The organism is Mesobacillus harenae (genome assembly GCF_013343715.1).
Classification (GTDB): domain Bacteria; phylum Bacillota; class Bacilli; order Bacillales; family Cytobacillaceae; genus Mesobacillus_A; species Mesobacillus_A harenae.
The window spans coordinates 1-47082 of record NZ_JABUNR010000024.1; the positions used below are offsets into that span (position 1 = coordinate 1).

The 47082-nt window shown below is 41.3% G+C and carries 45 protein-coding genes and 18 tRNA genes; 54 read left to right on the forward strand and 9 right to left on the reverse strand.

What is annotated here, in order from left to right; all coding sequences use genetic code 11:
* Positions 1–50: 50 nt before the first annotated feature.
* From HRJ06_RS21190 to HRJ06_RS21340, 31 genes are all read left to right on the forward strand, one after another.
* Positions 51–139, forward strand: a tRNA-Leu gene (locus tag HRJ06_RS21190).
* Positions 140–154: 15 nt separating this feature from the next.
* Positions 155–231: transfer RNA gene (locus tag HRJ06_RS21195), tRNA-Arg, on the forward strand.
* A 6-nt stretch (positions 232–237) separates the two neighbouring features.
* Positions 238–314: transfer RNA gene (locus HRJ06_RS21200), tRNA-Pro, on the forward strand.
* Positions 315–328: 14 nt separating this feature from the next.
* A tRNA-Ala gene (locus HRJ06_RS21205) sits at positions 329–404 on the forward strand.
* A gap of 19 nt (positions 405–423) precedes the next feature.
* A tRNA-Met gene (locus tag HRJ06_RS21210) sits at positions 424–500 on the forward strand.
* 7 nt (positions 501–507) lie between these two features.
* Positions 508–600, forward strand: a tRNA-Ser gene (locus HRJ06_RS21215).
* 181 nt (positions 601–781) lie between these two features.
* A tRNA-Met gene (locus HRJ06_RS21220) sits at positions 782–855 on the forward strand.
* Positions 856–1000: 145 nt separating this feature from the next.
* Positions 1001–1074, forward strand: a tRNA-Met gene (locus tag HRJ06_RS21225).
* 3 nt (positions 1075–1077) lie between these two features.
* Positions 1078–1153, forward strand: a tRNA-Asp gene (locus tag HRJ06_RS21230).
* Positions 1154–1318: 165 nt separating this feature from the next.
* Positions 1319–1391 (forward strand) — tRNA-Phe (locus HRJ06_RS21235).
* A 13-nt stretch (positions 1392–1404) separates the two neighbouring features.
* Positions 1405–1488: transfer RNA gene (locus tag HRJ06_RS21240), tRNA-Tyr, on the forward strand.
* A 13-nt stretch (positions 1489–1501) separates the two neighbouring features.
* Positions 1502–1575: transfer RNA gene (locus HRJ06_RS21245), tRNA-Trp, on the forward strand.
* A gap of 12 nt (positions 1576–1587) precedes the next feature.
* Positions 1588–1663: transfer RNA gene (locus tag HRJ06_RS21250), tRNA-His, on the forward strand.
* A 20-nt stretch (positions 1664–1683) separates the two neighbouring features.
* Positions 1684–1758 (forward strand) — tRNA-Gln (locus tag HRJ06_RS21255).
* Between the two features lie 4 nt (positions 1759–1762).
* A tRNA-Cys gene (locus tag HRJ06_RS21260) sits at positions 1763–1837 on the forward strand.
* Between the two features lie 45 nt (positions 1838–1882).
* A tRNA-Gly gene (locus HRJ06_RS21265) sits at positions 1883–1956 on the forward strand.
* 10 nt (positions 1957–1966) lie between these two features.
* A tRNA-Ile gene (locus HRJ06_RS21270) sits at positions 1967–2043 on the forward strand.
* Between the two features lie 70 nt (positions 2044–2113).
* Positions 2114–2188 (forward strand) — tRNA-Asn (locus HRJ06_RS21275).
* A gap of 186 nt (positions 2189–2374) precedes the next feature.
* Positions 2375–3223, forward strand: a complete 849-nt coding sequence (locus tag HRJ06_RS21280; protein ID WP_174734956.1) for a tyrosine-type recombinase/integrase — start codon at positions 2375–2377, stop codon at positions 3221–3223.
* A gap of 132 nt (positions 3224–3355) precedes the next feature.
* Positions 3356–4120, forward strand: a complete 765-nt coding sequence (locus HRJ06_RS21285) for an exodeoxyribonuclease III (protein WP_174734957.1) — start codon at positions 3356–3358, stop codon at positions 4118–4120.
* A 530-nt stretch (positions 4121–4650) separates the two neighbouring features.
* On the forward strand, positions 4651–5289 hold the full coding sequence (gene ccpN, locus HRJ06_RS21290) for a transcriptional regulator CcpN (protein WP_174734958.1): 639 nt from the start codon (positions 4651–4653) through the stop codon (positions 5287–5289).
* 14 nt (positions 5290–5303) lie between these two features.
* Positions 5304–6122, forward strand: coding sequence for a pyruvate, water dikinase regulatory protein (locus HRJ06_RS21295; RefSeq protein WP_174734959.1), 819 nt, complete (start codon positions 5304–5306; stop codon positions 6120–6122).
* Complete coding sequence (gene ppdK, locus HRJ06_RS21300) at positions 6122–8794, forward strand: pyruvate, phosphate dikinase (RefSeq protein ID WP_174734960.1); 2673 nt, start codon at positions 6122–6124, stop codon at positions 8792–8794. Before HRJ06_RS21295 ends, ppdK begins: the two co-directional genes overlap by 1 nt.
* A gap of 224 nt (positions 8795–9018) precedes the next feature.
* Positions 9019–9459 (forward strand): DUF6376 family protein, encoded by a 441-nt coding sequence (locus HRJ06_RS21305; protein WP_174734961.1) that lies wholly within the window; start codon positions 9019–9021, stop codon positions 9457–9459.
* A 240-nt stretch (positions 9460–9699) separates the two neighbouring features.
* Positions 9700–10662 carry a S8 family peptidase gene (locus HRJ06_RS21310; protein ID WP_174734962.1) on the forward strand — a complete coding sequence of 321 codons (963 nt, stop codon included), beginning with the start codon at positions 9700–9702 and terminating at the stop codon, positions 10660–10662.
* Entirely contained in the window at positions 10662–11474 is an 813-nt protein-coding gene (locus HRJ06_RS21315; protein ID WP_174734963.1) for an endonuclease I family protein, read from the forward strand. Before HRJ06_RS21310 ends, HRJ06_RS21315 begins: the two co-directional genes overlap by 1 nt.
* 513 nt (positions 11475–11987) lie before the next feature.
* The gene (locus HRJ06_RS21320) at positions 11988–12506 is read left to right on the forward strand and encodes a sigma-70 family RNA polymerase sigma factor (RefSeq protein WP_174734964.1); all 519 of its coding nucleotides are present in this window, start codon (positions 11988–11990) and stop codon (positions 12504–12506) included.
* Complete coding sequence (locus tag HRJ06_RS21325; protein WP_174734965.1) at positions 12499–13575, forward strand: DUF4179 domain-containing protein; 1077 nt, start codon at positions 12499–12501, stop codon at positions 13573–13575. The genes HRJ06_RS21320 and HRJ06_RS21325 overlap by 8 nt, the downstream gene beginning before the upstream one ends.
* Positions 13576–13933: 358 nt before the next feature.
* Positions 13934–14770: a deoxyribonuclease IV gene (locus HRJ06_RS21330; protein ID WP_174734966.1), complete on the forward strand. Its 837-nt coding sequence runs from the start codon at positions 13934–13936 to the stop codon at positions 14768–14770.
* A 30-nt stretch (positions 14771–14800) separates the two neighbouring features.
* Entirely contained in the window at positions 14801–15022 is a 222-nt protein-coding gene (locus tag HRJ06_RS21335; protein ID WP_174734967.1) for a hypothetical protein, read from the forward strand.
* Between the two features lie 164 nt (positions 15023–15186).
* Positions 15187–17751 (forward strand): DEAD/DEAH box helicase, encoded by a 2565-nt coding sequence (locus tag HRJ06_RS21340; RefSeq protein ID WP_174734968.1) that lies wholly within the window; start codon positions 15187–15189, stop codon positions 17749–17751.
* Between the two features lie 219 nt (positions 17752–17970).
* Here the strand turns inward: HRJ06_RS21340 and HRJ06_RS21345 are convergent, their stop codons facing one another.
* A complete protein-coding gene (locus HRJ06_RS21345) occupies positions 17971–18411 on the reverse strand; it encodes a GNAT family N-acetyltransferase (RefSeq protein WP_174734969.1) in 441 nt (146 codons plus the stop codon).
* A gap of 140 nt (positions 18412–18551) precedes the next feature.
* On the opposite strand from HRJ06_RS21345, the gene HRJ06_RS21350 reads away from it, so the two are divergent.
* The 8 genes from HRJ06_RS21350 to HRJ06_RS21385 all read left to right on the forward strand — a co-directional run bounded on the left by HRJ06_RS21350 (position 18552) and on the right by HRJ06_RS21385 (position 24788).
* Entirely contained in the window at positions 18552–19829 is a 1278-nt protein-coding gene (locus HRJ06_RS21350) for a LysM peptidoglycan-binding domain-containing protein (protein ID WP_174734970.1), read from the forward strand.
* Positions 19830–20046: 217 nt separating this feature from the next.
* Positions 20047–20265, forward strand: coding sequence for a hypothetical protein (locus HRJ06_RS21355; RefSeq protein ID WP_174734971.1), 219 nt, complete (start codon positions 20047–20049; stop codon positions 20263–20265).
* Between the two features lie 149 nt (positions 20266–20414).
* Positions 20415–21344 carry a glutaminase A gene (glsA, locus tag HRJ06_RS21360; protein ID WP_174734972.1) on the forward strand — a complete coding sequence of 310 codons (930 nt, stop codon included), beginning with the start codon at positions 20415–20417 and terminating at the stop codon, positions 21342–21344.
* 136 nt (positions 21345–21480) lie between these two features.
* Positions 21481–21636 carry a hypothetical protein gene (locus HRJ06_RS21365; RefSeq protein ID WP_174734973.1) on the forward strand — a complete coding sequence of 52 codons (156 nt, stop codon included), beginning with the start codon at positions 21481–21483 and terminating at the stop codon, positions 21634–21636.
* 28 nt (positions 21637–21664) lie between these two features.
* Positions 21665–21934, forward strand: a complete 270-nt coding sequence (locus HRJ06_RS21370) for a hypothetical protein (RefSeq protein WP_174734974.1) — start codon at positions 21665–21667, stop codon at positions 21932–21934.
* 386 nt (positions 21935–22320) lie between these two features.
* Positions 22321–23097, forward strand: a complete 777-nt coding sequence (locus HRJ06_RS21375) for a DUF429 domain-containing protein (protein ID WP_174734975.1) — start codon at positions 22321–22323, stop codon at positions 23095–23097.
* A 53-nt stretch (positions 23098–23150) separates the two neighbouring features.
* Positions 23151–23987, forward strand: a complete 837-nt coding sequence (locus HRJ06_RS21380) for an oxidoreductase (protein WP_174734976.1) — start codon at positions 23151–23153, stop codon at positions 23985–23987.
* Positions 23988–24014: 27 nt separating this feature from the next.
* Positions 24015–24788, forward strand: coding sequence for a methyltransferase domain-containing protein (locus HRJ06_RS21385; protein ID WP_174734977.1), 774 nt, complete (start codon positions 24015–24017; stop codon positions 24786–24788).
* An 8-nt stretch (positions 24789–24796) separates the two neighbouring features.
* Here HRJ06_RS21385 and HRJ06_RS21390 read toward each other — a convergent pair whose 3' ends face one another.
* Positions 24797–25333 carry a ribonuclease H-like YkuK family protein gene (locus HRJ06_RS21390; RefSeq protein ID WP_338421134.1) on the reverse strand — a complete coding sequence of 179 codons (537 nt, stop codon included), beginning with the start codon at positions 25331–25333 and terminating at the stop codon, positions 24797–24799.
* Positions 25334–25525: 192 nt separating this feature from the next.
* Between HRJ06_RS21390 and HRJ06_RS21395 the strand changes: the two genes are divergently transcribed.
* The 3 genes from HRJ06_RS21395 (at position 25526) to HRJ06_RS21405 (ending at position 27394) form a co-directional block, all read left to right on the forward strand.
* Positions 25526–26452 carry a CBASS cGAMP-activated phospholipase gene (locus HRJ06_RS21395; protein ID WP_174734978.1) on the forward strand — a complete coding sequence of 309 codons (927 nt, stop codon included), beginning with the start codon at positions 25526–25528 and terminating at the stop codon, positions 26450–26452.
* Between the two features lie 217 nt (positions 26453–26669).
* Complete coding sequence (locus tag HRJ06_RS21400; RefSeq protein WP_174734979.1) at positions 26670–26981, forward strand: hypothetical protein; 312 nt, start codon at positions 26670–26672, stop codon at positions 26979–26981.
* Between the two features lie 185 nt (positions 26982–27166).
* Positions 27167–27394 carry a hypothetical protein gene (locus HRJ06_RS21405; protein WP_174734980.1) on the forward strand — a complete coding sequence of 76 codons (228 nt, stop codon included), beginning with the start codon at positions 27167–27169 and terminating at the stop codon, positions 27392–27394.
* 59 nt (positions 27395–27453) lie between these two features.
* Here the strand turns inward: HRJ06_RS21405 and HRJ06_RS21410 are convergent, their stop codons facing one another.
* A complete protein-coding gene (locus tag HRJ06_RS21410) occupies positions 27454–28416 on the reverse strand; it encodes an alpha/beta fold hydrolase (RefSeq protein WP_174734981.1) in 963 nt (320 codons plus the stop codon).
* Positions 28409–28918, reverse strand: a complete 510-nt coding sequence (locus HRJ06_RS21415; RefSeq protein ID WP_174734982.1) for a hypothetical protein — start codon at positions 28916–28918, stop codon at positions 28409–28411. Before HRJ06_RS21415 ends, HRJ06_RS21410 begins: the two co-directional genes overlap by 8 nt.
* Before the next feature lie 248 nt (positions 28919–29166).
* On the opposite strand from HRJ06_RS21415, the gene HRJ06_RS21420 reads away from it, so the two are divergent.
* Both HRJ06_RS21420 and HRJ06_RS21425 read left to right on the forward strand, forming a co-directional pair.
* Positions 29167–30498: a cytochrome P450 gene (locus HRJ06_RS21420; protein ID WP_338421135.1), complete on the forward strand. Its 1332-nt coding sequence runs from the start codon at positions 29167–29169 to the stop codon at positions 30496–30498.
* 318 nt (positions 30499–30816) lie between these two features.
* Positions 30817–31104 (forward strand): hypothetical protein, encoded by a 288-nt coding sequence (locus HRJ06_RS21425; RefSeq protein ID WP_174734984.1) that lies wholly within the window; start codon positions 30817–30819, stop codon positions 31102–31104.
* 82 nt (positions 31105–31186) lie between these two features.
* Here HRJ06_RS21425 and qoxD read toward each other — a convergent pair whose 3' ends face one another.
* The 4 genes from qoxD to qoxA are packed head-to-tail and all read right to left on the reverse strand — an operon-like array spanning position 31187 to position 35103.
* On the reverse strand, positions 31187–31492 hold the full coding sequence (gene qoxD, locus HRJ06_RS21430; RefSeq protein ID WP_174734985.1) for a cytochrome aa3 quinol oxidase subunit IV: 306 nt from the start codon (positions 31490–31492) through the stop codon (positions 31187–31189).
* Positions 31493–32098: a cytochrome aa3 quinol oxidase subunit III gene (gene qoxC / locus HRJ06_RS21435; RefSeq protein WP_174734986.1), complete on the reverse strand. Its 606-nt coding sequence runs from the start codon at positions 32096–32098 to the stop codon at positions 31493–31495.
* Positions 32088–34064: a cytochrome aa3 quinol oxidase subunit I gene (gene qoxB, locus HRJ06_RS21440; RefSeq protein WP_174734987.1), complete on the reverse strand. Its 1977-nt coding sequence runs from the start codon at positions 34062–34064 to the stop codon at positions 32088–32090. The genes qoxC and qoxB overlap by 11 nt, the downstream gene beginning before the upstream one ends.
* A complete protein-coding gene (gene qoxA, locus HRJ06_RS21445; protein WP_174734988.1) occupies positions 34054–35103 on the reverse strand; it encodes a cytochrome aa3 quinol oxidase subunit II in 1050 nt (349 codons plus the stop codon). The genes qoxB and qoxA overlap by 11 nt, the downstream gene beginning before the upstream one ends.
* 714 nt (positions 35104–35817) lie before the next feature.
* On the opposite strand from qoxA, the gene HRJ06_RS21450 reads away from it, so the two are divergent.
* The 8 genes from HRJ06_RS21450 (at position 35818) to HRJ06_RS21485 (ending at position 44557) form a co-directional block, all read left to right on the forward strand.
* Positions 35818–36570: an SDR family NAD(P)-dependent oxidoreductase gene (locus tag HRJ06_RS21450; protein WP_174734989.1), complete on the forward strand. Its 753-nt coding sequence runs from the start codon at positions 35818–35820 to the stop codon at positions 36568–36570.
* Positions 36571–36863: 293 nt separating this feature from the next.
* Positions 36864–37301, forward strand: coding sequence for a hut operon transcriptional regulator HutP (gene hutP, locus HRJ06_RS21455; RefSeq protein ID WP_174734990.1), 438 nt, complete (start codon positions 36864–36866; stop codon positions 37299–37301).
* A gap of 204 nt (positions 37302–37505) precedes the next feature.
* On the forward strand, positions 37506–39029 hold the full coding sequence (gene hutH / locus HRJ06_RS21460) for a histidine ammonia-lyase (protein WP_174734991.1): 1524 nt from the start codon (positions 37506–37508) through the stop codon (positions 39027–39029).
* Positions 39030–39064: 35 nt separating this feature from the next.
* Positions 39065–40723: a urocanate hydratase gene (hutU, locus tag HRJ06_RS21465; protein ID WP_174734992.1), complete on the forward strand. Its 1659-nt coding sequence runs from the start codon at positions 39065–39067 to the stop codon at positions 40721–40723.
* Between the two features lie 38 nt (positions 40724–40761).
* Entirely contained in the window at positions 40762–42033 is a 1272-nt protein-coding gene (gene hutI / locus HRJ06_RS21470) for an imidazolonepropionase (RefSeq protein WP_174734993.1), read from the forward strand.
* Entirely contained in the window at positions 42011–42952 is a 942-nt protein-coding gene (hutG, locus tag HRJ06_RS21475) for a formimidoylglutamase (RefSeq protein ID WP_174734994.1), read from the forward strand. Before hutI ends, hutG begins: the two co-directional genes overlap by 23 nt.
* A gap of 465 nt (positions 42953–43417) precedes the next feature.
* Positions 43418–43984, forward strand: a complete 567-nt coding sequence (locus HRJ06_RS21480; RefSeq protein ID WP_174734995.1) for a DUF4256 domain-containing protein — start codon at positions 43418–43420, stop codon at positions 43982–43984.
* Between the two features lie 189 nt (positions 43985–44173).
* Complete coding sequence (locus HRJ06_RS21485; protein WP_174734996.1) at positions 44174–44557, forward strand: VOC family protein; 384 nt, start codon at positions 44174–44176, stop codon at positions 44555–44557.
* 351 nt (positions 44558–44908) lie between these two features.
* On the opposite strand, the gene HRJ06_RS21490 is transcribed toward HRJ06_RS21485, so the two are convergent.
* Positions 44909–45499 carry a UbiX family flavin prenyltransferase gene (locus HRJ06_RS21490; protein WP_174734997.1) on the reverse strand — a complete coding sequence of 197 codons (591 nt, stop codon included), beginning with the start codon at positions 45497–45499 and terminating at the stop codon, positions 44909–44911.
* A 268-nt stretch (positions 45500–45767) separates the two neighbouring features.
* On the opposite strand from HRJ06_RS21490, the gene HRJ06_RS21495 reads away from it, so the two are divergent.
* Together HRJ06_RS21495 and HRJ06_RS21500 are read left to right on the forward strand one after the other, a co-directional pair.
* Positions 45768–46238, forward strand: coding sequence for a flavin reductase family protein (locus HRJ06_RS21495; protein WP_174734998.1), 471 nt, complete (start codon positions 45768–45770; stop codon positions 46236–46238).
* An 11-nt stretch (positions 46239–46249) separates the two neighbouring features.
* Positions 46250–47082: 4-hydroxyphenylacetate 3-hydroxylase N-terminal domain-containing protein (locus tag HRJ06_RS21500; RefSeq protein WP_277874717.1), on the forward strand; the 833-nt coding region annotated here is incomplete at its 3' end.

Genomic DNA, 47082 nt, shown 5'->3' on the forward strand with positions numbered 1-47082 from the left:
CCAAGGTGGGGGTCGCGGGTTCGAATCCCGTCTTCCGCTCCAGTGACTTAGCCGGGGTGGCGGAACTGGCAGACGCACAGGACTTAAAATCCTGCGGTAGGTGACTACCGTACCGGTTCGATTCCGGTCCTCGGCACCATCCATCTTAAATAATGCGCCCGTAGCTCAATTGGATAGAGCATCTGACTACGAATCAGAAGGTTGTAGGTTCGAATCCCGCCGGGCGCGCCATAATTTCGGGAAGTAGCTCAGCTTGGTAGAGCACTTGGTTTGGGACCAAGGGGTCGCAGGTTCGAATCCTGTCTTCCCGACCATTTTCAAAATATATGGGGCCTTAGCTCAGCTGGGAGAGCGCCTGCCTTGCACGCAGGAGGTCAGCGGTTCGATCCCGCTAGGCTCCACCATATTATAATTCAAATATTTGGCGGTGTAGCTCAGCTGGCTAGAGCGTACGGTTCATACCCGTGAGGTCGTGGGTTCGACTCCCTCCGCCGCTACCATTTATTTGGAGGAATACCCAAGTCCGGCTGAAGGGATCGGTCTTGAAAACCGACAGGCGGGTAACACCGCGCGGGGGTTCGAATCCCCCTTCCTCCTCCATTTTATTTACTTTGAATGTTACATCTCTTTTAACTATTATCGTCGCGGGGTGGAGCAACAAGCGTTACTTCATGAATTTTCTGCGAGTTGTACCGATCGATCAGCACCTTGTTAGGCCTTATGAGATCGGGACAGTCAAATGCTTACTAAGAGCATAATATTTCTATTTACTTATTATCGTCGCGGGGTGGAGCAGTTCGGTAGCTCGTCGGGCTCATAACCCGAAGGTCGCAGGTTCAAATCCTGCCCCCGCAATTTTTACGGTTTCGGTACTAATTGAACCGTAGTTTTTAAAACAATCGTTATCTTACTGAAATAGTGTGAGTTGGTACCAACAGCAGATTGCATAGGTATAGCGATTGTCCTTACTAGGAAAACTTTCAATATCGTTTTTTATCGTCGCGGGGTGGAGCAGTTCGGTAGCTCGTCGGGCTCATAACCCGAAGGTCGCAGGTTCAAATCCTGCCCCCGCAATATGGTCCCGTGGTGTAGCGGTTAACATGCCTGCCTGTCACGCAGGAGATCGCGGGTTCGATTCCCGTCGGGACCGCCATTTTTAAAAACAAATTAATATGGCTCAGTAGCCCAGTCGGTAGAGCAACGAGCATAATCTTCATGATTCGCTGCGAGTTGTACCCAGCGAGCCGCATCTCGAGTAAGCATTCTGAGGTGGGGACAAAGCTTTAAAAACTGAAATTAGGTATGTATACTTTAATATGGCTCAGTAGCTCAGTCGGTAGAGCAAAGGACTGAAAATCCTTGTGTCGGCGGTTCGATTCCGTCCTGAGCCACCTTGATATTAACGGAGGGGTAGCGAAGTGGCTAAACGCGGCGGACTGTAAATCCGCTCCTTCGGGTTCGGCAGTTCGAATCTGCCCCCCTCCACCATCTTTAAATAAATAGGGGTATAGTTTAAAGGTAGAACAGAGGTCTCCAAAACCTCCAGTGTGGGTTCAATTCCTACTACCCCTGCCAATAATGATTATGGCGGTTGTGGCGAAGTGGTTAACGCATCGGATTGTGGTTCCGACATTCGTGGGTTCGATTCCCATCAGTCGCCCCATTTTTCAACATAAATATTAATGGGCTATAGCCAAGCGGTAAGGCAACGGACTTTGACTCCGTCATGCGCAGGTTCAAATCCTGCTAGCCCAGCCAACAAGGCAACATAGCCAAGTGGTAAGGCCAAGGTCTGCAAAACCTTTATTCCCCGGTTCAAATCCGGGTGTTGCCTCCAGAGTAATTAATAATAGCTATGTGATTCTTAATATAAATTCACTATGCGGGTGTAGTTTAGTGGTAAAACCTCAGCCTTCCAAGCTGATGATGTGAGTTCGATTCTCATCACCCGCTCCATTATTTTAATGGGCCTATAGCTCAGCTGGTTAGAGCGCACGCCTGATAAGCGTGAGGTCGATGGTTCGAGTCCATTTAGGCCCACCATTTAATTTTATTTTCGTTATTATGTATAAAAAAGTAACGGGGTAAGATATTATTAGTACAATGCTATTATTCCGCAGTAGCTCAGTGGTAGAGCTATCGGCTGTTAACCGATCGGTCGCAGGTTCGAGTCCTGCCTGCGGAGCCAATTTTAAAACCATCTGCAACGAATTTGGAAGAGGTTTAGATCCTCTATTTGATTTATAGTTATAGAGGAAACTAACCGTATTCTGGTTAGTTTTTTTTGAATATGGTTTCGCAGAAGTTGATTTTAATGAAGATATAATATAAGATATAAGTAAGCATTAGCAACTATATAAGAGGGGTGATAAAAGTGAAAAACACTGGCGGAGATAGCAGTCATAATATAATGGTGGATTTTGAAACATGGTTGGTTAATCAGGGTAAGGCAGGAAGTACTATACGGACTTATACAGCAGTTCTGGTTAAGTTTGAGGCTTGGCTAAAATCAATTGGTAAAAATCTTATGAATACAACAAATGATGACGTTCAATCATATATGGATTATCTAGAGGCACAACAGAAAAATCCTGGAACAATTGAGAAGTATCTCGCAGCCATAAGTGTTTATTCACGTTTTACAGAAAATCCCCAGCTAGTTGTTGATATACAGAGGAAAGAAAAGGCGGATGAAACAGACTTGCCTGAAACATTAAACACTAAAGAAATTAAAGAACTCCTAGATCATATAGAAGCAGATGGGAATCAGAGAAATATTGTGATAACTTACCTTCTATTGCATACGGGTATCCGAGTTTCCGAACTTTGCGAGTTAAACCGTTCAGATATCGAACTCGAAGATGGCAAGGGCAAACTAAATGTTCGTCATGATGGTGAAATTGAGCGAGTGATCCCCCTATCTAAGGAGGCGATTTCCCGTCTTGAACAATATCTTGAATCAACTGAAAATCAGGAAGACGCTTTATTTCTGTCGAGTGTTAATAAACGGATTTCTCCGAGAGCGATCCAATATATGCTTGAGAAATATAATGTGAATCCTCACAAGCTGCGCCATACCTTTTGTAGGCAGCTAATCAAGAAAGGTGTGGATATCAACACTGTTGCGAAGCTTGCGGGTCACCGTGATGTAAACGTGACAAAACGATATGCGGTTGACTTAAAGTTGAATCTCGATGATGCTATCGATCAAGCTTTTTCTTAATGACACACACGGATGCATTGTCATGGCCGCTTCTAACGAGGAGCGGCCTTTCTATTGGAAAAAGTCAACTTAAGAGAGTAAAATAGCGGAGGTACGTGATACAGACCAACTAGGGGATAGAGGAGAACATCAATGAAATTGGTTTCTTGGAATGTAAATGGGCTTCGTGCCTGTACGGGTAAAGGGTTTTTGGATTATTTTAAAGAGGTTGATGCTGACATCTTCTGTATACAAGAGACTAAGCTGCAAGAAGGTCAAATCAGGCTTGAATTAGAGGGGTATTCGCAATACTGGCATTATGCAATTAAAAAGGGGTATTCAGGCACAGCTATTTTTACAAAAGTAGAGCCAGTATCTGTCCGTTATGGGATTGGAATTGATGATTATGACAGGGAAGGCCGTGCCATAACTATAGAGTTTAAGGATTTTTATTTGGTTAATGTCTATAGTCCGAATGCTCAGCGGACACTTGCCCGTTTGGATTTTCGGTTAAATTGGGAGGACAAGCTAAGAGAATACCTGGTCGAACTTGATGGTATTAAACCAGTGGTTCTGGCCGGTGATTTAAATGTCGCCCACAAAGAGGCTGATTTAAAGAATCCCAAATCTAATAAGCAAAATTCTGGTTTTACTGAAGAAGAACGCGGTAAAATGACGGAATTGCTGGATAGCGGATTTGTTGATAGTTTTAGGTTTTTAAATCCTGATCAAAAGGATGCATATACATGGTGGTCGTATATGAGTAGGGTAAGAGAGCGTAATATTGGCTGGCGAATTGATTATTTCATTGTTTCCCAAAAATTAGCTGACTTAATTAGTGATGCTAGGATCCATTCAGGTATTATGGGCAGCGATCACTGTCCCATTTATTTAAATTTAGAAATTAATAAAGATTAATTGCAAGCAGTTTCCTGTATAGGGGGACTGCTTTTTTTTAACATAAGAATGTATAAAATATTTGACATTAACTACTGTCTAACTTCAGCGCCTAGCCGCTTTTTACCAAGAGTTGGCTTCCCTGAGTATGTTGCAAGGAAAAGGTAGGCTTCGAGCAGATCAATGTCGCTTCGGTCCGGATAATGAAGTAGTCAAAGAATGATTTCACACTCTGGCCTTACAGGGCTTGTCGGGGCTGTTTAAGGGACATGAACTTTTTTAGTTGTATAAATAATGATAAAAATTCTAAATTATTGGCGGTCGTACGCGGTAGCCTCATTCAGCCAAAGTCCCTGTGTATAATGGACTTCGGCTCTTCTTATTCTCAGCCTCTAGTCAATACGACACGTAATGTTTGTTAAAAAAAATACAAATTTAAGGTTTCTGGTTGAAATTAATTATAATATACTATATCTTAAATAGTGTAACACATTAGCAGAATGATATAATAAGTATAACATATATGGTTGAATCAGAAGGTGGTGAGGATCATGAAACTGTCGAAACGCCAAGAAGAAATTTTAGAAATCGTTAAGCAAGAGGGACCCATAACTGGGAAACAGATTGCGGATAAGCTGTCTTTAACTAGGGCAACTCTCCGTCCAGATCTAGCTATATTGACAATGGCTGGGAGCCTTGATGCACGTCCGAGGGTTGGCTATTTTGTGAACGAGGAACGGCAAATGAAAATGCAGGCGGCGGAGTTTACAAGTCAGCAGGTGAAGGATTATAAAGCCCATCCTATTGTCATTCAGAAGTCAGCTTCAGTTTACGATGCCATTGTTCAGCTTTTTCTAGAAGACGTGGGAACACTTTATGCGTTGGATGAAGAGGGCTTATTAGCAGGTGTAATTTCCAGAAAAGATCTTCTAAGAGCGGCAATTGGCAATAAAAACCTCGAAGGCTTACCCGTTAGTGTCATTATGACGAGGATGCCTAACATTGTAACAATATTTCCAGAAGAAACGTTATTCGATGCTGCCAACAAAATGATAAATAATCAGATTGATTCACTGCCTGTTGTACAAAAAGCAGACAATGTTGAAAATACATATAAAGTAATCGGAAGAATTACGAAAACGACCATCGCTAGAGCATATTTAGAGATTGCAGAAATGAATCCGGTATAGGGAGTGGGAGCCTTTTGAAGAAGAGAGAGACTGTATTTGTTGTATCCGACTCTGTTGGTGAAACAGCTGAGTTTGTGGTTAAGGCGGTTGCTACACAATTTAATGGGGGTAGGGTTGAAATTCAGCGCAGTTCCTATGTTGAGGATATTGAAGATATTGAAGATGTGATCACTCTTGCAAGCCATAGCCGCGGGATCATTGCATATACAATTGTAATTCCTGCTTTGAAGGAATACATGGACCGCCGTGCTAATGAGGAAAGAATTCGGGCGGTCGACTTGTTACACCCATTGATGGAGGCTTTCTCTGATAAATTCGAAAAGCAGCCCAATAATCAGCCGGGCATGATGAGAAAGCTTGATGAAGATTATTTTCGAAAAATTGAGGCGATTGAGTTTGCAGTTAAATATGATGACGGTCGAGACCCTCAAGGAATTAAGCGTGCAGATGTAATATTGATTGGAGTTTCACGTACCTCGAAAACACCGCTTTCTATGTATTTGGCTCATAAGCGGTTTAAAGTGGCAAACGTGCCGCTGGTCCCAGAGGTTACACCTCCTGATGAACTGTTTGAAGTACCGAGAAAGAAATGTGTAGGATTAATTATTTCACCTGATAAATTGAATGAGATACGCAAGGAACGATTAAAAACAATGGGACTCACCTCTGAGGCCAATTATGCGAGCTTTGACCGAATTCTTGAGGAATTGGATTATGCTGAGAAAATTATGAAAAGAGTTGGCTGTCCGGTTATAAACGTGTCAAACAAAGCGGTCGAGGAAACCGCAAGCCTAATCTTAGATATCTTTAAACGCGAAAGGAGCACAATATAATGCAGAAATTCGTCTATTTATTTAATGAGGGTAATAGCAGCATGAAAGAACTGCTTGGAGGTAAGGGGGCAAACCTTGCCGAAATGACAAAGATCGGTCTTCCTGTACCTGATGGGTTCACTATTTCAACTGAAGCCTGTACTGCTTATTACGAAGAGGGGAAAACTATTCCTTCAGAGGTGAAAGCCCAATTACTTGAAGCACTTTCAAATCTCGAAGATAAAACGGGCAAGAAACTGGGTGATCCTAAAAATCCTCTGCTTGTTTCGGTCAGGTCCGGTTCTGTATTTTCGATGCCAGGCATGATGGACACGGTTCTTAATTTAGGCATGAATGATGAAACAGTAAAAGGGATGGCCGAGCTGACAAATAACGCCCGCTTTGCCTATGATTCATACCGCCGTTTTATTCAGATGTTTTGTAATGTGGTATTAGATATTGATGGGTTTTATTTCGAACAGTATCTTGAGGAAATCAGAGAAGACAAAGGATATTCTACGGACCCTGAAATGACCGCTGAGGACTGGCAGGAATTAATTGTTGGCTATAAGAAAATCGTTAGAAAACACATAAAGCAAGATTTTCCCCAGGATCCAAAAGAACAGTTGCTTCTTGCCATTGATGCTGTTTTTAATTCTTGGAATAATCAGCGGGCGATCATATACCGCCGTTTAAATAAGATTCCCGACCACCTGGGTACAGCTGTTAATATTCAAAGCATGGTATTTGGAAACACTGGAAATGATTCTGGAACAGGGGTGGCGTTCACTCGTAACCCTTCCACTGGAGAAGCAAAGCTTTATGGTGAATATCTGATTAATGCACAAGGGGAAGATGTAGTTGCCGGAATAAGAACGCCCCAACCTATTCACACGCTTAAAAATGAAATGCCAGAGGTGTATCAGCAGTTTGTGGAAACCAGCAATCTGTTAGAGCAGCATTATCAGGATATGCAGGATATCGAATTTACGGTTGAACATGGCAAACTCTTTATATTACAGACGCGAACAGGCAAAAGAACCGCTCAGGCGGCGATTCGGATTGCAGTAGAAATGGTGAAGGAGGGAATCCTTGATAAAAAAGCTGCATTAATGAGGGTTGATCCTGATCAATTAAACCAGCTTCTTCACCGGAGGATTGATGATTCCTATCAGCGCAAGCAAATTGCAAAAGGCCTTCCAGCATCACCAGGCGCAGCAACGGGCATGGTTGTATTTGATGCAGATGAAGCCGAGGATCTAGGCAACGAAGGAAAAAACGTGATCTTGGTTCGAGCTGAGACCACTCCAGATGATATTCATGGGATTATTGCTGCTCAAGCCATCGTAACAAGCAGAGGCGGAATGACCAGTCATGCGGCTGTAGTAGCCAGAGGAATGGGAAAGGCATGCATTTGCGGCTGTGAAGCCTTAAAAATTGACGTAAAAGCGAAGCAATTCCGTGTCGGAGATACTGTTGTTAACCATCACGACATCATTACAATTGACGGGGCAACAGGTGAAATTATGCTTGGAGAAATTCCAATGATTGAGCCAGAACTTTCAGCTGAATTCCAGCTGCTTCTTACTTGGGCGGATGAAGAAAGAAAGTTAGGTGTACGTGCCAACGCAGATAACCCGGAAGATGCGCATAAAGCTGTTGAATTCGGAGCAGAAGGAATTGGCCTGTGCAGGACCGAGCATATGTTTATGGATTCGAAAAGAATTCCAACTGTTCAAGAAATGATTTTGGCAGAAACCTATGAGGAGCGCAAGGCTGCTCTTGATAAGCTCCTTCCTATGCAACAGAGCGATTTTGAAGGGATTTTAGAGGCAATGGAAGGTCATCCTGTTACAATTAGGCTGCTGGACCCGCCTCTTCATGAATTTATGCCAGATAAGGAAGAACTTTTAGTGGAGGTAACAAAGCTGCAGATCCTTGATCCGAATTCTGCTCAATTAAAGGAAAAGGAGCAGTTGCTGCGAAAAGTTCGCCAGCTTGACGAGTTTAATCCAATGCTTGGACACCGCGGCTGCCGCCTTGGGATGATACACCCTGAAATTTACATTATGCAGGCTAAGGCAATCTTTTATGCTGCTTCGACCTTATCTGAAAAGGGAATTAAGTCAAAGCTTGAGATAATGATTCCGCTTGTTGGGCATGTAAATGAGCTAAAGGCTATGCGTAAACTGGTCGTCGAGGCTGGACTTGAAGTGAAAGAAGAAACAGGCTGTGACTTTGATTATATGGTTGGAACAATGATTGAAATTCCCCGGGCAGCTATAACTGCAGATCAAATTGCAGAGGAAGCGGAATTCTTCTCTTTCGGAACAAATGACTTAACTCAGACAACCTTTGGGTATAGCCGTGACGATGCTGAAGGGAAATTCTTGCAGGCTTATATTGAGAATAAGGTTCTTCCTGATAACCCGTTTGCTGTGTTAGACCGTGATGGGGTTGGCAAACTGATCGAAACAGGTGTCACTCTTGGCAGAAAAACAAAGCCCGAGCTTAAAACAGGTATTTGCGGGGAGCATGGCGGAGAAAAAAGCTCAATTCAATTCTGTTATGAAACAGGCCTGGATTATGTTAGTTGCTCTCCATATCGCGTACCAGTTGCCCGCCTTGCTGCTGCACAAGCAACCATACAGCATGAGCAAAATAATAAAAGGCAGGCAGGAGTAACAGTTTAGAAAATGAAGTGGTATGGTGGAAGGGTTGGTATCAAACTTCCATCTTACGATCATATAAAATGATGTGAAGGCTGTCTTTTTCCAAAGGCAGCCTTTTTGAAAGCTTACAATGATAGGTGTTTTCTGAATTATTGTGGGGCTGCGCAGCAAATATATTTTTGGGGCTTTTTGAATCTTTTTAATGCTGCTATTCGTATTACTATTAATGAGGAAGGAGTCTATTCATGAAAAAAATTTATTTGGCTTTTATTATTGCTCTATCAATGCTATTAAGTGGATGTTCTTTTTTAGGTGAAGTAAATGATTCAATCCAATATGTAAATAATACAACTGATCATGTTAATAAATTAACGGCATTTGCGGAGGAAGCTCCTCAATTAATTAAGGATGCTGCCACTGTTCCGGCAGTTAAAAAGGAACTGGAAACACAGTTGATCACCTTAAAAGGGGATATTGAAGAGTTTATTTCAACAAAAGAAATCCCTGCTGTCGCAGAGAAGGTCCATCAAGAATTAGTTGCGAAAAATGAAGCCTTACTAACGGAGATTAATAGTCTGTTGGAGAATGGCAACTTAGCTTTAGATAAGCTTGAAAACTCACAAATCGTAAGCACTATCACCGATGTTTCTAGCTTAATGAATCGAATTGAAAATCTTGTACAATAAAGGGTCCTCTTAGGGCTCTTTTTTAACTTTAAGATGTCCTGGTCGGCTTAGGCCATAAAGGGAACCCCCTTTCACTTTGATATATGTACTTAACTTATTTTAGATTTGTGACTTTTGAATTATTAATTTGCAGCATGCCAGCCGAATATCACTCCAAAGGATACTGTTGATAAACAATCAGAATTGTTAGAATAAGGTTGTATCATCGAATCGCTTTAATTATCCGAAGGAGGGAATGAAATGGAGCAATATGTTCGTGTGATACCCTATCAAACTTTGGAGGTAAGTGAAGAGGTTGTTGAAGTTCCTGACGGGGTCAAATTAGTACAAGCCCCAGAGATCTGGAGAGAGACGAAAGGTAAAGGTATCACAATCGCCGTGCTGGATACAGGGTGTGATGCAACTCATCCAGACTTAATGAATCGCATTTCAGGCGGCAGAAATTTCACAGACGATGATAAAGGGAACCCTGAATTATTTAAAGATTATAATGGACATGGCACACATGTGGCAGGAACGATCGCGGCTGGTGAAAATGGAAATGGTGTTGTTGGAGTCGCTCCGGAAGCTAGCCTTCTAATTGTAAAGGTTCTCGGGAAAAATGGTTCGGGCAAGTACGAATGGATTATTGATGGGATTGACTACGCAGTCGAACAAAAAGTTGATATTATTTCCATGTCGCTTGGTGGTCCTCAGGATGTCCCTGAGTTGCATTCGGCAATCAAAAGGGCTGTAGAGAACAATATTTTAGTTGTTTGTGCAGCAGGAAATGAAGGGGACGGCACCGAGTCAACAGATGAGTTTGCCTATCCGGGCCGCTATAACGAGGTTATTAGTGTAGGTGCAATAAATTTCGAACGAAATTCTTCCTATTTTACTAACTCCCATAATGAAATAGATCTCGTTGCCCCTGGAGAAAAAATCCAGTCAACCTACTTGGATGGGAAGTATGCGAGATTAAGCGGAACTTCAATGGCGGCACCTCATGTTTCAGGGGCTTTAGCCTTAATAAAAGTACTTACAAATGAAACCTTTGACCGTAAGCTTTCTGAGACTGAATTATATGCTCAGTTGATTAAAAGAACCGTGCCGTTGGGGCACTCGCCTAAGCTTGAGGGCAATGGTCTTCTTTATTTAACTGTGCCAAAGCATCTTTCGGAAATATTCGCGGCAGCCGTTCAGGCTAAAATTGTGGGGGTCTAATGGATCCCGAATTATTTGGACGAGAGCAGTCAGAAGCGTTGAACCGGCTTGTAAAAGCCAGAAACAAAGAAGTGTATTATGATAGTACAGCTGATAGAAAAAACGCAGCGGAGTATTATAAGCAGGTTGATTTTAATAAAAGTGATGTGCAGGAACAGATGCACTTACTTTTGAAAGAATCTCACATTCACCAAGTAAGGTATGCCCCGCATCTTTATGTATATCCGTGGGTTGACCTGCAGGAAGATGGCAATCTGAAGAGCATATACTCCGGAAAGAAGATGGACCCAGCAGAAGCTATAAATCGAGATATCGAGCTTCTATCTAGATTAAGTCAAAGCGGCCAGGTTAATGACAGCGCTGAATTTACATTCAACTGTGAACATGTTGTCCCTCAATCGTGGTTTGGACGGCATAAGCCAATGAGGGGAGATGTGCATCACCTCTTTTCATGTGAGCCGTTCTGCAACAGCATGCGTGGGAATGCACCGTATCACGATTTCCCTTCTTATTCCCCTGAGGGTCATCTTTTAGGTATCAGGGAAGGCTGCGGGATGCTGGAAGAGAGTAAATTCGAGCCCGAATATGGAAAAGGAATCGTCTCTAGGGCGATGCTTTACTTTTTCATCAGGTATCCAAACGAATTGGATAAAAAAGCGGTAAATTTCTCTGTTTTACTGGATTGGCATTTTGCTTTTAAGGTTAATGTATACGAAAAACACCGAAACGCTGCTATTTTTGAAATTCAAGGAAACCGAAACCCGTTTATTGATTTTCCGGAAGAGGCAGAAAGCATGATTGAAAATGTATAATCCACAACACTCGGTCTTTAGGGGGAGTGGGTTGCAAACACTTAATACCAAGTAAAATACCATAGTAAATCACATGCTAAATCACAGATAAGAGGCTGGGACATAACTAGTTTCTAAAATAAGAAAAAAGGTGAAATCGACGTGGATTTCACCTTTTTTTTCATTTCAGTTCAATATTTTCAGATTTGGTAGAAATATGAGGGTTCGATGGAGACAGAAACATTCACTATTGACGAGAATTTGGTACAAAAATAAAAAAAGTAATTGATGAAATTTTTCAAACTTGAGTTTGGGATAAACTTAATATTTCTTATAGTATAGTTATAGATACATAGGAAAAAAGAGGAATAACATATTTGGCGAACGGGTGCAATAGTAAAGTTTGCCTTTAGAACTCTCCAAATTTAAAGCGGAATCAATGTTTTTTAAAAAAATTTTTAAAATATATTTAAGCCAATTGACAGTCTAATTTGTCTAATAGGTATAAGACAGAAAAGCAGAGGGGTGAGTCCTATGATTAGGCTTGTTCAGAAGGCCCAAAATGGGAATGATAAAGCATTTTTAAAACTGTTTCAGAAGTATGAAGTAGATATTTACCGGATGGCCTATGTGTATGTGAAAAACGAGAGTGATGCATTGGATGTTGTACAGGAAGTGGCGTATAAAGCATTTAAAAAAATAGATACCTTAAAAAATCCTGATTTTTTTAAATCATGGTTACTCAGAATTGCAATCACTTGTTCAATTGATGTAATTCGAAAGAACAAACAAGTTGTTCATTTGAAGCCAGAGTATAATGAAATGATAGGTTTAGAGGATGATGATATACCTCTCTCAATCACACTCCAAGAATTACTAGAACAGCTGAATGAGCATGAAAGAAGTATTGTTATGCTTAAGTTCTATGAAGGATACTCTTTTAAGGAAATAGCGGAGTTGGTAAACATGCCATTAGGTTCAGTGAAATCCGTGTTATACCGAGCACTCGCTAAACTTCGAAAAGAATGTAAGGAGGCTGATTTTTATGAGTAACCTCAAGCGTGAGATAGAAAAAATTAAGATTCCCAAAGGGTTACATGAACGAGCAAAGCTTGGTGTAAAACAAGCAAAACATGAGCGTGGAGGAAAAAACTTCCTGTTCAATAAACTAGTCATACCTGCAGCGGCATGCGTACTCATCGTTTCAACCTTATCATTTACACCTGTAGGAGCAGCCATTAAAGAGGCTTATGATAAAATATTTGAAAGTAAGCATATTGATGATCCAGGTCTAAAAGCTGCTCTAAAGGATGGCCATGGTCAAGTGATTACTCAAACATATTTTGATAAAGAAAATGAAATCACCGTTCATTTTGAGAATGTGATTACAGATAACGCTGAGACAAAGCTGTTATTTACTTTTGAAAGTGAAACAACAAATTTAGAGCCTTATTATATCGATATCTTTGAAGGCTCCAGCAAAATGTTTATCGTAACGGAAGATGGAGGAAGAAAAGAACTAAAGAATATCGGTTGGGGTAGCAGACACTATAATAAAGAAGAAAACAAAGTAGCTACAGCATTATCCTTTGATTCTATTAAGGAATATGAAGGTCAAGCCATTCGCTTAGAAATTGAAGATATCACAATCTGGAATGAGGGGATGGATGAGATTAAAACAGTATGGCCGGTCTCATTTACACTTGATAAAACCTATATCACTGATCGTGAAATTGTTGAGCTAAATAAAGAATTCACGTTTGAGAACGAAACATATACAATCAAGCAAGTCGAGTATTCAGAACTAGAAACAAAACTTATTATTAAAGGCTCTGATATGATCTATACAGATGAAGATGGCGTTCAATATCAACAGAAGAGCAAGCTAGAGTTGCAATTTTTGAACGCAAGACAAATCAACCCAGGCTCTGGTTATACCGTTGCTGAAGGTAAATCGGGTGTGTTCTTAAATGCATCAGGCGAAAGAATCAATCCAAACTTCAGTAAGGGCGAAGTGGATAGCGAACTAGGTACATTTATAATGGTCTTTGCACCAGTTAAGGACCGTTCAAATCTTGTGCTTGAGGTTGGGGATGATATTAAGATACCGCTGTCAAAATAGGTAGGACCTAAAGCGCGTTGATCCGAGGAGGGTTGGCGCTTTTTGGGCTAGAGTTAAACAATAAATATTGTTAAGGTAACGGGTGCACTAGCTGAACAAGGATTATTGCGATGGCAGAACATTGTGTTATTGAGTATCAATTTAGTATTAGCATAAAAAAGTGTAAAAGGAGTAGAGTGTAAAAAGGTAAGCTATTATCCAACAGGTACTGTAGTTTAGCAGTATGTTTTATTATGGGAGTGTTCGGTCCATACGTCACTTAACGGACACTTGCGCTTGTGTTCTTTGCTGCTAAAAAGTATATTATTACCTCGAATTCCTCATTCTAAATGAAAAGAGGAAGAGCGGAAGGTGTTTTATGAAATTTGGCTGCCATGTGAGCATTAGGGATGGATATTTAGGAGCAGCAAAGCGGGCAGCCAGCATAGAGGCGGATGCTTATCAGTATTTCCCTAAAAATCCTCGGAGCCTCACGATTAAGAACTATGATAAAGAAAATGCAAATGCGTGTAAGGAATTTTGCTTGGAAAAAGGTCTTTTTTCGATTTCTCACACTCCTTATCCGACCAGTCTGACACCGACTTCTGATAAAAAGCAGCTGACAATTGATTCACTGCTCAATGATTTGGAGATTACAAACGCATGCGGATCGGTTGGCATCGTTGTCCATTTTGGGCATCGAGTGGACAGTGATGATCCATTGGCAAGCTACCATTTAATGATCGAAATGCTGAATGAGGTTTTAAGGCAATGGGATGGTGAGGCACTGATCCTTATGGAAAACAATGCAGGCGCGTCTGGAACGATGGGTACTACCATGGAGGAATTGGTTCAGGTTAGAAGCCTTTGTAACTACCCAGAAAAAATCGGCTTTTGTCTGGACACATGCCATGCGTTCGCAAGCGGGATATGGGAGGGAACCAATTCTCAAGAGTTCCTTCAAAAAGGCAGAACTTTAAGTTATTTAGAGCATCTAAAAGCAATCCACTTTAATAACTCTAAATACCCTGCCCGGTCAGGGAAAGACCGGCATGCTAATATTTTTCAAAAAGGACATATTAAGGAAGAGCAGTTTAACAGCTTAATTACGTCACCACTGCTGAAGGAAATACCTTTGATCTTAGAGACTCCTTCAGATGAAGGAGTTACACATGCTGAAGAGTTAGGCTTGCTTAAGCAAAAATGGGGCTCTTAGAATTAGTTAATGTGGAAAGGAATGCGTTGGATGAGAAACTTACGGTTTTTAGTGAATGAAGAATTTAAAGCAAGTGAACTTGCTGAAGATTTGCGTGTACAATTGGAAGTAAATCGTTTTAATTCTGTAAAAGTGCTCTCAGTAGACAACCGAAATGAAGTGATTGTACAGCTGCCAGAAGCAAATGGCTCATTAGAAGAGGCTGTTGGAAGTTTCATGGAAAGCTATCAGTCAGGTCTTATATTAGAATAATCAACTTATAGCTCCCATCATGGGGGCTTATTTTTTTGAAAAGGTTTGCTCAAGTCTCAATGTGGGATTAATGGCGAAAACAGTGATTGACCAAGCCTTTCCACTGGGGAAAACGGAGTATTGGTATATACTAAAGGGAAATGAAATTAAAGGGGAACTATGTAATGAGTAAATTAGAAACTGTTTACCCTTTGGCGGTGGAACAGACGAAGATAAAGGTGTTTGAAGATATCAAGCGGTATCTTGAAACAAAAGACAAGAAGCCAGAGCTTGAGGATTACTTAACAGACCGCAGCCAATATTATGAACAAATATGGATTAACGTATGGATTAATAAAGCTACAGGCAGTGTGCCAAAGCATGAAAAGAAAAGCTATCTAAGTGAACGTGGCTTTGAAGTAGATGATGTTAACCGTAAGCTGATTAACCAATTATTCAGAACGGAAATAAGAGATTATCAGCCCTTTGATGTGAAAGGCTGGATTGATGAAACTTATACAGGCGAGGAAAAGAAATGGGAAGATTTATACAAGGAAGCCAGAGCAGAGTTTTTCCAACAGCAAGAGGAAGAGAAGGAAGCTGAGGCAAAGAGGAATATTCAGCAGGAAATCAGCAGCACAGCTGAAAAACTAATTGATGAGCAGTATGAACTTTTTTACTTGCAGACCAGGCATTACGTAGCCGTTTCTTTATTAAAGGATTTTACAAGCCGGACTAAATTTAAACGGGTCGATACCTTTGCTCTGGAGGAAAAACTAGTCGATGAAGGAACATTTGATCCTAATTCCTATTCAACAGTTTCACAATTTTTTGAAGAACTCACGGGAGAAATTCATAAGACAACGTATGGCGGCCGTCACTATTATGAGTATGAGACGTTTGAATTTGTTTATGAGCGGCTTATTACAAGCTATATTTTTGACCTTATACCACGGCTAGTTCTTGAACAATTGTCAGCATCCATCCTTACAAAACTTCTTGAAACAAACAGCAAAAAGATTTCAGCTTCGGCCATAAAAAAACAGCTGAAGTATTCTCTTGATGACGTTGCAGGGGATTTTATAGAGGAGATTCAGAGTGAATACATTACAGACCTCCTTAAAATAGCAACTATACCGTTTGATGCTGAAGTGCATAAAGTAATTTTTCTAAAAGATGTGATCGAGAGGGAAGAGAAAAAGGCAAAAGAGCAGGCTGATATTCAACGCAAAAAGCAAGAAGAAAAAAGAATGCTTGAGGATATATTTGGCCAGGAATACAGCCCGCCAACTGGGAGAAATATGCGTTATGTTCTTCATATCGGTGAAACAAACACTGGAAAGACCTTTCATGCTCTAGAAAAAATGAAAGCAGCAGAGAGTGGGATTTACTTGGCTCCCCTCCGCTTGTTAGCCCTTGAGGTGTTTGATAAGTTAAACGCAGATGGTACACCGTGCTCTCTTAAAACCGGGGAAGAAGAAAAAGCCGTTGCCAATGCCAGTCATATTTCCTGTACAGTCGAAATGTTTCATGAGAAGGATTTTTATGATGTGGCAGTAATAGATGAGGCTCAGATGATTACAGACAAAGACAGAGGATTTTCATGGTATAAAGCTATAACAAAGGCGAATGCCAATGAAGTCCATATTATTGGAAGCCGAAATGCTAAAAAAATGATGCTGGAGCTGCTTGGTGACTCAGAGATTGAAATTAATGAATACAGCAGAGATATTCCGCTTGAGGTGGAATCGAAGGAATTCAAAATTAAGGATGCTAAAAAAGGGGATGCACTCATTTGTTTTTCGAGGAGACGTGTTCTAGAAACAGCCTCAAATCTTGAGAGAGCGGGCCGGTCGGTGAGCATGATTTATGGTGCCATGCCGCCGGAAACTAGAAAAAAACAAATGCAGCGCTTCCTGGACGGGGAAACAAGTGTCATTGTTTCTACTGATGCAATTGGCATGGGGCTGAATTTGCCGATAAGAAGGATTGTGTTTCTGGAAAATGAGAAGTTTGATGGAACCCGGAGGAGGACACTAACATCTCAGGAAATTAAGCAAATTGCCGGCCGTGCAGGAAGAAAAGGCATTTACAATGTTGGGAAGGTCGCGTTTATTGGGGACATTAAATTAATGAAACGACGGCTTTTACAGGAGGATGAGCCTGTCCATACCTTTGCGATTGCCCCAACGACGGGTGTATTTGAAAGGTTCCAGAGGTATTACCGTGATTTAGGAACGTTCTTTGATCTTTGGTATAAATTTGAAAGCCCAAAAGGAACAAAAAAAGCTTCTCTTATGGAGGAACGGGAATTGTATGAGAAAATCCGCGGTACAGAAATTGAAGCTCGACTGCCGCTAACCGATCTCTATGGGTTTTTGCATCTTCCATTTTCCTCAAGAGAACCTTCTTTAGTAAGGCAGTGGGAAGACACTATGTTTGCTATAATTAATGGACAGGAGCTCCCAGACCCCCTGATGAAGAATGCGAACCTGGAAGAGCTGGAGCTTGCTTATAAGGCGGTAGGCCTGCACCTGCTGTTCCTTTACCGCCTCGAAAAAAGAACCGAAGCGGTATACTGGGAACGAATCAGGGAGGGCATAAGTGACGAAGTACATGAGCGCTTAAAAACAGATGTAAAACACATGACGAAAAAATGCAGGAACTGCGGCAAGAAGCTTTCATGGGATCATCCTTTTCAAATCTGTGACAACTGTCATCATGCAAGAAACAGAAGGTATTATGATTAACCATCGGACATTGGAGCCAATCCAATGTCCTCTTTATTTTTTAAGAATAAAAGTTCCAAGTTACGGAAAATCTTATGCGTTGTCTTTACTAGCTTTAGCGGCTAGTGTACTTCGCCCACCTCCCTATGATAAGTCAACATCAATCGCTTCCGATCTTGGTGTTCCCTTTGTCTCAGTCGATGATCTTAACCTATGGTCTTTTAATGAGGCTCGAGTATGTTAGGGAATTTTCATTTCCATGATGGTTGATAAATTTCTAAATCCAAGTTCTTCATATAATGCTTTTGCAGAGTTACCTTCAAAAACATTCAATTGGATGGTTTTTAATCCTTGAGTTTGAAGATCCTGGATCGCAGCCAGCATTAATTTTCTCCCAATCCCTGACTTTCGGTATTTAGAGAACACATATAGATCAAGGAGAGTTCCGATTTCTTCATTTTTAAGTAAATTAAAATCGCTCCCTAGTAAAATCCAGCCGGCTAGGCTTCGGTTTTCAATGGCCAACAAATAGTAAGCACCATTTTGAAGGAGCGGCAAAAACATATTTATAGCGTTTTGGGTATTGTTTCCGGCATAACCCATTGAACTTTCCGCCATAACTTTTCCTGCTAATCTGAGGATATTCTCTGCTTCTGAAGGGGTGGCTCTTTTTATAATCATTTTTAGCACCTCCATTTTAAAATGTTAATTTAATATACTGATAATCGGCGTGGCTGGTGCTGTTTTGAGAGAAGATCCATTAGTCTATATTTACTTCTTTTCCATATGATGTTAATAGCATAAAAAAGGGTGTGGTGCATATGGCAGTATATGTAGTGAAACCTGGTGATAATCTATGGGCTGTTTCAAGATTATATGGAGTACCGATCCAGTCGATTGTCGAACTTAACGGCTTAGAATCTGCCGGGGCTATTGTTCCTGGTCTTGCTATCTATATCCCCGATAATGAACAACCGATTCGTTATTATCGCATTAAATCAGGGGATACCTTATGGAGGTTGGCTGCTCGTTTTTCTACCACAATTCCTGATATTCTGTCCGCTAATCCTGGGCTGGATCCATCCCGATTATACATAGATCAGCCCATTAATCTTCCCTCTCCGCTTCCATTAGAAATTGACACCTTAGGCTTCGTTGTTCCTTATTCTCAGGAGGCCTTGCTGCCTATCATAGGTCAGCTGGCGGGGCAGCTGACCTATTTGGCAATATCGGCTTATTCCTTTACGAACGAAGGCTATGCTTATGTTGAATTGGAAGACAGGACAATCGTAAGCAGGAGCGTCGAATTAAACATTGTTCCTTTGTTAATGATTCGCAATTTGCAGGGTGGGGAATTCAGTGCTGAACTCGCTGGCCGGGTACTTCAAAGCCCAGTCTATCGCCAGAATCTTATATTGAGCCTGGTTAACCTGGCACGCCAACGCGGCTATGGCGGGATCAGTATCGATTTTGAATTTATTCCTCCACCCCAGCGGAATGATTTTAGTTTATTCCTGACAGACTTGAAGGCCGCCCTAGGAGATTTAATTTTACATGTTAACGTACATGCTAAAACAGCAGATATTCCAACGAATCGAATTATCGGGGCTTATGATTATGAGGCAATTGGCCGTGCTGCGGATCTGGTTGCAGTTATGACTATTGATTATGGTTATCCAACAGGCCCACCTGACCCAGTAGCCCCATTATGGTGGATGTACCAGGTGGTTCGTTATTCTTTGACACAGATTAATCCGAGCAAGCTGCAAATAGCAATGCCGTTATATGGATATGACAAAGTAGCAGGGACTAACATTACGAAAGCGTTATCGGTTCAGGGTGCGCAAAACCTGGCTATTTCTAAAGGATCAGTGATCAGGTATGATACAGCAGCACAGGCTCCTTGGTTTCGGTATTGGCTAGGTACCGAAGAGCATATTGTCTGGTTTGAGGACATTCGAAGTTACATGGCAAAATATAAGTTGATGGACCAGTATTCTTTAGGGGGGACTACGTTTTGGCAACTCAGGCTTCCTGCTCCACAAAACTGGGCATATCTTCGCAACGAAGTCATTGTTCGAAAGCGTCTAGGTCTTTAATCACAAAGAAAAGAGTTTCAGGAATAAGAATTTTTGTTATCTTTCTTTATTTTATACTTCCAAAACACTATATTCATTGATACCTGCTTGATATCTGGCAAGGTAATCGAAAAACCTGCCAATTTTTACCTTATGGCTTATCCGTGAGAAAAGTACTATTTTAAAATTCAGATTCATCCCCCATAATGTAAGCAATAAACCCAAAGGGGGAAAAAGAATGTTAAATATACAAAAAGACTCTATGCAAGAAGTTTTAATGATATTGCAGAACATTGGCTTACAATTAAATGAATATGAAAAAAACCATAATACAATTTCAGTTGAAAGCTATAAAGATTTATTGGACTTTTCCATTTCAATCGCCAGACGTACAAATAGTGTATCCGAGACGATCGATGAACTTTTAGATGATGTCCAAAAGAAACTTAGTTTATAAATCAGTTCTTTGAATAAGTGTAGTCCAAACGGCAACAGGGAAAAGACTCTCATTGAGGGTCTTTTTCTATTTAGATTAGTGAGCTTGTTTTATTTCCACTAATTTAGCTCACACTAAAAAAAGACGGACTAAGTAAAGTAGGTGAACAGATGCCCTGTCAGACAAATAGTGAATTAAATGAGCTCATTCTTCAGGCGAAAAGAGAAACTGAGGGTGGCCGGGTGGCCGATTATATACCAGCCTTAGCCAAGGCAAATCCAGCTGATTTCTCGGTTGCAATCATCCATCCTGACGGTTTGTGTATTTCTGCTGGAGATATTGATAAAAAATTCACGCTACAAAGTATTTCAAAGGTGCTTACACTTGCCCTGGCTTTATGTGATAACGGGGAAAAGTATGTTTTTAGCAAGGTTGGTTATGAGCCTACTGGAGATCCATTTAACTCGATTATCAAACTGGAAACTAATAATCCATCGAAACCGCTCAACCCGATGATTAATGCAGGTGCATTGGCGGTTACCCATTTGATTAAAGGGGATTCAGTGCCGGATAGAATAGAACATATTTTAAAATTCGTCCGAAAACTAGCAGGTAATGATAAGATCACGTATTCTAAACAAGTAGCCGAGTCTGAATTAGCAACATCTAATTTGAACCGAGCCCTTTGTTATTTCATGAAACAGCATGGAGTGATTAATGAAGAGGTAGAAGAGTTAATGGATTTGTATACAAAACAATGTGCCATTGAAATGGACTGTCTTGATTTGGCAAGGATTGGTGTGGTCTTTTCCTTAGATGGCAAGGATCCGCAATCAGGAGAACAGCTGCTTCCAGCTGAAGTAGCAAGGCTGTGCAAAACTTTTATGGTAACGTGCGGCATGTATAATGCCTCAGGAGAGTTTGCGATCAGGGTCGGGATACCAGCAAAAAGCGGTGTATCAGGCGCAATCATGGGCTCCGTACCTAACCAGTTTGGAATTGGGATTTATGGGCCGGCTCTTAATGATATAGGTAATAGCAGTACGGGAATAAGGCTGCTGGAAATTTTGTCTGAAAAATACTCACTAAGCATGTTTTAAGGGATTGTTGATTTTAGGACTCTGTTGAGTGTAACGGGAGAAGCGGGTTAAAAGGAGACCTAAAGAGGGCAAGGCCCCGAGGCGCGCTGACTGTCTGATGTTAGCGACCATAGCTAAAAAAACGAGGTGGAAATTGATGACGAATAAGGGTAAGTTTGAAAAATTGTTCCGTGATTACGGGTATCCTGAAGACGAGATTCCACGTTTAATGAGGGAAGCGGGAAATAGCGGCTACGAAGAAATCCGTAAGCGGATTATGCCTTATAAGGACATATCTGCCGAAAGGCCGTAGACTCACTTTTAAAAGGGAGAGGAAGAGGTTGGAAAATTCTGAGGTCATAAAATATAAGTTCGAAGCTGCAGATGAAAACGAAGAATTGATCATTAAAGGAGAAATATACGGAAGAGCAGCTCTTCCTGCTTTAGATGATTTAAAATTAAATGCCGTAATCGCTTTGTTGAATTCAGTTGATCAACAAAACTTTCAGGCAGCAGGAAAATCAGATGTATTTACAGAATTGATTAAGGAAATCGAAGAGACTGTCGATGCCATCAAAAAACACGACCGCTTTCAAGGTGAAATCAAATAAAAGTTGAGGGATAATAACCACTTGACTAGATTCATGTTATTTACGGATTAAGAAAGCTGAATCGTTAAAGATGAGATAAGAGAAAATGTAAACCGCGAATATGGGAAAGATCCAACTGTCGATAGGTAGTAGAATCCTTATCTGAATGAACTATTCTGCCACAAGCAACGGGTTAATTATAGGGCAAATCACTGATATGATTTATTATGCCAACGGTGTTATGGAGGAAGATAGATACCTCCAGTTACAGATCAGAGTGAACTAAACCATAAACTGAACTCAAACTCCAATGGTAAAACTTCCAGGTCAGTATTCCAATCTTGCAATGAGGACAACAAGAATGTATAAAAGCAGTCTTAGAAGCAGCAGAATAGACGGGAGAGATTATGAATAAGTTTAAAAGAGTAATAGGGATTGGCTGGGATGTAGGCGGCTGGATGGGCCACAACCATGGAGTCGCAATCTGCGAATGGAAGCAGGGCGAACAGGTAGTCCAGTGGAAGGGAGTACCTGCAGAAATATCTATACCTCATGGAGGGTTATTAACATTTGAAAATTTGGCAGCGGCTGTTGACCCGGAATTAAACGTGGCAAACTTAGAAGACACTTTAATTGTGATAGGCGTAGATGCTCCGCTAGGCTTTCCTGCTCAATTTACCAGGCTATTGGCTGGTGAAACGCCCGCAGTTATAAAGCCTACCAAGGAAATTGAGAATGGTCTTGCCTATCGGTTTACAGACCAGGAAATTTATCGTATCTTTGGGAAAAAACCATTATCAGCTTCGTTTGACCGAATTGGCAATAATAGCTCGGCTGCGATTATACATACGAGGAACTGGGAACAGGATTTTAGTTTTAAATTATATCCGATGCGAGCTGCGGAACCAGGCGATGACCGGATTATCATTGAGGTCTATCCTGCTTTAGTAAAAGCACAGCGGTTTTTAGATGCGTATCCTGGATTAGCGAAACATTTGCCGTCCATTCAGCCTGGAAGCGATGCTTATGATGCTTGTTTATGTGCTCTATATGCACTAGCTTTCGCGACCGGTGGAGAATTATTGCCGAGACTCCAAGGTCCGCCTCAGGATCATTACATAAAAGACGAAGGCTGGATCTACTACTTTGATCCAGAATCGATAAAAAAATTAATACGAGGGTGACAGGCACCTTCCAGTTTTCTGGAAGGTGCCTGTCACCCTCAAAGGGGGTACATATGAAAGAGACAGCGGTTGTGACGGGGGCGTCAAGCGGGTTTGGTTTATTAACGGCATTGGAGCTGGCTCAGCAAGGGTTCTATGTGTTCGCTGCGATGAGAAACCCAGAAAAGGGATCAGAATTAGTTCGGAAAGCGGAAGCGATCGGTGTAAGTGAACAGATCGAAATCTTACAGCTGGATGTTACGAAGGAGGAATCAATTGATAATTTTAAAGGGTTAGTTCAACATATGAGCCGGCTGGATGTCCTGGTGAACAATGCAGGTTATGCCGGGGCAGGGTTTGTAGAGGAAATTCCTTTATCGGAGTACCGGACTCAGTTTGAAACAAACGTGTTTGGGCTTATTGCCGTAACTCAGGCATGCCTCCCAGTGATGAGAGCTAACAGAAAAGGAAAGATTATCAATGTTAGCAGCATTAGCGGAAAAATCGGTTTTCCTGGCCTGTCCCCTTATGTCGCCTCAAAACATGCACTTGAAGGCTGGAGCGAATGCTTACGGCTGGAAATGAAACCGTTTGGAGTCGAAGTTTCTCTTGTGGAGCCAGGTTCTTTTAAAACGAATATCTGGTCTACAGGGAAACAGATTACTGAAAAGTCACTGCAAGTGGACTCTCCCTATTATTCTTACATGCAAAAACTAGATAACGAGCTTAAAAGAGGCGAGAGCAGCTATGGTGATCCAACCGATGTAGCCAAAATGATTGCAGAGATAGCCAGGGCGAAGGAACCTAGTCTCCGCTATCCAATTGGCAAGGGAGTACGGACCAGCCTCGCATTGAAGAACGTCCTGTCCTGGAAAAGGTGGGAGCGTATCTTTTTAAAAAAGTTAACCTAAAACGTACGGTCCATGGGGGGTATATGGGTGGATATTAAAAAGGATGTTCAGAAGCAATTTGGAACAAATGCGGAATCGTATGTAAATAGTGAACTTCATAAAACCGGCAAAGATCTGCGCGCATTAATAAACATGGCGAGCCTGACAGGTACAGAGACAGTCCTCGATATTGCAACAGGCGGCGGCCATACAGCGAATGCATTTGCCAGTTTGGCACAGCATGTGACAGCACTTGATCTAACTTCAGAAATGCTAAAGGCAGCTGAGGGCTTTATTAGCGGAAATGGCCATCAAAATGTTAGTTTTATTCAAGGAGATGCTGAAAAACTTCCTTTTCCAGATAGCCATTTTGATATCGTAGCTTGCCGGATTGCTCCGCATCATTTTCCCAACGCAGAAAAGTTCGTTAAGGAAACCTATCGAGTTTTAAAAAAAGACGGTCAATTTCTGTTGGATGATAATGTCGTTCCCGAGCTCGATGAATTCGACCAATTTTACAATGCAATTGAAAAAAAACGGGATTACAGCCATTTCAGAGCTTGGAAAAAAACCGAATGGATACAAATGCTCGAGCAGGAAGGCTATGAAATTTGTGAGTTTCAGCGCTTTACGAAAACGTTTATGTTTGATTCTTGGTGCGGAAGAATGAAACTGCCACTATCTGAACAAATGGAGCTGAATGACTTTATCCTTAGGGCTTCAGAGCAAACAAAGGCTAAATTTCGTATTGAAATAAAAGGCGGGAAAGTGGTTTCCTTTCAAGGGGAAGCATTAATTCTGAAGGCTGTCAAAAGGCTTTAACCTTGGATTTATTTTGTATAACGGTTTGCATAGCTTGATGCTACAAAGGCATCGGGCTTAATTTTTGGTTCAAAGCCCATTGACTTCACCCTGGTCACCATCTCTTTTACAAATTCTCTTGTTTTATTACGTTTGCCAGCGCCAATATCAAGGTGGCCCTCCATTTTAAAAGATGCACCCTGATAAATATAGGGCAGGACTATATCAATCATGGTGGTTTTACGTTCTTCTGTAAAAAGTGAGACAATTTCCTCTGTTAGTGAAGTTTCCAGGGAGATCCGTTCATGCAGCTGATCCATCCTTCTTGGAACATTATAGCTTCGGATGCACGCCCATGCGCCTTTCCCTTCATTTTGAATGACAATTCCAGATATAAAAGTTGTACAGTCAGCATGAACCTGTGAATCAGTTCCGACCATTAAGCGGAAATTCCCGCTTGGTTTAAGCTTCATAAACTTGATAATCTTTTCAAAGACTTGCTCAAAGGTAAGGCTGTTTTCCTGCAGATTTTGAAATGTTTTCTCGTTTTTGTGTAAATATCGCACTTAATCACCTGCCCTTCTTATATAAATATTATTATTTTTTAAAAGTTAAATTCCACTTTTTGGGATGTCTCTCTATTATTATATTGAGGAAAAGGCCAACTTGTTATAACTAATTTTTACCCTTTAAGCTGCAGAGAGTGTAGCAATAAGCCAAGCTGGCGAAACTGAGGGTAAAAAGCACAGGTGGATTGAATGAAAATATTGTGCATTGACGGCGGTGGAATCCGCGGTACCTTTGCTGTTGCCATTTTAAAAGCAATCGAAAAAGAACTGGACCGCCCGGTCGGAGAAATGTTTGACATCATAGCAGGAACGAGTACAGGAGCAATTATAGCTGCATCCGCCGCATTAAATAAGGATATGGGAGCAGTTCTTGAAAGCTACAAATCCTATGCGGAAAAAATTTTCGTCAGGCAGGCTAGAATTGGCCTGCTTAAAAGTGTATACAGTGACCGGCAGTTACGAAGGTTTTTCAAACAAGCTTTCGGAGAGCATAGTCTTGCGGACATCGAGAAGCCTTTACTTATCCCAGCAGTCGACATTACCCATGGAAAACCGTATGTTCATCGTTCTAACTATGGGGTCGCTGATGAGTCAGAGTTAGCGATAAAGCTGTGGGATGCAGTCCTGTCTTCCTGCTCAGCTCCTATTTATTTTCCGCCAAATAATGTTCACAACAAGTATTTATCGGTAGATGGGGGTCTTTGGGCAGACAATCCTTCATTGGTTTGTATTACCGAGGCCCTCCGTAATTTTGATAAAAGCCTGAAGGAAATAAACATATTATCGATTGGAACTGGAAGGCAAAATATTGATTTTGCAATTAGTGAAAACAAATATTGGGGTGTCAGGCATTGGCTTCCTTTTCAATTTCACTCAATGAAGGTTACGCCAAAACTTCTTGATCTGGCTCTGCACCTGTCCGCCGAATCCGTTTCCTACCATAGTGAGCTGTTGCTTGAAGAACGCTATTTACGTTTGAACTGTGACCTTGGAGGAGAGATTCCTTTTGATGATGTGAAGTGTATGGATAAACTTGCGGAGCTGGGAGCCGAACTGTTTTCAAGCAAAAAAGCGGAAATTCTTCGTTTTATTAAAGAAGAGGATACGTTCTCATAAAAGGGAATCTTATCTGGTGGTGGGAAAAGTGGGTGCAGCTGAATAACAGATGATGGCCAAATGACTTATGTTTATAGCGAAACGCATTAACAAAAGAATGGGCAATTTTGTAGGATGAAATCTTAATGCTTTCATCCTTTTAGTTTGAAAAATAGGGATAAAAAATCACCTGCAGTTATAAAATTTAGAAGTTGTTAATATTAGGGAGCAGGTGAAAATGAGGATGGAGGTTGTTTTTCATTTAAGAAATCTTTTATTCTATGGGATTCTTGTTATGGCGTTTTGGTTTTCATTGAAGCTGGCGATGAGATCAAAGCGAGTTAGGGAGGCTGTTTTTATTTCCATTTTATCAAGTGCATTGATTCTAGTTCCTGGAGGATTTTTTTTGTACCTAACTGAGCCCGATATGATCGGAAAGGGATTAGTGGGATTTATCTATAACATTTCATTTCTAATTATTAATTCTATTAATATATTAGTGTTTATTTTCTATAAAAGATCTCAGAAACAGGAGGATTCTATTAAGTAAGGGAGGGGTTCTATTACGGTATTATTATCTGAATATTCAATGCTCATGAATTAAGTTAAAACTTCTCGGAATTAACTTACAAACGCCCTGAATCCCTCCAAAACTCCTCGGATTAAATTTAAAAAACGAATAAACAGCTATATAAAGTTAACTCTATAGATAAAAAGAATGGAAAGAGGTTAAGCGTGAAGGAATATGAAATAAACCAACTAATTATTGATGATGATTTTGCTGGTGAAGAATATGTTACTGCAGACTTTTTTCACCAGAATAATAATTTTAGCATTACGTTTAAAAAAGCTGATCTTGAAATCATTAATACATGGATTTTTAAGGACGGTACATCTCTGCCTGCCTATTTACCTGATCATATGATTGAGTCAATAAGAGGAGAGGTTAAGGAAAGACTCTAGCCCAACATGTAAAAAAGAGCTTAGAACACGATTCCAAGCTCTTTTTGCTATTCATAAAATCAAGAATGGTCCCGCAGCCATTCTGAGAGGAAATCAGGAATACCGCCTCGAATGGCCAGGGTTACGTGTCCGCCCTTTACTCTTTTGTACGTTTTATCAACGGACGTCACTTTCGCCATTAGCGGCTTAATCAATTCCTCGGGTATTAGCTGATCACCTTCTGTCGAAACGACGAGCAGATTGGCCTTTATTTTTCTAAGATTGACCCGTTGCCCTCGGATTTTTAAGTTGTTTTTTATAAGTTTATTATCTTTTACAAGATCGTTAATGAGCTGCTTTAAAGCCGCACCTGCGAATGGAACATGTCCTTTTACCCACGTATCAAAACGCCGCCATTTCTCCAGATACTTTTTATCGTCAGCCCGGGCAAGCTTAGCTAATTGAGGAGTAAATGAAACCGGTGAGGTAACCATTTTCAGTGCGTATTCCATCACTTTTGCAGGAATAACACCATACTCATCGATCAGTTCATTGACATTGATTTCCCCCTGCTTTAAAGCTCTGATCCAATTATTCATATCTCGAGATTGGCTGAAATCGACTGGTGCAGCAAAAAGGATTAGGTTTTTAATCGGTTCTTTGGCTACTGCTGCGTAAATAACCGCCAAGGTACCGCCGAGACAATAACCAGTCAGAGTGATCGCTTCAGTTCCGGAATGCATGAGTGCTCTCTGCACCCCTGTTTGAATATAATCGATTATATAGTGGTCAAGAGTTAGGTATTTATCTTCATAACCTGGGATGCCGAAATCAAGTAAATACACATCATAGCCTTGTTCCGTAAAACCCTCAATCATACTCGCCCCTGGGCCGAGATCTAAAATAAAAGCCTGATTTACAAGTGAATATACGAGAAATACAGGAGTATTATATTTTTTTTGAGGTGATGGATAATGCCAAAGTACAGCTTTATTCTTCTTCCATACGGCTATTCTTGATGTGTTAGAAGGAAAGTCAGCCACGTCGCTGTCTCCTTTTTGTCAGAGTGGTTTCAAGCGTGTTTAAAAATGTGGCATGGTCCATCGGTGTCAGTAATTCTTTTAAATTAAGTCTATCCGACAGAATCTCTGTTTTTTCATCACTGATTACTTCGGGTTCGGGTATCAAAGTCCTTGGTTGTCTCCTGCTCCCGTGAAACGATCTTCCTCGGTCTTTTTCATGATTTTTTCTATCCATTAAATCGGAAAGCTGTAACTGAATTTGGTCAAGCTTTTCTTCGAGTTGAATGGCCAGTCTCGCAATTCTCGCAACATCATCTTTTGTAGGGATGTTCAGCTGCTGTGCGGCCATTTCATTAAATTCACGCAGAGACTTTAGTGTACGTGTGTGTTGCTTTAATCCAGCATTGGCGAGCTGAATGAAGTTTTTATCGTTTAATGTATCTTGGATCAAGGAATTAAGCTTCTTCTCATATTTAACGCCCAGATTCATTAAGTTTTTTAAGCTGCTTTGGTCCTGTTTCACATTTATTCTCCTTTCAAATGCAATTTGCGTTCAGGCATTTAATTTTTTATAAACAAGCTCTTTATATCTTATACACGCTGACATTAATCGTGCTGAAATTGATGGATTTGTCCAACAAGCCTTTAACTTAAATGGGCAAGGGCTTATCCATCAATTTGTACACAGAAAAAGCGCGTGATGCTTATGATATAACGAGCTATATAGAAAACAACGCCTGAAAGGAGGAAAGGATAATTTATACAAAAAAAATACCCACTGCCTCCAATGGGAAATGGATGACCGGACATTTAAAAGAATTCCAAAAGGACCCATTGGTTTTTATGAAAACTTTGGCAAATGATTATGGTGAGATTGTCCGTTTTAGGCTGGGCCCATTTCAAAAAGTAAATCTAATCACCGATCCGGAGTTGATTAAGGAAGTGCTTGTGACGAAGCAAAAAAGCTTTTTGAAATCCAGTGATGTTCAGTCTTTAAAAGCTCTTATTGGGGATGGTCTGTTAACTAGTGAAAAGGAGCTGCACATGCGCCAGCGCAGGCTGATCCAGCCAGCTTTTAAGAAGTCGCATATAATGGATTATGCCCAGGATATGATTGTTACGACCGAGAAATATATAGAAGGCTGGGAAGATGGCAAGGAAATTGAAATTACAGAAGATATGCTGAACATCACCCTTGGTATCATCAGTAAGACGATGTTCAGCATGGAATTGAACGAGGGCTATGACTTAGTTGGCGAGTCAGTGGAAAGAGCAATGAAACTTGCAGTCAGAAGGATGAGATCCATTATTCCGCTTCCTTTATGGGTGCCTGTTAAGCGAAATCGTGAATATAAACTTGCCAAACAAGCACTCGATGAAGTGCTTTTTAAAATTATTACAAGCAGGAGAGAGGATACTGAGGTAAAAGACGATCTTCTCGGTATTTTAATGAGAGCACGTGATGATCATGATGGAACTGGCATGACCGATTCTCAGCTTCGGGATGAATTAATGACCATTTTTTTGGCTGGCCATGAAACGACGGCTAATGCCCTATCGTGGACGCTGTATCTGTTGTCACAGAATCCAGAAGCTGAGCAGAAGCTCTATGAGGAGCTTGATGAAGTGATTGGCGAGGGAACCATTGCTCCTGAACATTTTACAGGTTTGAGCTACACACAAAATGTCATTTCAGAATCGCTTAGGCTTTATCCGCCTGCATATGTAATTGGGCGGCAGGTGGACGAGTCGGTTGATATTGGCGATTATCATATAAAAAAAGGCGAAATGATTTTGATAAGTCAGTATGTGATGCAAAGAAAGCCGGAATACTTTGAAGAACCTAATGAATTTAGGCCTGAGCGATTTGAAAATAACTTTATTAAATCCATTCCGGCTTATGCTTACTTTCCGTTTGGCGGCGGGCCGAGAGTGTGCATCGGGAACCACTTTGCTTTTATGGAAATGGTCCTTGTCCTGGCCTGTATCAGCCAGCGTTTTCAGCTGAAACCTGCTTTCGATGCATCATCGATAAAAACACAGCCGCTGATCACCTTAAGACCTAAACCTGGATTGCCGGTGGTATTGAAAAAGAGAGAATAACTTTAATATATAAAAATGTTTGCATGCTCTTCTTGGCAAACATTTTTTTATTGTATAGGAACTATAAAAGTTCCAATTATCGGGATGCCCAGCGACTGGTGTACTTCGCCTCCCTATGATAAGTCAACATCGAATGCGCTTTCGCTCTTGGTGTTTCCTTTATCTCAGTCGGTGTGCTCCAGTCCTGTCGTGCGCTTAACGGGCGCTTGCGCTTTTGTTTTGGTCAAGATTTTTAAAATGTTTGCAAGTGCAATCATAAAAAAAATTTGACAAATTTGTGAACAAATATAAAATAATGTGTAAAGGGGATGTTTGCAGATGGAGAAAAGCAGCTATTATAGTCAATTGAGAATCATTAGATTAATTACCGTAACTGTGTGGTCAATCGGCTTTGCTTTATTTTTGTTCACTTTTTTTGTAAACGGTTTCGTACTTAATTACCTGCTGTCTATTAGCGCAAGTTTAATGGTCTCGGCAATTTTGACACTTGGATTTTGTCTTTTTATTAAAATAATGGAGGAAGCCAGCCAAAAAAAGGATAGCTCTGTTGGAAGAACCAAGCAGACATCCAGGCTGGTATATAAAAAGTCATCCCAGCTATCTTGAGATTTTGGAGAGAGCGGATGGAGGAGACAATTTATTTTAAACAGAAAAAATCCGGCTTTGGGGCCGGATTTTTTAATGAGAACTAGTGGTGTGTGTGCATTCCTATTGACATCACCCAAACGGTTCCAGCGACGATTACAATCGCAACAAATATTCCATAAACAACGTTAATCGTCTGAGTACGGCCATCCTCACCTTCATTCATATGCATAAACATCGTCAGCTGAAGAGCTGCTTGCAGTACGGCCAGGGTACCGATAATCATCATAATTGTATTGAAGCTGTAGAAGGTTTTAAGTGCAACCCAAGCGGCAGCAAACGTCATGACAAGAGACAGAACGAACCCAACTATATGGCTGACTGGAAATACTTTAGCTTTGTTTTGCATCTACATCACCAGCCCTTTCAGGTATACGAATGTAAAGATGAAGATCCATACGACATCAAGGAAATGCCAGTACAATCCGAGAATAAATGTTTTTCGTGCGGTAACAGGTGTTAATCCGCGTCTTACTAGTTGGATGATGATCATGGTTGCCCAAATAATCCCGAAAGTGACGTGGGCTCCATGGGTGCCAAGCAGGACAAACAGGCTGGAAAGAAACGCGCTTGTTTGCATAGTTGCACCCATATGCACATAATGAATGAACTCATTAACTTCCATAAACAGGAACCCTGCCCCTAGCAATAGGGTTATAACAAACCAGGTAATCAGACCTTTAAGATTATTTCGGCGCATTTCGAATATGGCGAGGCCCATTGTAAAGCTGCTTGTTAACAACAGGACCGTTTGAATCATTACTTCTTTAATCATGATGATATCCTGATGTGTTGGACCGCCTGCATACCGCTGAAAAAGAACAGCATATACTCCGAAAAGAGTGGCAAATAACACAATCTCAGCGCCGAGAAAAATCCAGAAGCCCAGAATATTCATGCGGTTTTGCTCTGATTGGTACTCCAAGGGCAGAGACGTATTAAGATTAGCTGACATGATTATTCACCTCTCCTTTAACATTTCTCCAAGCGCTTTCTGTTTCTTGAACTTCCTCAACTGGAACATAATAGCCGTCATTGTAGTCAAATGAACGGTAGATCAATCCGCCGACAATTCCAAGTGCTGCAATTGCAGCAGCGATATGCCATTCAAATACAAGGAAGAACCCAGTAACACCAAAGACGATCGCCATTATAAACGGCAGCCCTGAATTGCTGGGCATGTGAATCTTTTTTATTTCTTTATCTGAGAGGGTTAAGCCCTCGTTGTTTTTCTTCATATACCAGAAAGCGTCAAGTGAGCTTGCTTCAGGCAATTTTGCAAAATTGTAATGCTGAACAGGTGAAGCCGTAGCCCATTCAAGTGTTCTTGCATCCCAAGGATCGCTTGAAATATTTCGGTCTGCATAACGGAAGCTCCAGTAGATGTTATAGCAGAAGACGGCAAAGCCAGCAGCTAAAACAACGGACCCAATACCTGACAGTGCAAATAATGGGGCAAAGCCAGAAGCCTCTGAGTAGGTATAAGCACGTCTAACAGCCCCGTCCAATCCAAGGAAGAACATCGGCATAAATGTCACGTTAAATCCAATAACAAACAGCCAAAAGTGCCATTTACCAAGCTTTTCGTTCAGCATATGGCCAAACATTTTTGGCCACCAATAGTAGAGGCCTGCAAACACGGCAAACACAACGCCAGGAATCAGCACATAATGGAAGTGGGCAACAAGGAATAAGGTGTTATGGTACTGATAATCAGCAGCACCCATTCCAAGCATGACACCAGTCACTCCGCCGATGACAAAGCATGGAACGAAAGCAAGTGCCCAAAGCATTGCGCTGGTCATTTTAATTCGGCCTTTGCGCATCGTGAACAGCCAGTTGAAGATTTTAACGCCTGTCGGAACAGCAATTAGCATTGTTGTGATAGAGAAGAATGAGTTGACCCCTGGGCTAGCACCCATAGTATAGAAGTGGTGTACCCATACAACCATACTAAGCACGGCTATGCCAACAATGCTGAACACCATTGATTTATATCCAAATAGTGATTTTCTTGAGAAGGTTGCAATAACCTCAGAAAAAATTCCGAATGCCGGCAAGGCTACGATATATACCTCAGGGTGAGCCCATAACCAGAACAGGTTGGCCCAAAGCATATCCATTCCGCCGCCTGACAAGGTAAAGAAATGGGTGCCGTACAAGCGGTCAAATGTCATTAGAGCAAGAGCGACCGTGAAGATCGGGAAGGCTGCTACAATAATGACGGATGTAACTAGCGTCGTCCAAGTGAACATGGGCATCTTCATTAATGTCATGCCTTTTGTTCTCATTTTTAAAATGGTGACAATAAAGTTAATACCGGACATCAATGTACCAATCCCAGCTATTTGCAGGGCTACAGCATAATAGTTATTTCCGATGCCCGGACTGAATTCTTTACCCGCGAGCGGAAAATATGAAGTCCAGCCTGCATCAGGAGATCCACCAATGACAAATGATATATTGAAGAGCATCGCACCGCTAAAGAACAGCCAGAAACTCCATGCATTTAAATGAGGGAACGCAACATCCCTGGCGCCAATTTGCAAAGGGATCACCACGTTCATCAGACCGATTAAGAATGGCATGGCCATAAACAAGATCATGATAACTCCATGTGTCGTAAAAATCTCATTATAATGCTGGGCAGTCAGAAACTCTTTCTCGGGTCCTGATGTCTGAGCTTTCATTAACAAACCGTCCATGCCGCCACGGAAAAACATCAGAACGGCAGCAATTATATACATAATCCCAATTCGCTTATGGTCAACTGTTGTCAGCCACTCTGTCCATAACCAGCGCCATTTCCTTAAATAGGTGATTCCTGCGACAATTCCAATCATGGTTAGCAGAATCGCAATCTGCGAACCTAGTATTAATGGGTCTCCGGTAATAAAAAACTCATTCCATTTAATGCCCATGGTGCTCGTCACCTCCACTAGATTCTTTATGATCAACATGTTCACTATCTTTTACATGATCCTTTTGATCAACCTGTTCATTGTCGGTTATATGATCCTCATGTTTATCTGTATCTACATCTTTGTTTTTATAATTATCTTCTTCTTCAAAGGTTCTTCCTCGATACCCGTGAGTCTTATATAATTCTGGATTTGTATAAGTCTTTGAATCCATTTCACTGTGGTCGACCCAAGCTAAGTGAGTGTTTGAGAACGTTAAACGTCCTAGGTGAGTAGGCTCAAGAAGTTTCTCATACTCGGATTCTGTCAGTTTAGGAGCTGTATCCTGAACTTCTTTGACCCACTCATCGAATTCAGACTGAGTCTGGGCCAGCACCTCAAACTGCATTTCAGCATATCCCTTGCCATTAAAATTGGTATTTCTGCCTTCATAAGAACCAGGATTGTCGGCAAGAAGGTAAAGCTGTGTTTCCATTTTACCCATCGTGTATTTCTGGCCAGCAAGTGCTGGAACCCAGAAGGACTGCATCGTACTTGCTGATGTCAGCCGGAAATCGATAGGGGTATCTTCAGGGATGTTAACGTAATTGACTGTTTCAATATTTTGATCTGGGTAACTGAAAATCCATTTCCAGTCAGCAGAAGTAACATTTATGGTAATTGGTTCCTTGTCTTCATATCCTTTAGGAACCTCTTCCAAAGCGTAAAGCGTTTTTACGGTTGGTATTGTCAAGGCGATGACAATAAGGATTGGAATGCCTACCCAAATAATTTCTAGAAGTGTACTGCCGTGTTCCTCAGGAGGTTCGTAATCCATGTTGTCCTTTCGTTCCCGGTACTTCCAAACAATATAGGCAAATAATCCAAAAACGACTACAACAACAAGCAGCATCCACATTAATGACCAGTTGATCAGCTCAGCAATGGCTCGTGCTGCCGGGCCTTGGGGCTCAAATACAACCATATTAACCTCACAGCCGCTAAGGATGAGAAGAGGAATAACTGCTAACAGGGTTATGCGGATTTTTTTGAGTTTCACTGACTTCAGCTCCTTTTATAAAAAACATTGTTCAAAGCATCACAAATAAATGTTCAGTTATTCACAAACTTAACAAAACAGAAGAGCATTTAATGTAATTAGGTTTCTAACAAGGAAAAGGGACCCTTTAGGTTTATTACATTAACACTATACGTATGATGTTAACATATCGATATAGAAAAAGTTGTGTCAAAAAAAGTAAGGTTTAAAATAACATTTGGATTTTTTCGAGCATATTACTTGCTTTTTTTAGCGGGAGTTTATCTCGCGTGAATACCTTGGTGAAGCGGTTAGAAAGAGTTTTTGAATTTTAAATCTGATGAATAATTAAATAATAGTTTTTCAATAAAGACATATATTAAGGAAAGGATGATGGTTATTTTATCGGGTTAACAATATATTAAAATACTTTAAAGAGAAATTCGCTTTTATTAAAGCCTATTGGTAGCTGGCGAAAAATTCCTTAAATAAGGATCATTGACTAAACACTTACGGAGGAAATGAGAATGAATTTGAGGATACAGCAATTTTGACTCCAGCTTATATATAAATCAGCAATGTATCTAAACCAAGCTAAATATAGAAGGGTAAACTTTCTATTTAATCAATTCGATTACGAATGTTAATTGAATTGTTAGAAAATTAAACATATAATAGAGTAGTAGCAAACTAACCGGTTAGTATTTTAATTATACATATTAGGAGGAAAGAAAAATGAAGCTGAAGGATAAAGTTGCGATTATAACAGGTGGCGGGGGCGGTATTGGGCGTGCTACTGCCGTGCTTTTTGCTAAAGAAGGGGCACAAGTGGTTGTCTCCGACATAAATCAAGAAAGCGCACAAGAAACTGTCAATCTCATTAAGTCTGAAGGTGGGGAGGCTGTAAGTGTTGTAGCAGATATGGCAAACCATGTTGATGTTGAGAAACTTGTCAGCTTCACGACTGAAACATACGGAGGCCTCGACATTATCTTTAATAATGCAGGAGTTGGCAATCAAGAGGTAAAACTAGCTGATTTGCCCGTTGAAGAATGGGATCGCGTGGTTGATATCAATTTAAAAGGTGTTTTCCTCGGAATGAAATATGCCATCCCGAAAATGATCGAACGCGGCGGCGGGGCGATCATCAATACTTCTAGTCTTCTTGGCTTCAAAGGGAAAAAATATGTCAGTGCCTATAATGCTTCAAAAGGAGGCGTAATAACGCTATCAAAAAATGCCGCTGTTGAATATGGCACCAAGAATATTAGGGTAAACGCAGTGGCACCGGGTGTGATTGACACAGATATTATCCAAAATTGGAAAGATGATGAACGCAAGTGGCCGCTTATTTCCAGGGCATGTGCCTTAGGCCGGATTGGGCAGCCTGAGGAAGTCGCAAAGGCAGTGTTATTTTTAGCCTCAGACGATGCTTCCTATGTAACAGGAACCTCCTTGCTCGTTGATGGTGGAGGATTGACGTTCTAATTGTTAGGTGATTGAGAGGAGACCTTGTGTCTCCTTTTTTCATTTTTGAGGTACTGCTAGAAGGGGTGGCTAAGTGCTTTACTCCATACTTTAGAAAGTATGGCGATTGGTCAAACAGCAAGGTTGTATTTAGAGAGAACGCGCTTCTGTTAATCGTTCACTTTACTGTGCTATCAGTTTAATACACTAGTATACTAAAATTTGGAAAATCCATTGACAACTGTTATTGAGGACGAATAAAATGATGATAAGATATTAGTTAATAGGTAAAATTCAGAAAATGAGGTTTCCTTATGGGCCAAAAAGTGGCGATTGGAAAAATGGCGGTACTATTAGCTTCGCTGTCAGATGAGGAATTAACCTTCTTTCGTCCTTCTCTTAGTGCAGTTCAATACTGTCAGGGGAAAGTTGGTTCAATGAATATGCAAAAAGTAATATCCGCAGTGGAAACTGCCGCAAAGCGTAATAAGCTAATCCATGAAAGCTATTACCGGGAAACACATGCTCTGTACCATGCAATAATGGAAGGCATAGAAGGTGTAACAAGGGGCCAGCCTGCTATTGGTGAAATGAGCCGAACAGTCGGCTTGAGATTTGCTGTTGTGAGGGGCACTCCTTATACCGAAATAGGTGAGGGAGAATGGATTGCTGTTGCTTTTTACGGGACGATCGGGGCGCCTGTTAAAGGGGCGGAGCATGAAACAATTGGTCTAGGAATTAATCATATATAAATGTACATTGCCTATAGTCACTAGTCAGTAGGAGGCGATGATGGTATCTCTATGCCATTATCGCCTCCTATTTATTTTGGCTCAGTTAAAGAACATTAGGCCCAGTATACCGATGATCTCCCGGAATCGCCCTGCGGTAAGCGAGCGCCTTAAGCGGACGGCTTGGGTTTAACGAGTTTATATAACCGGAAAGGAAGGAAGTAAATGGTACAGCTTACAGGTAATTCATTAACGTTAGATGAAATAAGAAGGATTTGCTATGAGCATGAACTTGTAACAATCAGTGTTGACAGCATGCGAAAGGTGGAAGCGAGCAGGAAGGCTGTCGAAAAAATCGTTTCAGAAAAACGAGTTGTGTATGGGATTAATACCGGTTTCGGGAAATTTAGTGACGTTATAATTGCCGGTGACGATGTAAATGATTTGCAATTAAACTTAATCAGATCTCATGCCTGCGGGGTCGGAGAGCCATTTCCAGAAGTAGTCTCAAGAGCTATGTTGCTTTTACGTCTAAATGCACTATTGAAGGGATTTTCAGGAATCCGTCCTGTACTTGCCGAACTGCTTGCTGCGCTTTTAAATAGAGAAATCCATCCCGTCGTCCCACAGCAGGGCTCTTTAGGTGCCTCAGGAGATCTTGCCCCGCTTTCCCATTTAGCACTTGTCTTGATTGGTGAAGGAAAGGTCTATTACCAGAGGCAAATCTGCTCTGCGCAAGAAGCTTTTAAACAGGAAGGGTTAGAGCCAATTGTTTTACAGGCCAAAGAAGGGTTGGCTCTAATTAACGGGACACAGGCGATGACTGCAATGGGAGTCGTCAATTGGATTGAAGCATCCGACCTTGCATATCAAAGCGAATGGATCGCCGCTTTAACAATGGAAGGGCTTGAAGGAATAATAGATGCTTTTCATCCAGCGATTCACGAGGCTAGGGGTTACCCGCAGCAAATGGCTGTGGCCGAACGAATGAGAGATATTTTAAACGGAAGCATGCTGATTACAAGGCAAGGAGAGAAGCGGGTCCAGGATGCTTACTCACTGCGTTGTATTCCACAGGTGCATGGAGCTTCCTGGCAGGCGTTTGATTATGTGAAAGAAAAACTTGAAATTGAGTCGAATGCTGCGACGGATAACCCATTGATTTTTGATGGAGGAGAAACAGTCATTTCAGGAGGCAATTTCCATGGGCAGCCGATTGCGATTGCGATGGATTTTATGAAAATTGCTGCCGCAGAGCTTGCTAGTATTTCTGAGCGCCGGATCGAACGGCTCGTCAATCCGCAATTAAACGACCTGCCACCATTTTTAAGCCCGCAGCCTGGCCTGCAATCTGGAGCAATGATTATGCAGTATTGTGCGGCTTCGCTTGTATCAGAAAATAAAACACTTGCCCATCCGGCCAGCGTCGATTCGATTCCATCATCTGCAAACCAGGAAGACCATGTCAGCATGGGTACCATTGCTGCCCGGCATGCTCATCAGATAATACAAAATGTCCGCCGAGTCCTGGCAATTGAATGTATTTGTGCCCTTCAAGCTGTCCAATACAGGGGAATCGATAAAATGTCGCCGCAAACAAGAAGTTTTTATGAGGAAGCGAGGGAATTGGTTCCATCTATTACAGAAGATCGAATCTTTTCAGAGGATATTGAAAGGCTGGCTGCCTGGTTAAAAAAAAATAACGGGCACTGGACAGCTCTAACAAATCATATTCCAGTATTACAGTAGAGTTCTTCAACAAACAAACGTAAAGGGGTAAAGCCATGACAACTCAAGCAAATAGAAATATTACTGCTAAAAAAGGACTGGATCTCGAATGCAAGGGCTGGGAGCAAGAAGCTGCACTAAGGATGCTTTATAACAATCTAGATCCTGAGGTTGCCGAAAAACCGGAGGAGTTGGTGGTTTACGGCGGTATTGGTAAAGCGGCTCGCAACTGGGAGTCGTTTGATGCAATTGTTAAAACGCTGCGGAGGCTTGAGAACGATGAAACAATGCTGATCCAATCGGGTAAACCTGTCGCCGTATTTAAAACTCACAAAGCTGCTCCAAGAGTACTATTATCAAACTCTGTGCTCGTTCCTAAATGGGCCAACTGGGAGCATTTTCATGAGCTTGACCAGAAAGGGCTGATGATGTACGGCCAAATGACAGCAGGAAGCTGGATTTATATTGGAACCCAAGGGATTTTGCAAGGAACATATGAAACTTTTGCAGAAGTAGCACGCCAGCATTTTGGAGGATCGTTAAAAGGAACGATAACTCTTACTGCAGGACTTGGCGGAATGGGCGGAGCTCAGCCGCTTGCAGTAACGATGAATGGCGGTGTCTGTATTGCAGTGGAGGCGGATCGTTCGCGAATCCAGAAGCGGTTAGACACAAAGTATTGCGACCGGATGACTGATTCGATCGATGAAGCGATTGCATGGGCAAAGGAAGCTAAACAAAAAGGTGCTCCCCTATCGATTGGGCTGATCGGAAATGCGGCTGAAGTCCATCATGATTTGTTGAACAGAAAAGTAAACATTGATATTGTAACCGACCAAACGTCAGCACATGATCCGCTAAACGGCTATGTGCCAGAAGGAATGACTTTGGAAGAAGCGGATTCGCTCAGAGCTTCTAGTTCAAAGAAATATGTAAAGCTAGCCAGTCAATCGATGCTCAAACACGTGCAAGCAATGCTTAAGTTTCAGCAGAGAGGGTCTATTGTATTTGATTATGGAAATAACATCCGCCAAGTGGCAAAGGATGAAGGGGAAACCCGCGCCTTTGATTTTCCCGGCTTTGTGCCAGCCTATATACGTCCCTTGTTTTGTGAAGGGAAAGGACCTTTCCGGTGGGTTGCTCTTTCAGGTGATCCGGAAGATATTTACCGGACTGACAGACTGATCAAGGAGCTGTTTCCAGATAACGAGCCGCTCCTTCGCTGGATTGATATGGCTCAGGAAAAAGTAGCGTTCCAAGGACTGCCCTCAAGGATTTGCTGGCTGGGCTATGGCGAGAGAGTTAAGATGGGGCTTGCCATCAACGAACTTATCCGGTATGGAGAATTGAAAGCACCGATTGTAATCGGCCGTGACCATCTAGACTGCGGCTCGGTCGCATCGCCAAATCGGGAAACAGAATCGATGAAGGATGGCAGTGATGCTGTCGGAGACTGGGCAATCTTAAATGCCCTTGTTAATGTAGCAGCAGGCGGGTCGTGGATTTCCGTTCATCACGGTGGTGGAGTCGGTATGGGATATTCGCTGCATGCAGGAATGGTCGTTGTAGCCGATGGGACTGAATTAGCTGAAGAAAGGCTTGAAAGGGTCTTAACAACAGATCCAGGCATGGGAATTGTTCGCCACGCTGATGCAGGATATGAAAAAGCAATTGATGTTGCCGGGGAAAAGGGCGTCGACATCCCGATGCTTTAATAATCAGGTAGAAGCCTGTTCAGAAAGGATGAAAAAACATGACCTACGATTTACTTGTTTATAATATTGGACAATTGATTTTACCCAAGTGTTCTTCAAAACCTTTAAAAGGGGATGAGATGAAAGAGCTTCTTGTTAAAGAAAAGGCTGCTTTTGCAATCTCCGATGGAAAAGTTGCCTGGATTGGTTCTGATGGAGACGCCCAACATCTTACCGCCAGAGAAACGGTAAATGTACAGGGGAAGGTAGTCTCGCCGGGATTGGTGGACCCGCATACCCATCTGGTGTTTGGAGGTTCCCGTGAACACGAGCTTGCTCTTAAGCAGGCTGGTGTCCCCTATTTAGAAATACTGGCCAGAGGCGGCGGAATTCTGTCTAGTGTCGAAGCAACGAAAAAGGCAACACTAGAAGAACTAATGATGAAAGCCAGTTTTCATCTTGAAAGAATGATCTCTTTTGGTGTGACTGCGGTCGAAGCCAAGAGTGGCTATGGGCTTGATCGGGAAACAGAACTTAAACAGCTCCGGGTCACTAAACAGCTGCAGGAGAGATATCCAGTTCAGCTTGTTTCTACTTTTTTAGGAGCTCATGCAGTTCCGTCTGGCTATAAGGGAAGCGAAGCCCTATTTCTAGATGAAATGATCGATTTGCTAGACGAGATTAAGGAGGAACAGCTGGCCGAATACGTTGATATCTTCTGTGAAACGGGTGTCTTTACGCTTGACCAGTCGAGAAATTTTTTACGAAAAGCATTGGATAAAGGGTTTGGAATAAAAATTCATGCAGATGAAATCGACCCGCTTGGCGGAACTGAACTAGCCGCCTCTCTTGGTGCTGCAAGTGCAGATCATCTTGTGGCAGCATCCGACCATGGGATCAATAGTTTAAGCGAAAGCGAAACAGTTGCTGTTTTACTCCCGGGTACCACTTTTTATTTAGGAAAAGACCACTATGCCCGTGCTAGAGAAATGATTGATGGCGGGGCAGCAGTTGCTCTTGCGACCGACTTTAATCCAGGCAGCTGTGTAACTGAGAATCTGCAGCTGATCATGTCTCTTGCGGCACTAAAACTAAAAATGACAGCGGAGGAAATCTGGAATGCGGTAACAGTTAATGCTGCTTTTGCGATTGGGAAAGGGACAGAAGCTGGAACACTGGAACCTGGTAAACAAGCTGATTTTGTCATCTGGGATGTCCCAAACTATTTGTATATCCCGTATCACTACGGCGTGAACCATGCAGAACAGGTATATTGTAAAGGAAATAAACTTTGGGAGAGAGCAGCCTATGGAGCAGTTCAGTTATCTTAACCCAGGAAATGCAGCCGTCTTTAAGGATCGCTATGTAACAAAGGTGGATGAATGCATTATGGCATATAAAAAAGGGGAAAAAGGTGAGATTGGACTGTTAGGTCTGCCCTCTTCCAAGTCCTCGATTACCCTGTCGAATGCGGCAAATGCACCCAGGACGATTCGGACCGCTCTAGGCAGCTATTCTACTTTTTCAGGTGAGCAAGACCGGGACTACCATGATTATAGAATCTTAGATTTTGGCGATGTGAATGTACATCCAACCGACAATGAGGAAACCCTGGAGCGTCTTTATATAAGTGTAAGGGAAATGATTGAAACGGATGCTTGCCATCGCTACATCCTGCTCGGCGGTGACCATGGCGTGAGCTTTCCGTCGATACGGGCGTTTTCCAAGAAGTACGGTAGAACAGGTGTCATTCAATGGGATGCCCATCATGATGTACGCAATCTGGAGGATGGCGGCAGGACGAATGGCACTCCTTTTCGAAGTTTACTAGAGGAAGGAATCGTCAGGGGAGAAGATCTTGTTCAAATTGGAATCCGCGATTTTTCCAATGCAAAGGCTTATCATGATTATGCGATTACAAGGGGAGCAAGCATTTATACCATGGCTGATATTGATCAGGATGGACTGATTCCTCTCATTGAAAAGGAAATCAAACGGCTTGCCGCTCAAGTGGACTTTATTTATTTATCTGTTGATATGGATGTTGTGGACCAGGCTTATGCTCCCGGTTGTCCGGCTATCGGTCCTGGAGGGTTAACGAGCAGAGAGCTGTTAGCGAGCATCAAAGCTGCAGCTACCCACCCGAGAGTAAAAGCAATGGATATTGTCGAGATTGACCCGTCCAAAGATTTCCGTGATATGACAAGCAGGCTGGCTGCACATGCGATGCTTCGATTTATGTATACGTAAATCAATAGCAAAAAAAGATGTTTTAAGGCTAACTAGTTCCGTTAGTGTGGGAAACTTTACTAATAGCACAAAAAATAGCAGACGATTAGCATACAGTTTTTTGTATTGCTTTAATGACATTTTAAAAAATAGACACCAAATAGCATAGCAATTAGCACCCTTAATAACATCTTGACAATAGATATTGCCGACGTGCCGACGTATAGATAAGGGTGCTATTTCGTTTGTCAATTCTCAGCTTTATTGTAAAAGATTAAGGGATAATATCATTATATGGTAAAATATAGATGGAATTTAGAATACTTTTAAGTTCATCAACTAACGAATTAGTTAAGTTAAGAATGTAAATTATCATTTGCACTAATATCGTGATGGCATCTAACTAATTTCAGAAAACAATTTTTTATAAGACAATATTTATACATACCTAAACAATATGAGCAAAGCAATAGGAGGGGAACTTACATGACAAAAGTTAAAAAGAAGTTCTCGCTGGAACAAAGTGAAGAATTACTCAGAGCGTTAAAAGCCCGTTTTGAGAAAAATATGAACCGCCATAATGGCCTTGAATGGTCTAAAGTCCAAGTGAAGCTGGAAGCTAATACAGAAATAATGTGGTCCCTCAATGAAATGGAAAGAACTGGCGGCGAACCAGATGTTGTTGGATATGATGAACAGAAGGACCAATACGTTTTTTATGATTGTTCAGCGGAAAGTCCTAAAGGACGCAGAAGTGTTTGTTATGACCGTGCAGCGCTAGAGTCAAGGAAAAAACATAAACCAGAGAATAATGTCATTGATATGGCAGCAGCCATGGGCATTGAACTTTTAACTGAAGAACAATATAGAGCATTGCAGAAACTTGGTAGTTTCGATATGAAAACATCGAGCTGGGTGCAAACACCTTCTGATATTAGAGAATTGGGTGGTGCTCTTTTTTGCGATTTTCGCTTCGGGCACGTCTTTCTTTATCATAATGGTGCGGACTCATACTATGCTGCCAGAGGGTTTCGAGGCTCGTTAAGAGTCTAAATTCACAGAGACATTAATGATCGGAACAAATGGTGGAGGATCTAATTCGATTTTACTTTTGGTCTAATAATGGAAGACTAGGTATTGAGGTTTTTAGTAATACCCGCCCATTTTGAAGGTTATGTTGATATTCAGAAAAGGGCTTGACGAATGTGTGGGAAATATTGATTAAAGAAGGGGGAAAATAGAATGAAAATCATTGTTACAAGTATTTTCGTAGAAGACCAGGACAAGGCATTGGAGTTTTATTCAGAAACGCTGGGATTTGTAAAAAAGCACGACGTTCCCGCTGGAGAATTCAGGTGGATAACGCTAGTTTCTCGAGATGAACAAGACGGTACCGAGCTTCTGCTCGAACCGAATGCCCATCCAGCCGCCAAAGAATATCAAAAGAAGATATTTGCCGATGGCATTCCAGCAACAATGTTTGGCGTTTCAGATATTAACAACGAGTATAAACGATTATTGGAAAAAGGTGTAAAGTTTACTATGGAGCCGACAGAAATGGGCGAAGTTACAATAGCTGTCTTCGAAGATACTTGCGGCAACCTTATTCAGATAGCGGAGAAGTAATTTTGTGACAAAGAGATATAACCTAAGTTAAATGTTTTATGTTTATGTTTTTTGTTCGGTGAAGGATTTTATAACCAATAAAATAACTTCTGTTAACCCTGTACTAAAAAACCACACACACATTAAAGTCAAAAAGCTTGAGATTTGGAAAGATTTCCTCAAGCTTTTTTTGATTGCTATTTATACTGACATGCTAATTCGTATGTTCTCCGTGTCATAAGAACTACTTAAGACGCATCTCTTATTTTCTCTTCAGTTTTCATAATAATTTTTGGTTTTATTTAGGTATTTTGGAATATTAAATTAAGATACTCTTCCCAGCATTATAAGTACTCATTCACTAATATTTTTTTAAACTTCGTAAATTTTATTAGTTGGCGTTTTCTCTGACTGCAACCACCGTTCTGTTAATTTATTCTCTATTCTAAATTGATCTAGAACCCGGGCAACTGTATGGTTAACTATTTGATCCACAGTAGTCGGTTTATTATAAAATGCAGGCATAGGTGGTAGAATGACTGCACCTGCACGTGCCAATCTAAGCATATTCTCTAAGTGAATTTCACTTAAAGGAGCTTCTCTGGGGACTATTACCAGTTTTCGCTTTTCCTTAAGAGTCACGTCGGCAGTTCGGGACAATAAATTATCGGCAAGACCGTAACTTATAGATGCTAACGATTTCATGCTGCAAGGTGCAATTATCATCCCGTCTGTCAGGAAAGAACCACTAGATATAATTGCTGCCTGATTTCTAGAAGAATAGGCATAGGTTGCCAGATCTTTAATGTCGGCTGGTTTGTATGGTGTTTCAATTGTAATTGTTTTTTCAGCCCATTCACTCATAATCAAATGAGTCTCTACGCCTCTCTCTTTTAGTGCCTCTAAAATCCTAATACCGTAAATAGCTCCCGTTGCCCCAGATATCCCTAATACGATTTTCATTTTAATATCTCCCCATTTCGGTTTATTTCATAAATGAAATGTTTTATTTCTAATTTGAAAATTCTGAAAACTATAAATGTTTAAGAAAACATTAACATAGATATAAATAACTTGTCCATTATCAATTTTGAAATGTAAAATCCCCACCCTTAAAGGTTTATGAAAGAAAATATTATATTTTTTTTTGGATTCTCATAACTTGGCATGGAAGTTGCATTAATAAAAACAATAGCTTTTAACTGCTTACTATAGAAAGGGGAACAAAGCAATGAGTTTTGATTCACGGGAGTTCAGAAATGCAATAGGATGTTTTTCTACGGGTATAACAGTTATCACAGTAAAAGGAGAGGGCGATACACATGCAATGACTGCTAATGCTGTATCTTCGGTATCCCTGTCGCCTCCAGTTGTTCTAATCTGTATAGACCATCGAGCTAAATGCTTGAATTTGATTCATGAGGCTGGTTTTTTTGGAGTTAATATTTTGAAAGATTCTCAGATAGATATTTCAAGGCACTTTGCAAATCAGAAGTGTGAAGACGACCCTCAGTTTAAATTCATAACAACAGAAGAGGGAGCACCGTTACTAGAAAATGCATTAGTGAATTTGAACTGTAAAGTAATTCAGTCGGTGGTTGTAGGCGATCACACTGTATTCTTCGGTGAAGTTTTGAACCTAAATACTGAAGATGGAACGCCCCTTTGTTTCTATAAAGGTCAATACCGTCAATTAGCTTGAGGAGGAAAGTCATGATTAGATCAGGAAAAGATTACTTAAAGAGTTTAAATGACGGAAGAAAAGTATTCATCGACGGGGAACTGGTGAAGGACATAACTTCACACCCGGCTCTGAAAGGAATTTCGCAAACTGTGGCAAATTTGTATGATCAAGTTGCCGATCCGAAAAATGATATGACTTATCTGTCACCTAATACAGGGAAGCCGGTTAGTAAAGCCTATATCATCCCGCGTTCAAGGGAAGATCTAGAAGAAAAACGAATTTCAATGACAAAGAGTGCGAATTTAACCTATGGGTTAGTAGGCAGAAGTCCTGAACACGTCGCAAACTTCCTAGTGGGATTCGTTAGTTCACCTGAATTATTTGCGAAAGCCGGCCAGCAGTATGCAGACAATGTAAACAAATTTTATGAACACGCTAGAGACAACCACTTGTTTGGTTCTTACGCCATTGTTCAGCCGCAAATTGACCGAAGCAAACCAGCACATGAACAAGAAGATCCTTATTTGGCCGCAGGTGTTTATGAAGAAAGACCGGATGGAATTGTACTTCGCGGAGCGCAAATGCTGGCAACGAGCGGCGCGGTATCTGATTATTTATTCCTAACATGCATCCAGCCTTTACGTCCTGGTGATGAGAATTATGCGATCTCTGTTGCGATTCCAATTAATACCCCTGGGCTGAAACTATATTTACGTCGCGGCTATGCAGCGGATAAGCCAAGTGTGTATGACTACCCGCTTTCCACTCGCTTTGATGAAACCGACGCATTGGCTGTTTTAGAAGATGTTTTCGTCCCGTGGGAAAATGTATTCGCTTATAAAAATATTGAACTAACATACAA

Coding starts and splice junctions, on each gene's coding strand:
- HRJ06_RS21285 (WP_174734957.1), top strand. CDS start 3,356: ATGAAATTGGTTTCTTGGAATGTAAATGGGCTTCGTGCCTGTACGGGT.
- ccpN (WP_174734958.1), top strand. CDS start 4,651: ATGAAACTGTCGAAACGCCAAGAAGAAATTTTAGAAATCGTTAAGCAA.
- ppdK (WP_174734960.1), top strand. CDS start 6,122: ATGCAGAAATTCGTCTATTTATTTAATGAGGGTAATAGCAGCATGAAA.
- HRJ06_RS21305 (WP_174734961.1), top strand. CDS start 9,019: ATGAAAAAAATTTATTTGGCTTTTATTATTGCTCTATCAATGCTATTA.
- HRJ06_RS21310 (WP_174734962.1), top strand. CDS start 9,700: ATGGAGCAATATGTTCGTGTGATACCCTATCAAACTTTGGAGGTAAGT.
- HRJ06_RS21315 (WP_174734963.1), top strand. CDS start 10,662: ATGGATCCCGAATTATTTGGACGAGAGCAGTCAGAAGCGTTGAACCGG.
- HRJ06_RS21320 (WP_174734964.1), top strand. CDS start 11,988: ATGATTAGGCTTGTTCAGAAGGCCCAAAATGGGAATGATAAAGCATTT.
- HRJ06_RS21325 (WP_174734965.1), top strand. CDS start 12,499: ATGAGTAACCTCAAGCGTGAGATAGAAAAAATTAAGATTCCCAAAGGG.
- HRJ06_RS21330 (WP_174734966.1), top strand. CDS start 13,934: ATGAAATTTGGCTGCCATGTGAGCATTAGGGATGGATATTTAGGAGCA.
- HRJ06_RS21335 (WP_174734967.1), top strand. CDS start 14,801: ATGAGAAACTTACGGTTTTTAGTGAATGAAGAATTTAAAGCAAGTGAA.
- HRJ06_RS21340 (WP_174734968.1), top strand. CDS start 15,187: ATGAGTAAATTAGAAACTGTTTACCCTTTGGCGGTGGAACAGACGAAG.
- HRJ06_RS21345 (WP_174734969.1), bottom strand. CDS start 18,411: ATGATTATAAAAAGAGCCACCCCTTCAGAAGCAGAGAATATCCTCAGA.
- HRJ06_RS21350 (WP_174734970.1), top strand. CDS start 18,552: ATGGCAGTATATGTAGTGAAACCTGGTGATAATCTATGGGCTGTTTCA.
- HRJ06_RS21355 (WP_174734971.1), top strand. CDS start 20,047: ATGTTAAATATACAAAAAGACTCTATGCAAGAAGTTTTAATGATATTG.
- glsA (WP_174734972.1), top strand. CDS start 20,415: ATGCCCTGTCAGACAAATAGTGAATTAAATGAGCTCATTCTTCAGGCG.
- HRJ06_RS21365 (WP_174734973.1), top strand. CDS start 21,481: ATGACGAATAAGGGTAAGTTTGAAAAATTGTTCCGTGATTACGGGTAT.
- HRJ06_RS21375 (WP_174734975.1), top strand. CDS start 22,321: ATGAATAAGTTTAAAAGAGTAATAGGGATTGGCTGGGATGTAGGCGGC.
- HRJ06_RS21380 (WP_174734976.1), top strand. CDS start 23,151: ATGAAAGAGACAGCGGTTGTGACGGGGGCGTCAAGCGGGTTTGGTTTA.
- HRJ06_RS21395 (WP_174734978.1), top strand. CDS start 25,526: ATGAAAATATTGTGCATTGACGGCGGTGGAATCCGCGGTACCTTTGCT.
- HRJ06_RS21400 (WP_174734979.1), top strand. CDS start 26,670: ATGAGGATGGAGGTTGTTTTTCATTTAAGAAATCTTTTATTCTATGGG.
- HRJ06_RS21425 (WP_174734984.1), top strand. CDS start 30,817: ATGGAGAAAAGCAGCTATTATAGTCAATTGAGAATCATTAGATTAATT.
- qoxD (WP_174734985.1), bottom strand. CDS start 31,492: ATGCAAAACAAAGCTAAAGTATTTCCAGTCAGCCATATAGTTGGGTTC.
- qoxC (WP_174734986.1), bottom strand. CDS start 32,098: ATGTCAGCTAATCTTAATACGTCTCTGCCCTTGGAGTACCAATCAGAG.
- qoxB (WP_174734987.1), bottom strand. CDS start 34,064: ATGGGCATTAAATGGAATGAGTTTTTTATTACCGGAGACCCATTAATA.
- HRJ06_RS21450 (WP_174734989.1), top strand. CDS start 35,818: ATGAAGCTGAAGGATAAAGTTGCGATTATAACAGGTGGCGGGGGCGGT.
- hutP (WP_174734990.1), top strand. CDS start 36,864: ATGGGCCAAAAAGTGGCGATTGGAAAAATGGCGGTACTATTAGCTTCG.
- hutH (WP_174734991.1), top strand. CDS start 37,506: ATGGTACAGCTTACAGGTAATTCATTAACGTTAGATGAAATAAGAAGG.
- hutU (WP_174734992.1), top strand. CDS start 39,065: ATGACAACTCAAGCAAATAGAAATATTACTGCTAAAAAAGGACTGGAT.
- hutI (WP_174734993.1), top strand. CDS start 40,762: ATGACCTACGATTTACTTGTTTATAATATTGGACAATTGATTTTACCC.
- hutG (WP_174734994.1), top strand. CDS start 42,011: ATGGAGCAGTTCAGTTATCTTAACCCAGGAAATGCAGCCGTCTTTAAG.
- HRJ06_RS21480 (WP_174734995.1), top strand. CDS start 43,418: ATGACAAAAGTTAAAAAGAAGTTCTCGCTGGAACAAAGTGAAGAATTA.
- HRJ06_RS21485 (WP_174734996.1), top strand. CDS start 44,174: ATGAAAATCATTGTTACAAGTATTTTCGTAGAAGACCAGGACAAGGCA.
- HRJ06_RS21490 (WP_174734997.1), bottom strand. CDS start 45,499: ATGAAAATCGTATTAGGGATATCTGGGGCAACGGGAGCTATTTACGGT.
- HRJ06_RS21495 (WP_174734998.1), top strand. CDS start 45,768: ATGAGTTTTGATTCACGGGAGTTCAGAAATGCAATAGGATGTTTTTCT.